This window comes from Halomarinibacterium sedimenti, assembly GCF_019312585.1.
GTDB classification, from domain to species: domain Bacteria; phylum Bacteroidota; class Bacteroidia; order Flavobacteriales; family Flavobacteriaceae; genus Halomarinibacterium; species Halomarinibacterium sedimenti.
In genome coordinates, this window is the sequence record NZ_JAHWDP010000001.1 from 922,742 (window position 1) to 980,412 (window position 57,671).

General features: G+C 36.6%; 48 protein-coding genes and 1 tRNA gene (2 of these 49 running past the window's edge). 25 read left to right on the forward strand and 24 right to left on the reverse strand.

Annotated elements, in window-relative coordinates:
• A protein-coding gene (locus KXJ69_RS04400) for an MATE family efflux transporter (RefSeq protein ID WP_219051670.1) crosses the window boundary here: on the reverse strand, positions 1-12 show its 5' end (the start). 1,329 nt of this gene lie to the left of the window's left edge; the window shows 12 of its 1,341 coding nt (coding positions 1-12); its start codon is at positions 10-12; the stop codon falls past the left edge of the window.
• A gap of 157 nt (positions 13-169) precedes the next feature.
• On the opposite strand from KXJ69_RS04400, the gene KXJ69_RS04405 reads away from it, so the two are divergent.
• Entirely contained in the window at positions 170-1,894 is a 1,725-nt protein-coding gene (locus KXJ69_RS04405; RefSeq protein ID WP_219051672.1) for a T9SS type B sorting domain-containing protein, read from the forward strand.
• Here KXJ69_RS04405 and KXJ69_RS04410 read toward each other — a convergent pair.
• Positions 1,866-2,396, reverse strand: a complete 531-nt coding sequence (locus tag KXJ69_RS04410; protein ID WP_219051811.1) for a GNAT family N-acetyltransferase — start codon at positions 2,394-2,396, stop codon at positions 1,866-1,868. The two genes, KXJ69_RS04405 and KXJ69_RS04410, sit on opposite strands and share 29 nt — an antisense overlap.
• A gap of 43 nt (positions 2,397-2,439) precedes the next feature.
• Here KXJ69_RS04410 and KXJ69_RS04415 point away from each other — a divergent pair, with 43 nt between their 5' ends.
• Together KXJ69_RS04415 and KXJ69_RS04420 are read left to right on the forward strand one after the other, a co-directional pair.
• Positions 2,440-3,234: a universal stress protein gene (locus KXJ69_RS04415; RefSeq protein ID WP_219051674.1), complete on the forward strand. Its 795-nt coding sequence runs from the start codon at positions 2,440-2,442 to the stop codon at positions 3,232-3,234.
• A 27-nt stretch (positions 3,235-3,261) separates the two neighbouring features.
• Positions 3,262-3,335: transfer RNA gene (locus tag KXJ69_RS04420), tRNA-Ala, on the forward strand.
• Between the two features lie 243 nt (positions 3,336-3,578).
• Here the strand turns inward: KXJ69_RS04420 and KXJ69_RS04425 are convergent.
• The 4 genes from KXJ69_RS04425 to KXJ69_RS04440 form a co-directional block, all read right to left on the reverse strand.
• Positions 3,579-6,302 carry a PD-(D/E)XK nuclease family protein gene (locus KXJ69_RS04425; RefSeq protein WP_219051676.1) on the reverse strand — a complete coding sequence of 908 codons (2,724 nt, stop codon included), beginning with the start codon at positions 6,300-6,302 and terminating at the stop codon, positions 3,579-3,581.
• A 64-nt stretch (positions 6,303-6,366) separates the two neighbouring features.
• The gene (locus KXJ69_RS04430) at positions 6,367-7,773 is read right to left on the reverse strand and encodes an OmpA family protein (RefSeq protein WP_219051678.1); all 1,407 of its coding nucleotides are present in this window, start codon (positions 7,771-7,773) and stop codon (positions 6,367-6,369) included.
• Between the two features lie 128 nt (positions 7,774-7,901).
• Positions 7,902-9,092 carry a glycine C-acetyltransferase gene (kbl, locus tag KXJ69_RS04435; RefSeq protein WP_219051680.1) on the reverse strand — a complete coding sequence of 397 codons (1,191 nt, stop codon included), beginning with the start codon at positions 9,090-9,092 and terminating at the stop codon, positions 7,902-7,904.
• Between the two features lie 26 nt (positions 9,093-9,118).
• On the reverse strand, positions 9,119-12,289 hold the full coding sequence (locus KXJ69_RS04440; RefSeq protein ID WP_219051682.1) for a UvrD-helicase domain-containing protein: 3,171 nt from the start codon (positions 12,287-12,289) through the stop codon (positions 9,119-9,121).
• A 104-nt stretch (positions 12,290-12,393) separates the two neighbouring features.
• Here KXJ69_RS04440 and KXJ69_RS04445 point away from each other — a divergent pair, with 104 nt between their 5' ends.
• A complete protein-coding gene (locus KXJ69_RS04445; protein ID WP_219051684.1) occupies positions 12,394-13,002 on the forward strand; it encodes a superoxide dismutase in 609 nt (202 codons plus the stop codon).
• Positions 13,003-13,455: 453 nt separating this feature from the next.
• Here KXJ69_RS04445 and KXJ69_RS04450 read toward each other — a convergent pair whose 3' ends face one another.
• Together KXJ69_RS04450 and KXJ69_RS04455 are read right to left on the reverse strand one after the other, a co-directional pair.
• Positions 13,456-15,354, reverse strand: a complete 1,899-nt coding sequence (locus KXJ69_RS04450) for an amidophosphoribosyltransferase (RefSeq protein ID WP_219051686.1) — start codon at positions 15,352-15,354, stop codon at positions 13,456-13,458.
• A gap of 54 nt (positions 15,355-15,408) precedes the next feature.
• Positions 15,409-16,332: a PfkB family carbohydrate kinase gene (locus KXJ69_RS04455; protein WP_219051688.1), complete on the reverse strand. Its 924-nt coding sequence runs from the start codon at positions 16,330-16,332 to the stop codon at positions 15,409-15,411.
• Positions 16,333-16,630: 298 nt separating this feature from the next.
• On the opposite strand from KXJ69_RS04455, the gene KXJ69_RS04460 reads away from it, so the two are divergent.
• A complete protein-coding gene (locus KXJ69_RS04460) occupies positions 16,631-17,221 on the forward strand; it encodes a hypothetical protein (RefSeq protein ID WP_219051690.1) in 591 nt (196 codons plus the stop codon).
• 3 nt (positions 17,222-17,224) lie between these two features.
• Here the strand turns inward: KXJ69_RS04460 and KXJ69_RS04465 are convergent, their stop codons facing one another.
• Positions 17,225-17,863: a ribonuclease H1 domain-containing protein gene (locus KXJ69_RS04465; RefSeq protein ID WP_219051692.1), complete on the reverse strand. Its 639-nt coding sequence runs from the start codon at positions 17,861-17,863 to the stop codon at positions 17,225-17,227.
• Positions 17,856-18,437, reverse strand: a complete 582-nt coding sequence (purN, locus tag KXJ69_RS04470) for a phosphoribosylglycinamide formyltransferase (RefSeq protein ID WP_219051812.1) — start codon at positions 18,435-18,437, stop codon at positions 17,856-17,858. Before purN ends, KXJ69_RS04465 begins: the two co-directional genes overlap by 8 nt.
• 261 nt (positions 18,438-18,698) lie before the next feature.
• Between purN and KXJ69_RS04475 the strand changes: the two genes are divergently transcribed.
• The 5 genes from KXJ69_RS04475 to pyk all read left to right on the forward strand — a co-directional run bounded on the left by KXJ69_RS04475 (position 18,699) and on the right by pyk (position 22,974).
• On the forward strand, positions 18,699-18,932 hold the full coding sequence (locus KXJ69_RS04475; protein ID WP_034259990.1) for an acyl carrier protein: 234 nt from the start codon (positions 18,699-18,701) through the stop codon (positions 18,930-18,932).
• Between the two features lie 10 nt (positions 18,933-18,942).
• On the forward strand, positions 18,943-20,196 hold the full coding sequence (fabF, locus tag KXJ69_RS04480; RefSeq protein WP_219051694.1) for a beta-ketoacyl-ACP synthase II: 1,254 nt from the start codon (positions 18,943-18,945) through the stop codon (positions 20,194-20,196).
• Positions 20,197-20,201: 5 nt separating this feature from the next.
• On the forward strand, positions 20,202-20,945 hold the full coding sequence (rnc, locus tag KXJ69_RS04485) for a ribonuclease III (protein WP_219051696.1): 744 nt from the start codon (positions 20,202-20,204) through the stop codon (positions 20,943-20,945).
• Positions 20,946-21,055: 110 nt separating this feature from the next.
• The gene (locus KXJ69_RS04490; protein WP_219051698.1) at positions 21,056-21,547 is read left to right on the forward strand and encodes an IPExxxVDY family protein; all 492 of its coding nucleotides are present in this window, start codon (positions 21,056-21,058) and stop codon (positions 21,545-21,547) included.
• Positions 21,547-22,974 carry a pyruvate kinase gene (gene pyk, locus KXJ69_RS04495; protein ID WP_219051700.1) on the forward strand — a complete coding sequence of 476 codons (1,428 nt, stop codon included), beginning with the start codon at positions 21,547-21,549 and terminating at the stop codon, positions 22,972-22,974. The genes KXJ69_RS04490 and pyk overlap by 1 nt, the downstream gene beginning before the upstream one ends.
• 30 nt (positions 22,975-23,004) lie before the next feature.
• Here pyk and KXJ69_RS04500 read toward each other — a convergent pair whose 3' ends face one another.
• Complete coding sequence (locus tag KXJ69_RS04500) at positions 23,005-23,802, reverse strand: SH3 domain-containing protein (RefSeq protein ID WP_219051702.1); 798 nt, start codon at positions 23,800-23,802, stop codon at positions 23,005-23,007.
• Between the two features lie 45 nt (positions 23,803-23,847).
• Positions 23,848-24,957 (reverse strand): DNA polymerase IV, encoded by a 1,110-nt coding sequence (dinB, locus tag KXJ69_RS04505; protein WP_219051704.1) that lies wholly within the window; start codon positions 24,955-24,957, stop codon positions 23,848-23,850.
• 36 nt (positions 24,958-24,993) lie between these two features.
• Between dinB and KXJ69_RS04510 the strand changes: the two genes are divergently transcribed.
• Positions 24,994-25,461, forward strand: a complete 468-nt coding sequence (locus KXJ69_RS04510; RefSeq protein WP_219051706.1) for a CYTH domain-containing protein — start codon at positions 24,994-24,996, stop codon at positions 25,459-25,461.
• A 1-nt stretch (position 25,462) separates the two neighbouring features.
• Positions 25,463-26,014, forward strand: a complete 552-nt coding sequence (locus KXJ69_RS04515) for a YciI family protein (RefSeq protein WP_373422833.1) — start codon at positions 25,463-25,465, stop codon at positions 26,012-26,014.
• Here the strand turns inward: KXJ69_RS04515 and KXJ69_RS04520 are convergent.
• The 6 genes from KXJ69_RS04520 to KXJ69_RS04545 all read right to left on the reverse strand — a co-directional run bounded on the left by KXJ69_RS04520 (position 26,006) and on the right by KXJ69_RS04545 (position 38,602).
• A complete protein-coding gene (locus KXJ69_RS04520; protein ID WP_219051708.1) occupies positions 26,006-26,722 on the reverse strand; it encodes a copper homeostasis protein CutC in 717 nt (238 codons plus the stop codon). The two genes, KXJ69_RS04515 and KXJ69_RS04520, sit on opposite strands and share 9 nt — an antisense overlap.
• Positions 26,719-29,016: a beta-N-acetylhexosaminidase gene (locus KXJ69_RS04525; RefSeq protein WP_219051710.1), complete on the reverse strand. Its 2,298-nt coding sequence runs from the start codon at positions 29,014-29,016 to the stop codon at positions 26,719-26,721. Before KXJ69_RS04525 ends, KXJ69_RS04520 begins: the two co-directional genes overlap by 4 nt.
• Positions 29,017-29,045: 29 nt before the next feature.
• A complete protein-coding gene (gene pbpC / locus KXJ69_RS04530) occupies positions 29,046-31,415 on the reverse strand; it encodes a penicillin-binding protein 1C (RefSeq protein ID WP_219051712.1) in 2,370 nt (789 codons plus the stop codon).
• 7 nt (positions 31,416-31,422) lie between these two features.
• The gene (locus tag KXJ69_RS04535; RefSeq protein WP_219051714.1) at positions 31,423-36,981 is read right to left on the reverse strand and encodes an alpha-2-macroglobulin family protein; all 5,559 of its coding nucleotides are present in this window, start codon (positions 36,979-36,981) and stop codon (positions 31,423-31,425) included.
• A gap of 242 nt (positions 36,982-37,223) precedes the next feature.
• Positions 37,224-37,526, reverse strand: a complete 303-nt coding sequence (locus KXJ69_RS04540; protein ID WP_219051716.1) for an antibiotic biosynthesis monooxygenase family protein — start codon at positions 37,524-37,526, stop codon at positions 37,224-37,226.
• On the reverse strand, positions 37,523-38,602 hold the full coding sequence (locus KXJ69_RS04545; RefSeq protein WP_219051718.1) for an isoaspartyl peptidase/L-asparaginase family protein: 1,080 nt from the start codon (positions 38,600-38,602) through the stop codon (positions 37,523-37,525). Before KXJ69_RS04545 ends, KXJ69_RS04540 begins: the two co-directional genes overlap by 4 nt.
• Positions 38,603-38,806: 204 nt before the next feature.
• On the opposite strand from KXJ69_RS04545, the gene KXJ69_RS04550 reads away from it, so the two are divergent.
• The 4 genes from KXJ69_RS04550 (at position 38,807) to KXJ69_RS04565 (ending at position 42,017) form a co-directional block, all read left to right on the forward strand.
• Positions 38,807-39,310, forward strand: a complete 504-nt coding sequence (locus KXJ69_RS04550) for a CAP domain-containing protein (RefSeq protein WP_219051720.1) — start codon at positions 38,807-38,809, stop codon at positions 39,308-39,310.
• Between the two features lie 69 nt (positions 39,311-39,379).
• On the forward strand, positions 39,380-39,916 hold the full coding sequence (locus KXJ69_RS04555) for a 3-hydroxyanthranilate 3,4-dioxygenase (protein WP_219051722.1): 537 nt from the start codon (positions 39,380-39,382) through the stop codon (positions 39,914-39,916).
• Between the two features lie 102 nt (positions 39,917-40,018).
• Positions 40,019-41,572: an L-piperidine-6-carboxylate dehydrogenase gene (amaB, locus tag KXJ69_RS04560; RefSeq protein ID WP_219051724.1), complete on the forward strand. Its 1,554-nt coding sequence runs from the start codon at positions 40,019-40,021 to the stop codon at positions 41,570-41,572.
• 79 nt (positions 41,573-41,651) lie between these two features.
• A complete protein-coding gene (locus KXJ69_RS04565) occupies positions 41,652-42,017 on the forward strand; it encodes a carboxypeptidase-like regulatory domain-containing protein (protein WP_219051726.1) in 366 nt (121 codons plus the stop codon).
• On the opposite strand, the gene KXJ69_RS04570 is transcribed toward KXJ69_RS04565, so the two are convergent.
• The 5 genes from KXJ69_RS04570 to KXJ69_RS04590 are packed head-to-tail and all read right to left on the reverse strand — an operon-like array spanning position 42,014 to position 46,932.
• Positions 42,014-42,739: a metallophosphoesterase family protein gene (locus KXJ69_RS04570; protein ID WP_219051728.1), complete on the reverse strand. Its 726-nt coding sequence runs from the start codon at positions 42,737-42,739 to the stop codon at positions 42,014-42,016. The two genes, KXJ69_RS04565 and KXJ69_RS04570, sit on opposite strands and share 4 nt — an antisense overlap.
• The gene (locus tag KXJ69_RS04575; RefSeq protein ID WP_219051730.1) at positions 42,736-43,839 is read right to left on the reverse strand and encodes a TFIIB-type zinc ribbon-containing protein; all 1,104 of its coding nucleotides are present in this window, start codon (positions 43,837-43,839) and stop codon (positions 42,736-42,738) included. The genes KXJ69_RS04570 and KXJ69_RS04575 overlap by 4 nt, the downstream gene beginning before the upstream one ends.
• A 23-nt stretch (positions 43,840-43,862) precedes the next feature.
• Positions 43,863-44,990 carry an SPFH domain-containing protein gene (locus KXJ69_RS04580; protein WP_219051732.1) on the reverse strand — a complete coding sequence of 376 codons (1,128 nt, stop codon included), beginning with the start codon at positions 44,988-44,990 and terminating at the stop codon, positions 43,863-43,865.
• A 56-nt stretch (positions 44,991-45,046) separates the two neighbouring features.
• A complete protein-coding gene (locus tag KXJ69_RS04585; protein ID WP_219051733.1) occupies positions 45,047-46,183 on the reverse strand; it encodes an ATP-binding protein in 1,137 nt (378 codons plus the stop codon).
• Positions 46,180-46,932, reverse strand: coding sequence for an SDR family NAD(P)-dependent oxidoreductase (locus KXJ69_RS04590; RefSeq protein WP_219051734.1), 753 nt, complete (start codon positions 46,930-46,932; stop codon positions 46,180-46,182). The genes KXJ69_RS04585 and KXJ69_RS04590 overlap by 4 nt, the downstream gene beginning before the upstream one ends.
• 135 nt (positions 46,933-47,067) lie before the next feature.
• Between KXJ69_RS04590 and KXJ69_RS04595 the strand changes: the two genes are divergently transcribed.
• Positions 47,068-47,850, forward strand: coding sequence for a DUF4382 domain-containing protein (locus tag KXJ69_RS04595; RefSeq protein ID WP_255571192.1), 783 nt, complete (start codon positions 47,068-47,070; stop codon positions 47,848-47,850).
• A gap of 41 nt (positions 47,851-47,891) precedes the next feature.
• Here KXJ69_RS04595 and KXJ69_RS04600 read toward each other — a convergent pair whose 3' ends face one another.
• On the reverse strand, positions 47,892-48,761 hold the full coding sequence (locus KXJ69_RS04600) for an aldo/keto reductase (protein WP_219051735.1): 870 nt from the start codon (positions 48,759-48,761) through the stop codon (positions 47,892-47,894).
• A 164-nt stretch (positions 48,762-48,925) separates the two neighbouring features.
• Between KXJ69_RS04600 and KXJ69_RS04605 the strand changes: the two genes are divergently transcribed.
• From KXJ69_RS04605 to KXJ69_RS04640, 8 genes are all read left to right on the forward strand, one after another.
• Positions 48,926-49,930 (forward strand): AAA family ATPase, encoded by a 1,005-nt coding sequence (locus tag KXJ69_RS04605; protein WP_219051737.1) that lies wholly within the window; start codon positions 48,926-48,928, stop codon positions 49,928-49,930.
• 63 nt (positions 49,931-49,993) lie between these two features.
• On the forward strand, positions 49,994-50,860 hold the full coding sequence (locus KXJ69_RS04610) for a DUF58 domain-containing protein (RefSeq protein ID WP_219051739.1): 867 nt from the start codon (positions 49,994-49,996) through the stop codon (positions 50,858-50,860).
• 6 nt (positions 50,861-50,866) lie between these two features.
• Entirely contained in the window at positions 50,867-52,519 is a 1,653-nt protein-coding gene (locus tag KXJ69_RS04615; RefSeq protein WP_219051741.1) for a DUF4381 domain-containing protein, read from the forward strand.
• Complete coding sequence (locus KXJ69_RS04620) at positions 52,519-53,523, forward strand: vWA domain-containing protein (RefSeq protein ID WP_219051743.1); 1,005 nt, start codon at positions 52,519-52,521, stop codon at positions 53,521-53,523. Before KXJ69_RS04615 ends, KXJ69_RS04620 begins: the two co-directional genes overlap by 1 nt.
• A gap of 3 nt (positions 53,524-53,526) precedes the next feature.
• Positions 53,527-54,564, forward strand: a complete 1,038-nt coding sequence (locus KXJ69_RS04625) for a VWA domain-containing protein (RefSeq protein ID WP_219051745.1) — start codon at positions 53,527-53,529, stop codon at positions 54,562-54,564.
• Entirely contained in the window at positions 54,551-55,402 is an 852-nt protein-coding gene (locus KXJ69_RS04630) for a tetratricopeptide repeat protein (protein ID WP_219051747.1), read from the forward strand. Before KXJ69_RS04625 ends, KXJ69_RS04630 begins: the two co-directional genes overlap by 14 nt.
• A complete protein-coding gene (locus tag KXJ69_RS04635; protein ID WP_308701027.1) occupies positions 55,402-57,174 on the forward strand; it encodes a BatD family protein in 1,773 nt (590 codons plus the stop codon). Before KXJ69_RS04630 ends, KXJ69_RS04635 begins: the two co-directional genes overlap by 1 nt.
• Positions 57,175-57,184: 10 nt before the next feature.
• On the forward strand, positions 57,185-57,671 hold the 5' portion of the coding sequence (locus KXJ69_RS04640; RefSeq protein WP_219051749.1) for a tetratricopeptide repeat protein. 263 nt of this gene lie beyond the right edge of the window; only the first 487 of its 750 coding nucleotides appear in the window; its start codon is at positions 57,185-57,187; its stop codon lies off the right edge, out of view.

Sequence of the window (57,671 nt, forward strand, 5' to 3'; positions counted from 1 at the left end):
TGAAAGTGACAAGAGACAAAATTACTAATTACGATTCAATAGAAGTTTGAAAAAGACATCGCAATTGAGACCGACTGTAAAAAAGCAGTATCTTTAATAGCTAATACGCTATGAAAATTAGAATAGAATAGATTCCATTCTTTCCGCTTTGTAATTTGTTATTTCAGAAATGATTAAAAAAGTCATTTACCTAATTTGTTTGCTTATTTCTCAAAATAATTGGGCACAAGACTGTCCTGAGCTAATTAATCCGTTACAGGGTGCTATCAATGTTCCTGTAGATACTAGTATTACATGGGAGGAAGTAACAGGAGTAACAGGGTATATTATTTCATTAGGAACAACTCCAGAGGGATCAGAGATTATAAATGAACAATTAGTAGGAAGTGATACAACTTTTTCACCACCCTTGGGTTTGCCAGAATCCACTACTATTTTCGTTACCATTACCCTTTTCTTTTTTGACCAAGACAACATCGTTTGTCCTAGTCAATCTTTTACAACGCAAAATGTAACTACGCTTCCAGGGTGTGCCATTTTACTAAATCCGGAAGATGGAAATATCAATGTAAATATAGGAACCAACTTAAGTTGGAGGTATGCTCCAAGAGCGTTAGGCTATCACCTCACTATTGGAACTTCGCCTGGAATTGGGGATATTTTAAATGACTTTGATGTTGGAAATGTACTTACTTACAATCCAGTGACTAATTTCCCACCCAGCACCATCATTTATGTACTTATAACACCCTATAATGAAAATGGTTTTTCATTGGATTGTCTAGAGGAAAGCTTTACAACGGGCTCTCTTGGTGAACCGCCAAGTTGCACACAACTTATAACTCCGGCAAACGGCGCTATAAATGTATCATTATCCCCATTTTTGGAATGGGAACCGATATCCAATGCCACTGGGTATAAAGTTTTTATTGGAAAAACACCCTTTATAAACGATATTTTGGATGGCGCAATTTTTACAACAACATCTACCTATGTGCTTAATTTTGAATCCAATAACACGTATTTTGTTAGAATTGTTCCTTTTAATGCTGCAGGAGAAGCCCAATCTTGTGGGCAAGAGTATTTTTCAACTATTTTAGGATGTGGGCCTTTTTATGATGCAGACACGGGGGAACTTACATCCTATTACCCCGAAAGTGATTTTCCAGATACCGTTGGAATATGCAATAATAGCTTACCAGCTAGAATAGAATCACCCGATAATGGTGACGGGTATCGATGGTATAAAATACTTGAGAATGGCTCTGAAGAGCTTATTTCTGAAGCCTCTTTTGTGGATATTTCAGAAGAAGGACTGTATCGATATGAAGTCTATAATCTCATCACCGAAGGCGAAGTAACCATAGAGTGTTCTTTTACCAAAGAATTTACAGTTGTTTTTTCTTCCTTGGCATCTATAGATGAAGTTTTTAAAGTACAAATTGGTCAATTATTCACGGTAACTTTGGATGTTTCTGGCTTGGGAGATTACGAGTACGCCGTGGATGATTCTGAATATTCCGACAATAATTTTTTCATCAATCTTTCCGAAGGGACTCATACACTAAAGGTAAGAGATAAAAATGGATGCGGTGAAGTAGCACAAACCATTGAGTTAAAATTTCCTCCTACAGGATTTCCGCCCTATTTTTCGCCCAATGGAGATGGTTATAATGATTATTGGCAGTATGTACCTCCTAAATCGAATGCACTTATCATTTCTGTGATTTCAATTTTTGACAGATACGGAAAGTTAGTCGCAAGGGTTGGTAGAACAAGCCAAGGTTGGGATGGACGCTTTAATAATGTTCCTTTACCAGCAGATGGCTATTGGTATAAAGCCACTACCCATGATAATAGAGTGGTTACGGGTTACTTTTCGTTGGTAAGGTAGAAACTAGAGGTAATTCGTAGCAATAAAAAGGAAATTCACTTTGTTTAGGAAAAAAAATTGTGCCAAGTTTGGTGTAACCTCTTGCTTCGTAAAATTTCTGATTGCGAATGTTTTTACTGAATGTATCTAATCGAATTGAGGGTGCTTTCTTTTCTTCTGCCTTCTTTTCGGCAAAATCCATGAGTTGTTTTGCAAATCCTTTATGCTGAAATTTTGGATGTATAGCCAATCGGTGGATATAAAAGTTAGTAGCATCGGGAGTAAGCCATTGTATAGAATCGTATTCTTCATCTTTAAAAGTAGAAATAGTGATACAGCCTACTAGGTCATTTTCAGAAACCAATACAAACAATTCATCTCTTTCTAAATCTTTTATAAAGGCGTCTTTGTTGGGATAGTGCTCATTCCATTGAAAAATGCCTTCAGCCATCATTTTTTTTGCACAAGCTCGTGTGAGTTCTAATAGTTGTGGAATTTCTTGCAATAAGGCTTTGCGTATCATAATAAAGATTAATTTTGCAAAAGAATTAAAGATACGGAAACTCATGAAAAATATATTGGTTCCAGTAGGTGCTACAGAAAGTGCCATTACCAATTTAAAATATGCCATTAACCTTGCTTCTTTAACTGGGGCAACAGTCTATCTCATTAATCTTTATAAAGAATTTTCCAAAGTTGGTAACCTCACAAAACTTAACGAAATTATTATAGAAGATAGTGAGGAACAGTTAGAACTAGTGTTAAAAGAGGTTAACACTAAAGGAGTTGACGTAATTTCTAAGTCGTTAAAGGGAGATCCTTTTGAAGGCATTCAGAGAATTTCAAATCAATTAAATATTGATTTAATTATCCTTTCCCCTCAAAGTGTGGATATAAACGATGAACTTTATTTGGGAAATATTACTGGCAAAATTGTAAAACAAACTAACATTCCAGTTTTGTTAATTCCAAGAGGATATATTTTTAGAAAGGCCGAAATTATTTTACTGGCTTTTAAAAATGGTCGCTTGGAGAATGAAGGCGTTTTAAGTCCTTTAACAAAGATTGCAAACCATTTTAGCGCAAAGATTAATTTATTGCATGTAATCACTCCAGATATGGCTCAGGAAGACCATACTATAGATCCGGCATTGTTAAAAATTAGTAATTCGTTAAAAACGACTGAGAATGCAACTATATTTCAAGGAATATTGGAACACTTCCAATCTAATCAGCCAGATATACTTTGTGTTTTTAGAAGGAAAAGAGGCTTTTTTGAAAAGCTTTGGGAGAAAAACACCATACTTAAAAAGGACTTCCATACCTCAAAACCTTTATTGGTTTTACAAGGGACAGATTAAATATTTTTAGTATTTTCGCCCTTCTTTGGGGATGTAGCTCAGTTGGCTAGAGCGCTTGACTGGCAGTCAAGAGGTCGTGGGTTCGAATCCCATCTTCTCCACTTAAAAAAATCCGTTTGTTTTCAAATGGATTTTTTATTTAGATAAACTAATTGAGGGTTTACAATTCTGAAAACCTCATAGTTCTTAAATAATTGTTTAGTTACGCGCGTTCAGAAATCATGGCTAATAAACCAATGACTAAGCAAGCAACAAAACTCCAAATGACTATTGCACCTACACCCATATAAATAAATTAAGTTATACAATGAACTAGATTACTAAGGTAGTAATTTTATACTATATTACTTTATTTCTTTCTCTATAAAGGGAATGGAAGGAGTTACAATTTCGAGTATTAATTTTTTAAGTTCTTCTTCAAAGGAATTCAAAATTTCTGAATTAATTTTTTCTTCTCCTTTTGAAGCTCTTGGAGCTTCTTTTTTTCGGAAACTTAAAAAACCAGAGTTAAAGTTTTTAAAGGAAATAACTCCAGCGACAACTTCTTTAAACGAAATATGCTTTTGATACAAATAGGCATAGGCTAAAACCTGAAAAGCTTTGCTATACTTATAATCTTGAGAGAGGTTTTCCCAATCTACTATATCCAATTCTTTTTGTTCAACTTTGCCTGTTTTATAATCGATAATTCGTAGTTGATTATTAAATAAATCAATTCGGTCTACATTTCCTTTTAAGTATACTGGGAAGTGTATTTCTGGAAAATGAAGTTCCGTTTTAAGTGTTTCCTCAAGCGCCAATATTTTAATGGTATTTCCATTTTTTAACGAATCAATATCAAGATTAATTAAGTTTTCTACATACCGCTTGGCAATTTCAAAAATGATAAGGTTTTTGCCTTTAGAAAAATCACCTTCCTTAAAATGCTTTTGAAACTGTTGATTGACTTCAGCAGGAACTCCTTTTAGGCATTTAGAAAGCTGCTCTTCTTTTAAAAAACTATTTATAAATGGAGCGTATAATTTTTCTAAAGCTTCGTGTACAATAGTCCCCAGTGTATTATACTCAATCGTTTCTTCAACAGCATCCGTTTCATTAACTCCAAGAATTCTTTCAAAATAAAAATCTATCGGATTTCTTACATAGGACATTAATGCCGAAGGTGAAAATCCTTTTTCGGCTATTATTCGAAGTTCATTAATTACCTCAGGAGTTTTTTCAATTTCTTTAAGTGATTTTTCATGTTTTGAAATGGGTGAGGTTTGAACATGATGTGTGATGCTTTTTTTAAGGTTGTAATCAATTTCCAATTGAAGTAAAAACCTGCTTTTTTCACCCGTTCTTAATCCTTTTGATTGGCTACTGTAAAGCAAGGTAGCTTGTTTTGCTCTAAATAATAGATGAAAAAAGTGATAGGCATAAACCGCATCTTTTTCGGGGTGTAAAGGCAATCCAAATTGGAGTTTTAGATCATAGGTTATAAATGAAGCGTTTGTTTTGCCAGAGGGAAGAACACCTTCATTTACCGATAGGAGAATCACATTTTCAAAGTCAATGACCCGTGTTTCAAGAATACCCATGATTTGTAATCCTTTTTCAGGATTTCCTTCAAAATCTATTGAGGCTTTAGTTACTAACTGGTTAAAAGCATTTTTTAAAGAGAGTGGTGTTGTAAGGTAGTCGAATTGTTTTGTTAGTAATGTTAAGCGTTCAAAGATTGCTTCAATTTTAGCAAGAATTGATTTTTCAATTAAAGTAAGACTAATTGAGGCATGTAGTTTTTTTATAAGGGACTGAAAATGCACTATAATTTCATTGATATTTTCGAAGTCACTTCTGAAAAGAAGCTCAATTACTTCTTTGTTTTGTAAACCTCCTATGTCAACTAATTTCTGATGAGAAATACTTGAAAGATTATTGGTTTTAATAAACTGTAAAATAGTTTCTGGAGAAACCATTAATTTCTTTACCCATGGATGTAATAATAGTTTTTCAATTTTTTTATAAAAAAAAGGTTCGGGGTTAAGAAAATTATCTAGGATATAATCAAAAAAATCAACTTCGGGAAGCCCTGTTATGCGTAATCCCATAGTTATATTGATACTTTCTACATTATTTGGAAGAGAATATAAAAGAGGTGTTAAAAGGGACTCGTCTGCCAATACAATAGCCGTTCTTTCCAACATTTCTAGGGTATATGTGGAAAGAAGTTGCCCCACATATTTTACTTGCCCCACGTCATTTTGAGCTTCAGTAATAGTAATTTCCTTGTTTATATTAGTACTATATATTACTGAAGGAGCATTGTTTTGATAATAATTCCATATGTTTTTATAATTCCTTAGAAAATAAGATGCTGCATGGTCTGCATCCTTTAATAAATGAGGATCCATATCCCAGAATACAGTAGTATTTCCAGTTTCTAAAAGCTCTTGTATGATGGATTGTTCCGCCGAGTTAAGGGCATTAAAACCTAGAAAGTAGTGATTCCGATTTCCATTTGAGACGATATAGTGCTCGATGTCTTCTGCCGCCTTTCTATACACCATTCCTTGATAGCCACTTTGTTCCTTAAGCAAATGGTCATTTAAATTTTCATAAAACAATTCAAGGGTTTCCCAAAAGGAAAGATATTTTTTTATGAAGGGTGTTTGGTCATTTTTTACACCCCATTTTTCTAATGTTTGAATACTTAACAAGTAATTGAAGAAATTGCTTTTTGGAACTAGGTAACGATCTATTTCATTAAAATCGTTTAAAACAGCTTGTCCCCAAGAAGTATATTCTTCAAAAGTGTCTTTTTCAGAAAATCCTTCTGTATTGAGATAAACCGAATAACTGGAAAACAAAAGGGTTAATGAATCTACAATGGCTATTCCTGAAATCTCTTCAATAAACTCTTCAATACTAATAATCTTAGGCGAAAAAAAAGGAGCACCAGATTCTTTTGCTAGAGTTCGTTTTAGAAATCCAACGGCTCTTTTACTAGGGAGAATAAAGACTGCTCGGGATAAGTTTTTATCCTGTATTTTAATTTGGGAAAGCACTTCTTCTATAAAAGTCTTCATACCCTAAAAATAAGAAACGCCTCCAATTTGGAGGCGTTTCAATATATATATTATTAAACTCTTTTTAGTTTTTCAAAGAGATTTCAACACGACGGTTTTGCTGTCTTCCAGCCTTTGTGTTGTTAGTAGCAATTGGTCTAGACTCACCGTATCCAATTGATGAAAGACGACTTCCGTCCATTCCAATGGTAGTAAGGTACTCTCTAACAGAAGCAGCTCTGTTATCAGAAAGAGTTTGATTGCTCTTATCTGAACCAACACTATCAGTATGTCCTTCAATTACGAAAGAAGTAGTTGGGTATTCTTTCATAATATCTACGATACTTTGAAGTACAGCATAAGACTCTTTTCGAATGGTAGATTTACCTGTATCGAATAAAATAGTCTTAGAATACTCATTTAATTGATTGATGATTTCGATAGTTACTTCTGGACAACCTCTGTTTGCAACAGTTCCAGGAACATCTGGACACTGATCATCTTTGTCAAGTACACCGTCACCGTCACGATCTTGGTAAGGACAACCGTTATTAGCTTTTGGACCAGCTTCGTTAGGACACTCATCTTCAGCATCAGTGATTCCATCACCATCAGCATCAGGACATCCATTCATAGAAGCTAAACCAGGAACAGTTGGACAAGCATCTTGTGGATCTGGAATACCATCACCATCAGTATCAGGACAACCGTTGAATTCAGCTAAACCAGGTACATCTGGACAAGCATCATTTCTGTCTTCGATTCCATCACCATCAGTGTCAGGACAACCATTGAATTCTGGTAATCCAGGAGTTTCTGGACACTCATCTTCGTTGTCATAGATTCCATCACCGTCAGTATCTTTTCCACCAAATTTGAAAGCAACACCTACAGAGTGCTGGAAGTGTTTTACTCCATACTCATCTTCGAAAGCGTGCTTATAAGTACTTTGGAAGTTAAGTGCTAAGCTTTCAGTTACCCAAAAACGAACACTTGCAAGTGCGTTTGCAGTACCAAAACCGATATCATCGATCCAAGTGTAACCCCCACCAACACCAATAGATGGATCAAACCAACCACCAGGACCGTTGATTAGGTCTCTAAGGCTGTATCTAATTTCACCATCAGCACCGTAATAGATTAAATCGTCTACTGGAACATCTCCAAACGTTTTAATTTTATTGATAGTTCCTACTGCACCAAATGTAAATCCATCACCAATATACCTAGCAACAGATACTTTCGAAGCTGAGGCCAAGATATTCCAATGGTCGTTTTGGTTAAAATATTCATCAAACAAACTGCCTTGACTTAGTTCACTTGTTGGGATACCGTGATAACCTCTACCATCGGCAGCTGGGCCAACAGGGTAAAAATCAACGGCGTTAACACCCACTTCTATAGCCCAAGGATTGTTTTGGTCTTGTGCATTTGCTACTCCTACTGTAAAAAGAAAAAGGGCAGCAGCTAAAATACTGTTAAGATGTTTCATATTCGATTGTTTAATTTTTTAAGTGTTAATAGAGCAAAAGTAAGTTGTTAAATTTTATTAACAAAAGCAAATCTATTAAAATTTTTACAAATAGCGTACTCTAAGCTTTTAAATAACGCTTTGAAACCCTAAATTTTTAATTTTTCCTTCACTTTTATGAATGAATTGACCGCTTTATCAAGTTGTTCTTTAGTATGAGCGGCCGAAAGTTGAACCCTAATTCGGGCTTTTCCTTTGGGAACTACAGGATAAAAGAACCCGATTACATAAATTCCTTCCTCCAAAAGCATGTTCGCCATGGTTTGCGAAAGCTTAGCATCGTACAGCATTACTGGTACGATAGCCGAATCCCCTTCAATAATATCAAACCCCGCATCTTTCATACCTTTTTTAAAATGGGCAGCATTTTCTGCAAGCTTATCTCTTAAAGAAGTATCGTTTTGAAGCATATCAAAAACTTTTATGGAAGCTCCTACGATAGCTGGTGCCAAAGAATTTGAAAACAAATAAGGTCGGGATCTTTGTCTTAGCATTTCAATTATTTCTTTTTTCCCCGTGGTATAACCTCCCATAGCACCTCCTAATGCTTTTCCTAAGGTTCCCGTAATGATATCAATTCTGCCCATAACACCCTTTTCTTCAAGTGTCCCACGTCCTGTATCACCAATAAATCCAGCAGCATGACACTCATCTATCATGACAAGGGCATCGTATTTATCGGCCAAATCACAAATTTTATCCAAAGGAGCCAAAAGGCCGTCCATTGAAAAAACCCCATCTGTGACAATAATTTTGAACCTTGCCCCATTTTCGTTGGCAGCGATAAGTTGCTTTTCCAAATCCTCAATATTACTGTTTTCATATCGATAGCGAGCTGCTTTACAGAGCCTAACCCCATCTATAATGGAAGCGTGATTTAAAGAGTCTGAAATAATAGCATCTTCTGGCCCTAATAAGGGTTCAAAAACCCCTCCATTGGCATCAAAAGCCGCGGCATATAGGATGGTATCTTCGGTTTGATAAAAGTCGGCAATTTTTTGCTCTAATTCTTTGTGAATATCTTGTGTTCCACAAATAAATCGTACAGATGACATCCCAAATCCGTGAGTGTCCATCGTATCTTTTGCCGCCTGAATAACTTCAGGATGGGAGGAAAGGCCTAAATAATTATTGGCACAAAAATTTATTACTTCTTCTCCTGTAGAAATTTTAATAACGGCACCTTGAGCAGAGGTAATTATTCGTTCTTTTTTAAAAAGCCCATTATCTCTAATGTCGTCAAGTTCTGCTTGTAAGTGTTCTTTTATTTTCCCGTACATTTTACTTTAAGTTTAAGGCTTCAAATTTAAATGTTATTTATCAAAATGTTTTCCTTTTCAATATAAACAATTAGTTTTTCTTTTATGGTAAATCCCATTTCCAAAAGAACATTTGCATACTCGTTAATTTGATTGGCATGGGATACATTTTGAACTCCTGTTTTGTAATCCAACAACGTTACCGAATTATTAGGATGAATATTGATGCGGTCTGGTCTTAACACTACAAAAGGAGAAATAATATCTCTTTCATTATAAATGGTGTCACCCTTTGAAAAAAGTGGATTTAGCTTAGGGTGTGTTACAATATTACGAAGCGTATTTTCTAAAAGTTGTATCTCGACTTCTTCATAATGGGGATGCTGTAATTCTTCTAAAACGAATGGTAAGTCTTCTTCCAAAAATATATTAGCCATAGCATCATGAATAACATTTCCAAAACGAATAGATTCTTGCACTTTTTTAACAAACAGGGAAGTTTCAATACTCGAAACTTTTAAAAGTTTTTCATACGGAAGTGAGACAAAATATGGAGTATCTTTAAAATTATTTTCAGTAATTTTTACCGAAGAAGGCCAAGTATGTTTTTGTCCAAACGAGTAAGCATCCACTTCGTTTTTCCAAAGCGATTCATTTTCAAGGAATAATTTTAAAAACTGATTGTATTTTTTTGGAGAATTTTGAACCGATTCGTTTTTAGCCAAAATATAAAGTTCCCTTTCCGCTCTTGTAAAGGCAACGTATAATAGATTGATATTATCGAGCTCCAATGTGTTTTTTCTAATTTGAGATAAATAAGCACCTATTTCTCCATAACTTTCGACCTCCTTACTAAAATTAATAAGCAAATCATCAAAACCATTTTCTTGCCAAGGATACCAGGCTTTAGGCTCTATTTCTCTATAAATATCAAGATCTGCAAATGGAAAAATAACGATGGGAAATTCTAATCCTTTGGATTTATGAATGGTCATTACTTGTATGGCATCTTCTTGCGTCGTGCCAATGGAAAGACTCACTTTATCTTTTTCTGTTTCCCAGTAAGATAGAAAGTCTTGTTTTCCAATTTGGGAGTTTTGCGAATATTGAAAAACCCAATCCATAAAATGAAGTACATAAGCATCTGTAACTTTATGAAGCTGTAAAGAATGAATAAGATATTCAAAACTTTCATAAAGACTTAAGGAAGCTAAATCTTTAAATTGAATTTTTAAGTAATGCTTTTGTAAAGTTTCTTCTAGTTTTGAAAGTGGAAACCCTATATGTTCTGAAAAAAAAGTGTGTTTTTCTATCTCAATCTTAAGGTAATGATACAAGAACTCTAAAATTTGAATTTTTAAAGAGTCTTGCTCCGGGAAGAGGGATAGTTGCAGTAAATTGACAAGTATTTTTACGGTTTCAGAATTTTGTAAAAGGAGCGTCTCCTCTGAAACTACATTGATACCATTTGCGACTAAAAACTCACTAACAGCAACACCTTCTTCTTTTTTTCGGGTTAAAATGCATATGTCTTTTTTTGGACAACCCCGAGACTCTAAATCTAAAACGGTTTCATATACTTTTTGCACATATGCTTCGTAAGCTTCTTCCTTAAGAGTTGGCTCCATAAAATTGATAGAAACAAAACCCTCACATTCGCTATTTGGAAGTTGTTTATTTCCATCTTCATATATTTTTTGATATGATTCATCCCCAAAAAAAGGAGCCATAAAACTGAAAAACCGATTATTAAAATCTATTATCTCTTTGCAACTCCTGTAATTTGTTTGAAGATTTCGTGTTTCTTTTTCAACAGAAGGAAAAGGATTTTCGTCAAGGCATAAATCTATAAATTGTTCAGGAAGTCCACCCCGCCAGCGATAAATAGATTGCTTTGCATCACCAACCAGAAGTAGACTTCCCGTGTTTTCTTCGGTGTAATTTTGGGATAAAGCATTATCAACTAACGGAATTAAATTTTGCCATTGTAACAGTGAGGTGTCTTGAAACTCATCAATAAAATAATGCCGATAACGCTCGCCAAGTCGCTCGTAAATATATGGTGCGGGTTCGTTTTTAATTTCGTTACTTATAATTCGGTTAAACTCACTAATGGGCAAAACATTTTCTTCTTCTTTTATAAGTTGAAGTTCTTGGTTTATTAAATTTACCGTTGCGAGGGGAACTAAGTTTTTCAGAATATTTTGAAAAAGAGAGGTACTAGCTAAGCACTTTTCTATTTTATGGAAACCAGCACTAATTCGAGGAGTAATGACGTCTATTTTTTCAGTAATAAGTGGATTTTCTTTTGTTTTGTAAAGAGGCTTTATTCCTAAATTATTTTGCCAAGTAAGACCAAAGTTTACACTAAAATTTCCTTCAGCAATTTTTATAAAAAAGTCATAAGAATGTCCACCAGAAAAATGAGAACGCTCCAAGCCATTTTGTTCAAAAATGGCAAGAATAGCTTGGGCTTCAGAAATTGCCTCAAACTCACTTTCATTAACCTTTCCATAAAGCCGCTTTTGTAATGTTTTAAAATCTGAAATTGTCTTTGTTTTCAGTTTATCGAGAAAGGGTAGGTCATTTTCTATTGTCAATAATTTTGCAGCCTTATTAAGGTCAATAGCAATATCCCAAGATTTATCCTCGTCTGTTTTTTGAAGTGCAAAATCTATAAGAAGCTTTGTAATTTCTTCATCTTGTCCTGCTTTTTCAATAAGTCTATCAATGGCTTTTAAAATTAGCTGTGGTGTTTCGAGGCTTACTTCAAAATTGGGAGGTAACTTTAAATCTCTGGTAAACGTACGTAACAATCGGAGGTTAAAATGATCTATTGTTTCAACACTAAAAAGGGAATAATGATTTAAAAGATGCTTCACTATCCTCTTTGAGCGAGTATTTATTTCTGTTGAAGACAAACCCGTTTCTTGTGCAATTACATTTAACATGCTTTCTGAAGTTAGAGGTGTTTCTTCTTGAGAAAAATGAATGAGTGTTGTAATTACTCTTTGCTTCATTTCGGCGACAGCCTTATTCGTAAAAGTAATTGCGAGCAGATGTTTGTAATAGTCTTTTTGTTGTGACGAAAGAATTTTAATTAAAAACGACTTTACTAAAACAAATGTTTTTCCGCTACCAGCAGAAGCATTGTAAACAACAAATGGGAAATGACTTTCCAATGAAACCAAAAGTTTTTGTAAAGTTAAAGATACCATTAAGAATATCTATAACGGCATAAAAAACTTATAATTTCTATAACACTAATTGCCACATATATTGCTTAAATTTGAAGTAATTAATAACTAAAAACAAAACAATCATGTCATTTACCTTACCTGATTTAAAATATGCTCACGATGCACTTGAGCCAAATATAGACGCAAGAACCATGGAAATTCACCATGGAAAACACCATGCAGGATACACAAATAATTTAAACGCTGCTATTGAAGGAACATCGATGGATGGAAAATCTATTGAAGAGATTTTAAAAAATCTCGATATGAATAATAAAGCCGTAAGAAATAATGGAGGAGGTTATTACAACCATAGTTTATTTTGGGAAGTGATGTCTCCTAACGGTGGTGGAAATCCATCTGGAGATTTAGCAAAAGGAATTAATGATTCTTTTGGGAGCTTTGATGCTTTTAAAGAGGCATTCTCCAATGCTGCAAAAACACAATTTGGTTCTGGATGGGCTTGGCTATGCGTTCATAAAGGAGGAAAGCTTGATGTATGTGGAACTCCAAATCAAGATAACCCATTAATGCCAGGTGTTGGTTGTGGCGGAATGCCAATTTTGGGAATTGATATCTGGGAACATGCCTATTACTTAAATTACCAAAACCGTAGACCCGATTACATTTCAGCATTTTTTAATGTCATTAATTGGGATGAAGTAGCAAAAAGATACGCTGCCAATAAATAAGAGTTAATCTGAATATAGTTTAAAAATGCCCCTTTACCATAAGGGGTATTTTTTTTGAATGATATTGAGGAAGTAACTACCTCCATATTGAACAAATAAAAAAAGGTAAACAAGCGTTTACCTTTTTTTGCCCCAAATCTACCATGAACTTAACCTACTTATGCTATGGTATAAAACAAATGTATATCAATATTTGAATGAAAAAAGCACTTTTAGACTAAAAGCTTTTTTTTTCGTTAAAAAGTATGTTTTTAGGAAGAATTTTACATTTAGTGGTAAAAAAATAAAAAAGGTAAACGAGAGTTTACCTTTTTTGCCCCAAATCTTACCATGAACTTAACCTACTTATGCTATGGTATGACGCAAATATATGTCAAAAAACCTACTTGAATACAGATTTTTCCTACTTTTAGATGAAGTGTTTTATAAATTCGATAAAGTGGTTGTTTAAGGCTAATATGCTCTTTCTGGGTTGCCTTCAAAGAAGTGAACAAAAGCTCTATTTACTACTTTTTTACCTCCATCTGTTGGGTAATCTCCTGTAAAATACCAATCTCCTAAATTTTTTGGACAAGCTTGATGTAAATCGTTCACTTTTTGGAAAATCACTTTCACTCTAGCATTTATACTTTTATCAGTAATAATTTCTGCAATTTTATCTGAAATTTCTTCGTCTGTAAAAGGAGCATAAAATTCTTTAACGTGATTGGTCACTTCTTCAGCATTACTCGACAATGTGACTTTACACTTTTTATAAATTTCCTCAACAAGCCCATCAGTGCCACGTTCTTTATGCAATGCTAAAGTGGCATTAAAAGCTACCAGATGCTCTAATCTAGCCATATCAATACCATAACAATCAGGATATCGAATTTGTGGCGCCGAGGAAACCACAATAATTTGTTTTGGATTTAAACGATCGAGCATTTTTAAAATACTTTTCTTAAGAGTAGTCCCTCGCACAATACTATCGTCAATCACAACAAGGTTGTCATTGGGCTTTACTACCCCGTACGTCACGTCATATACATGTGCTACTAAATCGTCCCGACTACTATCTTCAGTAATAAAGGTTCTTAGTTTAACATCTTTAATGGCTAGTTTCTCAGTTCTAATTTTATGCGCTTGTATCTGTTGAAGCCTTTCGGGAGTTAAAGAATCTTTTTCCTTTAAAATCGCCTCATTTTTTTGTTTATTCAATTCGTCTTGGGCCGCTTCAAGCATCCCATAAAAAGAGGTTTCGGCAGTATTAGGGATAAATGAAAACACTGTGTTTTCGGTATCGTAATTAATTTCTGAAAGAATTCTTGGCATTAATAAACGTCCCAATTCTTTCCGCTCCTGATAAATTTCGGCATCACTTCCTCGTGAAAAATAAATGCGCTCGAAAGAACAAGATTTTCTCTCAAGTGGTGTTTGAATTTCATCTACACTAAATCTACCATCTTTTTTAACAATCAGAGCATGACCTGGGTCTAATTCGTTTACCTCTTCAAATGGAACATTGAAAACCGTTTGAATAGCTGGTCTTTCTGAAGCTACCACAACCACTTCATCATCTTTGTAAAAATAGACAGGTCGTATTCCCGCAGGGTCTCTTAACACAAACGAATCTCCGTGACCCAAAAGGCCTGCCATGGCGTAGCCACCATCCCAGTTTTTAGCAGATTTCCTTAAAATTTTAGCAATGTTCAGATTTTCGGCAATGTATGGAGACGCCTCTCTTTTATTAAAGCCTTTAGACTTTGCTTTTTTGTATAATTTTCGAACGGCATCGTCCAGAAAATGACCAATTTTTTCCATCACTGTAACGGTATCGGCTTTTTCTTTAGGATGCATCCCAAGCTCAATAAGATTGCTAAAAAGCTCGGTGGTATTCGTCATATTAAAGTTTCCAGCGATAATTAAGTTACGGTGCATCCAGTTGTTTTGACGAAGAAATGGATGTACGGTTTCAATACTATTGCCTCCAAAAGTTCCATATCGAACATGTCCCAAATACAATTCGCCTAGATAAGGGATTCTTTTTTTCTGAAGGGGTATGTCTTCTTTTATTTCGGGATGATTTTTAAACTCAGTATTAATACGTTCGTTAATTTGAGCAAAAATATCTTGAATGGGTTGTGCGTCGTTAGAGCGAATTCTACTTATGTATCGATCGCCAGGATCCATATTCAATTTAATTCCTGCAAACCCAGCACCGTCCTGTCCTCGATTATGCTGTTTTTCCATCATGAGATACATTTTATTTACCCCATAAAAAGCGGTGCCATATTTTTCTTTGTAATACTCTAAAGGCTTTAGGAGCCTTACTAAGGCAATTCCACATTCGTGTTTTAATTCGTCGCTCATAGCTTCAGAAAAAGGTTTCAAATTAAAAACGCCCCGAAAAATCAGGGCGTAGTGTTACGTTATTGCTATATCGAATTGAGTTAAGCTTTTAAATTGATGAATGCGTTTGTTTAATTCTTCTGCTGAAAGATTAATAATCCTTTCTGCCCCAAATTTTTCTACACAAAACGATGCTAATGCCGATCCATAAATGATGGCATTTTTCATATTTTCAAAGGAATAATCTCCAGTACTTGCCAAATAACCTGCTAGTCCACCCGCAAAGGTGTCTCCAGCGCCCGTTGGATCAAAGACTGCTTTAAGTGGTAAAGCGGGAGCAAAAAATATTTCATCTTTGTTAAAAAGTAACGCACCATGTTCACCCTTTTTAATGACCACATATTTAGGTCCCATTTTCATAATTTTTTGGGCAGCTAATACTAACGAATATTCTTTAGTCATTTGCCTAGCCTCTTCATCATTTATGGTAATGACATTTACTTTTGAGATTACTTTCATTAAATCGTCCCAAGTATTATCCATCCAGAAGTTCATGGTGTCTAGCATAATCACTTTTGGAGCATTCATTTGTTCAATCACACTTAATTGAACTAAAGGATGCAAGTTCCCAAGCATGACCACTTCGGCATCTTTATACCTTGAGGGAACCACGGGTTTAAAATCGGCAAGAACATTTAATTCGGTTGCAAGAGTATCGCGAGAGTTCATATCGTTGCGATATTTTCCAGCCCAGAAAAACGTTTTCCCATCCTCAACAACTTCTAAAGCGGAAATATCTAACCCCTTATTTTTGAGCATACTTAAATATTCCTTTGGAAAATCTCCTCCCACAACAGATACAATGGCTCCGTCTATATTAAATTGAGATGCGGAAAGGCCAATATATGTGGCGGCACCTCCTAAGATTTTATCGGTTTTTCCAAAAGGAGTTTCAATGGCGTCAAAAGCTACAGTTCCAACAATAACAAGTTTGCTCATTTATAGGGTTTATTTGAAGGTGCAAATTTAGCTAAAATTATTGAGATTGTTTATCCGTTGGCCTTTCTAAATCTTATGGTTTTTTTCATCCTTTTTGAAGAAATTATTATAAATATTAGGTTAAAAAAACTCAAAAAAAATGACCCTTAGACGTTGAATTTAGTCTATTCATCTAAATTAATTAAAACCGTAGTTGCGATACGACTAGGTAAATTATTTTTACCAGCCCAATAAATTTTACCCTTTTCAACATTTTCCTTTTATGACTTAGGTTTTAATCCAAGAAATCTAAATAGTTATGAAAAATTTAATTTTTGCATTATCGATGCTGAATGTTGGGATAATTTGTTCACAAGTTGGTATTGGGACTTCAAACCCTTCTTCTCAATTAGAAATTAATAGTACGAATACTGGAATTCCTACCTTAGAATTAAATCCTCAAACAACACCATTGGGTTCAGCCACAGGACAACTCTCTGTTATTGGAGATGAACTCTTTATGTATGATGCCGCTAGGGGAAAGTGGTTAAGCCTTCAAGCGACCCCTTTACAGTGGAGTAAAAATGGAAATGCGGGAAATGAAACCCTTCGATTTGGGGGTGATACGAGATCCATAAACACGGGAGCCAGTATGCCTTTTGATGGTACCATTGTTTATGTAACTGCAAACGCAGAGGGAGGAAACGCAACAAAAGGATTCGAGATAAGAATTAAATCTGGAACCACCTTAAAAACAACAACATCATTTAACCTAGTTGGGAGCACATTTAAGAAAACAGATTACAATGTAAATTTTAGTGCTGGGGACTATATCAATGTGTTTGCAAATAATACTGGTGGCGATGTGTCGGAACCTGCGGTTATTGTTTGGGTAAAATGGCGAAAGTAATGGTTATTTTCTTCCAAAGTCTGCAGGAATTTCTCCCCATGCTTTGGTTTCCCATTTCACTATTTTTGTGGCGTAGGTATTGTTTTTGAGCCAAGTTTCGGCTCGAGAAATGAGTTCGAAAAGGGCTTTATTTTTAGCAGAAGGCTTCAGCTTTGTGTTGCACTTCTTCTTTTTTACCCAACCCATAGCGATGCGGGAATCGGTGTAAATAATTCTATCGCTATTCTTTTGTTTCAATAAAGCTAATCCGTGAACAATAGCAAGGAATTCACCAATATTATTGGTTCCCTGAGCAAAGGGACCTTGATGAAAAAGTTGTTTATGTGTTTGAGTATCTACGCCACGATACTCCATTTTCCCGGGATTTCCACTAGAGGCAGCATCTACAGAAATAGAATACAAATTGGGTTCTCCAATTTTTTTTAAGTCTTCTGCCGAAAGTGTTTTATCCTTTTTCCCTCCTTTTCCTTTATAGTCTGCGTATTCTTTATTGTATGCTTTTTTGGCTTCTGCAAAGGTTTCAAAAGACATATATTGAGCACCTTTTACTCCTTTTATTGAAAGCTGGCACTCTTTCCAACTCCCAAAGATTCCAGCGGGGTTACCATACCAAACCACATAAAACTTTTCTTTTTTAGCCATTTTTTGTTGAAGTTAATAGGTCTTCAATCACTTTTGGAAAATATGTATATTCCAATTTGTGCACTTTTTCTGCAACGGTCTCAGAAGTTTCATTTTCGGTTAGAGCTATGCTTTTCTGAAAAATAATAGCTCCTTCGTCATACTGTTCATTGACATAATGAATGGTGATTCCAGTTTCTTTTTCGGCATTTTCAACAACAGCCTCATGAACATAGCGGCCGTACATCCCTTTCCCTCCATATTTTGGCAGCAAAGCAGGGTGAATATTAATGACTTTGTTTGGAAACTCCTTTAGGATAATTTTTGGAAATTTCCATAAAAATCCAGCGAGCACAATAAGATCTGGTTTATCCTTTTTTAGGATTTGTAAGACGCCATGTTCAGCATTTAACTCTTCTTTAGTAAAGAATGAAGTCTGTGTTTTAAGGGCTTTGGCGCGCTCTAGTACTTTGGCATTCTTATTGTTACTGAGCACACGAACAACTTTGGCAATTTTGCTACGTTGAAAGTGTTCAATAATAGTTTGGGTGTTGGTACCACTGCCCGAAGCAAAGATTATAATGCGCCTCTCCATAAAAATTCCAAAGTTTTCACCGAAGTAATTAAAAAATAATAACAAAAGTAAGGCAATAGGGTTTACTTCGCTCAAAAATGTTTAAATTGGTTTTATCTTTTCACACAAATAATTTTATTTGAAAAATAGAATACACAATAAAATTAAAGTAACTTTATAAAAGTTTTAAAAGAAGAATCTCACATTTTATGTACAAAATGGTGTTTTAAATTAAAATATTTTATTTTTGCCACTTGTAATTAAATCTAAAAATTAAGAATTATGTCAGACATTGCATCAAGAGTAAAAGCGATTATCGTAGACAAATTAGGTGTTGACGAAAACGAAGTTGTAAACGAAGCTAGCTTCACAAACGACTTAGGAGCCGATTCATTGGATACGGTAGAGCTTATTATGGAATTTGAAAAGGAATTCGATATTCAAATTCCAGACGATCAAGCTGAAAACATTGCGACCGTTGGTCAAGCAATTTCCTATATAGAAGAAGCAAAATAATCTCTTCCATATGGAACTTAAGCGAGTTGTTGTAACGGGTCTTGGCGCTCTTACCCCTATTGGAAATAACATTCAAGAATACTGGAATGGTCTAAAAAGCGGGAAAAGCGGCTGTGCTCCTATTACATATTTTGATACTGAAAAGTTCAAAACAAAATTCGCTTGTGAAGTTAAGAATTATGATCCTTTAAATCATTTTGACAGGAAAGAATCCCGAAAACTAGACCGATTTGCTCAATATGCCTTAGTTTCTTCAGATGAAGCTATTGTGGACGCAGGAATTGACTTAGAAAAAGTAGATAAGTTTCGTGTTGGAGTAATTTGGGGAGCTGGTATAGGAGGATTAGAAACCTTTCAAGATGAAGTAATAAATTTTGCAGAAGGGGATGGAACACCACGTTTCAACCCCTTCTTTATTCCTAAAATGATTGCAGATATTGCTCCTGGTAATATCTCAATTAAGCATGGCTTTATGGGACCTAATTATACTACGGTTTCTGCCTGTGCTTCTTCTGCAAATGCCATGATAGATGCTTTAAACTATATACGTTTAGGGCATTGCGATATCATTGTTACTGGAGGAAGTGAAGCAGCTGTGACCAAAGCTGGTATGGGAGGCTTCAATGCTATGCATGCACTTTCTACTAGAAATGAAAGTCCAGAAACAGCCTCTCGTCCTTTTGATGCTACCAGAGACGGTTTCGTATTAGGGGAGGGTGCTGGAGCACTTATTTTAGAGGAATATGAGCATGCCAAGAAACGAGGTGCAAAAATTTATGCTGAAGTTGTGGGTGGTGGAATGTCAAGTGATGCCTATCATATGACAGCACCTCATCCAGATGGTATTGGTGTTGAAAGAGTGATGCTAAACTGTCTAAAGGATGCAGGAATGAGTCCAGAAGAGGTGGATACTATAAATACTCATGGCACTTCTACTCCGTTGGGAGATGTAGCAGAATTAAAGGCAATTACAAATGTATTTGGCGAACATGCTTCCAAAATAAATATCAATTCTACAAAATCAATGACTGGGCATCTTTTAGGTGCTGCTGGAGCTATTGAGGCAATTGCATCTATTTTGGCTATGGAACATAGTTTAGTTCCTCCTACAATTAATCATACAACTGTGGATGAAGAAATAGATTCATCCCTCAATCTCACTCTCAATAAAGCACAAGAACGCAAAATTAATGTGGCCATGAGCAATACCTTTGGTTTTGGTGGTCACAATGCATGTGTTCTCTTCAAGAGAATAGATAATTAAGTTTTATGGCTTCTTTAAAGAATATATTTTCCTCTCGTTCTTCAACGGATGGAGAATTTTATATTACCATAAAAAAAATTATTGGGTTTAAACCTCAAGATATTTCCATTTACCAAGAAGCATTTACCCACCGCTCCATGAATTCTACAAAGAATGATGGAAAACCTGAAAATTATGAACGTTTGGAATTTTTAGGAGATGCCATGTTAGGTTCCGTAATTGCAGCCCACCTTTTTAAAAAAGTTCCTAACGGAAACGAAGGGTATTTAACCAAAATGCGCTCCAAAGTGGTAAGTAGAGAACATTTAAATGAACTTGGGCGTGATTTAAAGCTTATAGACTTAGTGAAGACTTCGGTATCTATGCAACATTTTGGAGAGAACATTCACGGGAATGTTTTTGAAGCACTTGTTGGTGCTATTTACTTAGATAAAGGCTTCAAATATGTTGAAAAATTTATTCAAAGAAGGGTAATTAAACCTTATGTTGACATAGAAAAGTTAGAAGGTAAGGTCATTAGCTATAAAAGCCTTTTTATTGAATGGTGTCAAAAAAACAAGAAGAGTTTTAAGTTTAATGTTTACGAGGATACGGGTAATGATCCTTTAAAACATTTTGCAGTAAAGCTACAGCTAGAACAAGATACCGTGGCAAAAGCAAGAGGCACTTCAAAGAAAAAAGCCGAAGAACGCGCAGCCAAAAGAGCTTTTTATAAGCTTCAAAAGCAAATGCAACTTCAATCCGAATAAGGATTAAAATTTTCCTTATCCCCAACGTTTTCGGTTATATTTCCTTTAATTTTTGGTTAAGGATTGTTAGTTGAACAAAACTATTCCTATTTTTATTCAAAATTAGATGTATGACCCATTACAAATTGCATCTAGACGATGACGGCGAAGAGGACTTTATCCTTGTTGCAATACACTGCAGTGAAGAAGCGTATAAAATGGCGTTTATGATTAATAAACACCTATCTATGCGACTTCAACGAAAGAAAAATGACATAGAACTTATACTTGATGAAGTGGTCTCTACATTTTCTCTTTTTGAATATGAAAGTGAACAACAGTACACAAAATTTTATTTAGTAGAAAATAAGTGTAAATTAACTTTTGAAAAAATTCACACAGTAGGAAGTTTATTTGAAGATGAAAATTCTGAAAAAATGAAGATAAGCCACTTACTTCCTGAATTTAAAAAAGTTGATTTCTTTTTAAAAATAGAATCGGATATTGAGAAGTTTCCCCTTCGGAAAACCCTTGCTCAATTAAATGAAATAAATGAAGTGATTTCAGCATATGTTGTTGAAAATCAAAATATAAAATCTCATAATAATTTAATATTTAACTAATGCCAACTCAAAAGAAGACGAAAATAGTAGCAACCCTTGGGCCTGCTACAAATGATAAAAAGACATTAAAAGCTATGATTGAAGCAGGTGCAAATGTCTTTAGAATCAATTTTTCTCATGCCGATTATAACGATGTAAAAAAGCGAATAAAAATGATTCGTGAGTTGGGAGAAGAGCTAGGTATTAGTACCGCAATTTTAGCCGATTTACAAGGGCCTAAACTTCGCGTGGGATTGATGAAAGAAGAAGTTGTCGTTAATCCTGGTGATCAAATAGAATTTTGTACTGGGGAAGAGTTTGAAGGCACCAAAAAGAAGGTGTATATGAACTACGATAGCTTTCCTGCCGATGTAAAAGCCGGAGAGCGCATTCTTTTGGATGATGGTAAACTTATTTTTGAAGTTTTAAAGACAAATGGGAAAGATAGTGTTACTTCCAAAGTAATTCAAGGCGGTCCATTACGTTCTAAAAAGGGAGTCAATCTACCTAATACAAAAATTTCGTTACCAGCATTAACAGCGAAAGATAAAGAGGATGCCATTTTTGCCATTTCCCAAGATGTTGATTGGTTTGCGCTTTCTTTTGTGAGACACGCTGAAGACTTAAAAGAATTACAGGCTTTAATTGAAGCACATAGCGAACATAAAATTCCTATTATAGCCAAAATTGAAAAACCTGAAGCCGTTGAAAATATAGATAAAATCATTCCGTATTGTGATGGATTAATGGTAGCGCGTGGTGATCTGGGAGTAGAAGTTCCAGCGGCAGACGTGCCTTTAATTCAGAAGCATTTGGTATTAACAGCAAAACGAGCTAGAATACCTGTTATTATTGCGACACAAATGATGGAAACCATGATTACGTCCCTCACCCCCACTCGAGCGGAAGTAAATGACGTTGCCAATAGTGTCATGGATGGTGCCGATGCAGTCATGCTTTCTGGGGAGACGTCGGTTGGAAAATATCCAGTTGAAGTAATTCAGAAAATGGCAGAGATTTGTAGAACGGTTGAAAATTCTGAATTAATTACGGTACCTCAAACACCTCCACATGTTAGGACCAATAGATACATCACAAAATCGGTTTGTTATCATGCGGCTAAAATGGCGGGTGAAATTCAAGCGAAAGCCATTTGTACACTCACAAATAGTGGGTATACCGCATTTCAAATTTCTGCTTGGCGCCCCAATGCACATATTTTAGTGTTTACCTCAAACCAACGTATTCTTTCTCGCTTGAATTTATTATGGGGGGTAAAAGCGTTTTATTATGATAAGTATGTAAGTACCGATGAAACGGTAGATGATGTTAATAGAATTGCCTTTGAAAAAGGCTTTGTTGAAAAGGGCGATTACCTTATTAACCTTGCGGCTATGCCAATTGTAGATAAAGGAATGGTGAATACCTTAAGGGTTTCACAAGCATAAAAAAAGGCGAGCTTTGCTCGCCTTTTTTTATTATTTTACTTCTTCTGTTCGTGTTATTTTCATCACATCCCCTTCCTTTTCAATAGTGACTTTACTATTAAATTTTTGTGAGGAATACACATATTCAATTTTTTGAAGCTCGTTGTCTTTTCTAGAAATTTCCAACTGACTTATCCAAATCCCTTTTTTGGGTTTTCCGTCAAAAATAATTTCAGCATCCTTGCCTTTTGGGTTCGGAAATGCAAACTCACTTGGAAAATCGAATAAACGCTGTGCGGTTCCAAAAGCCTCATGCCAAGGTGTGTTAGGAAGGATTAACGTTTCCTTATTAATGGGCTTGCTTGGGGTGCCTTCGACTGTTTCAGTAAATGTTACTTCTGGAAACTGCTTTTGAAGCTCACTAGCATATCCTTTTGCGGTGATATCTCTTTCTGGCGGAAAATATTTTGAAAGATATCCATTAAAGGCAAACCCTTTTTTATGATTGAATTCCACTTCGTCCATAGCGCCTTTAATTCCACAGACATTCATCGTGGCTTTTCCTTCTTCCGAAAGAATTTTCACTTTGGTTCCGTAAGGCATTTTGGCCAATTTTTCACTCTGTAAATTGTTGTATTCTCGTAAACTTAATCCGCTGGGAGCGGTTACATAGCGATACTGCGATTCAGTGTTCACGTTGTTTGAAGTAGCAAGGGCAAGGTCTTCAGAAGCTGTATTGTTTAAATCTTCTGTTTCTGTATTTGAAGAAATACGTTCGGTGTTTTCTTTGCAAGAAAAGGTGGTGGCTGTAACTATAACAGTGGCAATCATTAAAACTACTTTTTTCATAATGGTAAAATTTAAATGTTAATAAAAGTAGTTTTACATCACAGGCTAAAAATCGAGTTTAAGTTGTACGTCTATGCTTTGTTCGGGTGGAGGATTTGCCTCCTTTTTTTTTGCCTCGTTATTGAGGTTTGACATGCTAATTCCCAACAAGCGTACCGAATCTTTCATCTTTTCTTGAAATAACAAATCTTTAACATTCTCAAGGATAAGGTCTTTGCTCGAAATATAAAGGGGTAACGTTTTACTTCTTGTTTGTAACGTAAAATCGCTATACTTAATTTTAAGGGTGATGGTTTTTCCAGCAACCTTGCTTTTTTGAAGTCGGCGTGCTACTTCGGTTGCAATATTTTCTAATTTTTCGAGCATAAATACTTCCGAAGAAATATTTTCATTAAACGTTCTTTCTGCCGCCAGAGATTTACGAGTGTGTTCTGGTTTTACTTTACTATGCTGAATCCCACGTACGATATTGTAATAATAGGCGCCACTTTTGCCAAAATGCTCTTCTAGATATTCGAAGGATTTTTCTTTTAAATCCTTTCCCGTAAAAATACCATGGCGATACATGCGTTCTTTCATCACCTTACCCACACCATAAAACTTCTTAATATCTAGGGTCTCTAAAAATGAAATGACTTCTTCTGGCGGAACCGTTTTTTGTCCGTTGGGTTTATTAATATCACTGGCCACTTTCGCCACAAATTTGTTAATAGAAATCCCTGCCGAAGCATTTAACCCAGTTTTCTCCTTGATTTTTTGCCGAATTTCTTTAGCAATTAAGGTGGCGCTAGGGTTTCCTTTTTTGTTTTCAGTAACATCGAGATAGGCCTCGTCAAGGGAAAGGGGTTCTACCAAATCGGTGAATTCAAAAAAGATTTTGCGGATCATTTTCGAAATTTCAGCATAACGCTCAAAACGGGGACGCACAAATATTAACTCGTCGCAAAGTTTTCTCGCTAAAACACCACTCATAGCACTTCGAACTCCAAATTTTCTAGCCTCATAACTCGCAGCACTCACCACCCCTCTTTTGGAACTCCCTCCCACAGCAATGGGCTTACCCATCAAATCGGGGTTGTCCAACTGTTCCACAGACGCATAGAAGGCGTCCATATCTACATGGATTATCTTTCGGATGGGAATGGGAGTTTCCATGAAGTAAATTTAATACCTTTAAAGCTTTGATACGCTATGATTGAAATAGAACGTAAATTTTTGGTTACATCGGATGCTTTTAAAAAAGAAGCCACTTCAAAAACGTTCATCATTCAGGGGTTTTTAAATACACACCCAGAAAGGACCGTACGGGTTAGAGCTGTAGGTAAGAAAGGCATTTTAACTGTTAAGGGGAAATCTTCAGAGGATGGGACCACTCGTTTTGAATGGGAAACTGAAATTCCTTTGGAAGAAGCAAAAAAATTACTTCAATTGTGTGAAAAAGGAATTATTGAAAAATATAGGCATGAAGTTTCTTTTGCTAAAAATCTCTTTGAAATAGATGAATTTCTAGGAGATAATGCAGGACTCGTCCTAGCTGAAATTGAATTAAATGAAGTGAATCAAACCTTTAAAAAACCCAGCTGGCTTGGAGAGGAAGTCACTGGAGATATAAAATATTATAACTCACAAATAAGTAAAAACCCTTTTAAAAATTGGTAAAATGAAATCTTATAAAAATGTTTCCCCCTTTGAAGGGGGATTGAGGGGGATGTTTCTCCTAATAGTATTAATCTCTGGAATATTTTCAGGTTGTAAAAACGAGAACGCTACAATGAATGAAACGAATTCTTGGGTAGAAGATAGTTCACAAGTTGAAACTAAAGAATCTGTGGCCGATTTAAAGAAAAAACTGGTGAGTAATGGTTTTCAAATCTTTGATTATGTAGATGAAAAAACGGGAGACACTATATTAATGCAAGAATACTTTATTGCTTTTTTAAAGAGAGGCAATAATCGTTCTCAATCCGAGGAAGAGACAGATAGCCTCCAAAAATTACACTTAGCCCATTTGGGAAAAATGTATGAATTAGGCTATGCCGATATTTCTGGTCCTATTGGGGATGATGGAGACATTCGTGGGATTACCATTTATAATGTGCCAACCTTACAAATGGCAGATAGTTTGGCCAATATGGATCCTATGGTAAAAGCAGGAAGATTAGAAATTGAAATTCACCCGTGGTGGGCGGCAAAGGGCTTTCCGCTACGCTAATTTTTTAAGAATTTCCCGAATTTTTTCTTCGGAAGAATAGGTGATTACCCCTTCGTCGAGGGCGCTTTGCATAGCCACTTTTGGAGCGTTTATTAGTGTTTGAACTTTTTCAGAAGCCGAACAATGCACACTTATAAAACCTGCCTTTTTAAATGCCCCAACATTTTCTGAATGGATTCCACCTCCAGGCATTATTTCAATAGATTCTGAAAGTGCTTTCAATTCCTTTAATAGTGTTAATCCCTCAAAAGCATTAGGTTGTTGCCCTGAAGTTAAAATCCGTTTTACACCAAGTTGTTGTAATTCTTGAAGTGATTTTTTGGGATTATGACACCAATCGAAAGCACGATGAAAGGTTACATCTAATCCTTCAGAGGCTAGTAATAATTGTTGTGTCGTTTCCACATCAATCTCATTTTCTAGAGTCAAAGCACCAGTTACGATGCCAGCAACCCCCATTTTTTTGCATTGCTGAATATCCTTTAGCATAACGTCAACTTCACTTTCAGTATAGGTAAAATTTCCACTTCGCGGGCGGATTAATACATGGACGGGGATAGTCAAACTAGAAAGCACTTTTTCAATCAAACCAAACGATGGGGTGACTCCTCCCAAGGAAAGTTCGGTACATAATTCAATGCGATGCGCACCCACTTTTTGGGCTGCCATCGCACTTTCAAAACTATTGGCACAGATTTCTAAAATCATTCTACAATTATTTCATCAATAAAGGTCCACGCTTCGTTTCCAGCACCTTGCTGACCTTGAGGAATGGTTCCGTAGTTTGGAACACGTATTATTATCTTATAGGCTTCGTTCAGCTGAAATTTTGAAAGATCAAAAGAAAGGATAGCAGTCGTTTTTTCAGTATTAGAAGAAACGGAAACGGTTTCAGATTTCATCTCACCTCCTTTAGATATAATTTGAATAGTGGCAACATTGGGTGCGTGAATCCACTGCCCTGGCGCGTGATAAAATCGGGTGGAAACTTTTGAAATCTCCATGGGCTGAAACAAGTTTATGGTTACCTCCAAGTCATCCCCCCAAAAGCCCAACCATTCACTATCCCCATAACGAGCGTTGCTTCCCATCCGTCCATTAATAAGCGCTTCTTTCCCGCCGCTATTGTATTTAGGGTGTGGTTCTTTATTTAGGGTAATGCTCCCGTTGATGGCTTTATGATATATAATGGAATCTTGTAAAGTCTTTCCTAAAGGATTTCCATTTTGGGAAACATAGGATTTGATGAAGGAATTTTCAGCAATTAGAATAGGACCTTCGTATTTCTTTTCCTTAGTATCATTCAAAGAATAAAAAATATCCTTCCCATGTGTTGGAGTACTTAATTCATAATAAACCTTACCGTTTTCTTTGAAAATCTTGCTTTTCAGTTGGTACAAATGATTGGCAAAGTTCACTCCCATGACGTCCAATCGTTCCATAAAAGATTCTACGCATGATACAAATTGGGGGTAGTCCTTTTCAAAATTTTGGGATGGACCCTTCCAATCTACTTCGCTCAATGCTAAAATTCGGGGGAAGATCATATATTCAATGTGCTCAGGGGTTTTCATATATTCTGTCCACACATTGCCTTGAGCTCCTAAAATATATTTTGCTTCATTTTCTGAAAGCTCCTCTGGAATTGGGTTAAGAGTATATACCTTTTCTAAAGGAACAAAACCTCCAATAGCCAAAGGTTCGTCGTCATTTTCACTCTGATAGTAATCGAAATAGCAATGAGATCCTGGCGTCATAATGACATTATGATGCTGCTTGGCCGCAGCAATGCCACCTTCGGTGCCACGCCAGGACATAACCGTAGCATTGGGCGCCAATCCGCCCTCCAAAATCTCATCCCATCCAATAATTTTTTTGCCCTTACTATTTAGAAATTTTTCGATGCGAGTGATAAAATAACTCTGTAATTCGTGCTCGTCTTTAAGCCCTTCTTTTTTGATCAACGCTTGGCAATGTTTGCAATTTTCCCAATGAGCATTGGGGGCTTCGTCCCCTCCAATATGGATATATTCTCCTGGAAAAAGCGCCACAACTTCGGTTAATACATCTTGCAAAAAGGTGAAAGTTTCTTCTTTGGGACAGTAAATATCTTCAAAGACTCCCCATTTAGTAGCAACAGGAATTTTTTCTCCGGTACAACCCAATTCGGGATAGGCACTAATGGCAGCTTGTGCGTGACCCGGCATTTCAATTTCGGGGATGATGGTGACATTCAATTTTTGTGCATAAGCGATAATTTCTTTAATGTCTTCTTGGGTATAAAATCCCCCGTAGCGCTGTCCGTCGAATTGTTGTGGTGTGTCATTGTAATGACCAATTAAGGTTTCGTTTCGATAAGCAGCATGAGTAGTAAGTTTGGGATATTTTTTTATTTCAATACGCCATCCTTGGTCTTCGGTTAAGTGCCAATGGAAGTAATTCATTTTCAACATGGAGAGGTACGAAATGTACTTTTTTACAAACTCCTTATCAAAAAAATGCCGTGCAACATCTAGATGCATTCCGCGATAGGAGAATTTCGGGGAGTCATTAATTTCCACTAATGGAAGTGATGCTGAAGGTTTTGGAAACGAGTTCAATCTTTCTAGGGAAGGGGGCAATAATTGTCTGAGGGTTTGCATCGCGTAAAATGCTCCAGAGGCATCTTTGGCAGTGATGTTAATTTTTTCTTCAGATATGGAAAGCGCATAGCCCTCTTTAGGTAAAAGGGAATCTTTTGCAACAACAAAGGTGGCTTGGTCTTTCGTCGTTTTCTTTAAACCGAAACCACTATTTTTTAAATATTCTGAAATAAATTGAGAAGCTATTTCAAATTCGTCTTCAGCATAATAAGTCGTTTCACTATTAAGCGTAAAACTTCCTTTATATACAGTAATTTCTTGTGGTTTTGGAATAATCGCAAGTTCGTTTTCAATAATTTCTTTTTCCTTTTCAGCACAAGAAATCAACAGTAAAAAACCTAAAAAAAAGAGGTGTTTCATTTAAACAGATTTGAAACTAAAATACACAATTAAAGTGAAGCCAATGTAATGGAGATGGGTTGCTTAATTTCATTACCCTCTTCATCCACAGCCGTAAGCATATAATTTCCGGGTTTTGGTTTTAGCGCCAATTCATGAAAGGTATGGGTAGTTCCAATAAACTGCTCATCTAAATACCAATACACGGTACTATCTGGTATACGATGGGCAAGGGTAAAAACTACCTCGTTTATCGTTTCATCAAAATTTTTAGGAAGTACAATGGCTTCGTTTCTTTTTGGGAAAATGAATTCAATTTTTTGCTCTCCTTCCTGTAAACAATTCCACTGAAACGGTGGAGGGGTTTTATACTCGGGGTGTTTTGGGGCATAATAATATTCCATAACAGGCGGGAGTGTAAACCAATTTTTTTGTTTCATTTCTGAAAGGGCATAACAGGAAGAATTCACTTGAAAATTTTCTGATGCATCCACAAAAACTTGTTTGTGATAATGACAAGCAGTTGTTTTTATTCCATCTTTTGGAATCCATTCCTTCTTTTTTGCATCACAATAGACACTTGCCAAGTGACCACTCTGCGGACAGATTTCAACTTCTACCAAATCGTCGTAAGGAGTTTTAAACCAATTACTATTGGGCAATACATTCAAAACATCAAAAAGCACAGGAGCGGCAGCCTGCACACCTGTTAAGCCCGGCCTTCCTTCTCCATCGGCATTACCCACCCAAACGCCAATGGCATACTTTGGAGTGACCCCCACGGCCCAAGCATCTTTAAATCCAAAGCTCGTTCCTGTTTTCCATGCTATGGGTTGTGAATCGTTAAAAAAGCTCCAATTTTCCTCGCCCTGTGGACGGTTCACTTCCTGCATGGCTTCAAAAGTTTTGTAGATACTTCCGGCGTTAAAAACTGGCGGATTGAAAACTATTTCCCCAAAATTTAATTCTTTGTCTTTTATGAATTTCGGATTTTGAAACTCCGCTTTTCGATATTCGCTGGAAGATTCATTAAAGAAATTTAAAGTGGAAGCCATGCCTGCATAGGCGTTGGTTATTTCCCACAAAGAACTTTCGGCACCTCCCAAAATAAGACTTAGGCCATAATGATTTGCTGGCTTATTAATACTAGAAAAATGTAATTTGTTCAGTCTTTTGTAAAAGCGATCGAGGCCATATTCTCGAAGTAAACGAACCGCAGGGACATTTAAAGAACGGGACAAAGCAACACTGGCGGGAACCGCACCGTAAAATTGATTATCAAAATTTTCCGGACTATAGCCGTTTATGACGGTTGGAATATCGGCAACGATCATGTCGGGTAAAAGTTCTCCAGAATCCAAAGCAGAAGCATATAAGAATGGTTTTAAAATACTTCCCGTACTTCGCGGTTTGGTAATTACATCCACAAAGGGATCATTTTCTGAATTGCTGGGAGCATTACCCACATACGCCAAAACCTCCTTGGTATTGACATCTAAGACAAGTACCGCCAAGTTGTTGATTTCGTTTTGCTGAAGTATGTAATGATGTTCCTTTACTAACTGATTTACTTTTTTCTGAAGCGTAACGTCTAAAGTTGAAATGATTCGTTTACCTTCATGTTCCGAACGGATTTTTTCGGTAAAGTGGGGAGCTATTTCGGGCAATGGGTATGGCTTGCTAGGTAAGGGTTCTTCTATTGCTAACTCATAGGTAGTTTCATCAATTACCTCGTTTTCAAACAATTTTAGTAATAAACGATCTCTTTTATTTTTGAAAATTGCTTCGTTTTTCCCTGGAAAAATCAATGAGGGGGCGTTGGGTAAAACTGCCAATGCTGCTGACTGTCCCCAACTCAATTGGTGCGACGGAATGCCGAAATAACGCCAAGACGCTGTTTCTAAGCCCACCACATTTCCACCAAAAGGGGCATAGGAGGCATAATAATTCAGAATTTCATTTTTAGAAAATCCAGCCTCTAGTCGGGTAGCCATAAAAACTTCTATCAACTTTTCTCCATAACTTCTTTTCTTATTCTTGCGGGCTAAACGGATGACCTGCTGCGTAATCGTACTACCTCCTCGACGTCCTTCTTCGGTAAGATTTTGCCATAAAGCTTTTCCCATAGAAATTGGATTAAAGCCTGGATGTGTATAGAAATATTCATCTTCAAAATGAAGAATACATTGTTCAAATCGGTTGGGAATGGAATCCATTTTAGGAAATCGCCATTGTCCATCATTGGCTATTCTAGCTCCTATCATCACCCCTTCTTTACTTTCCACAACCGTTGCAGTGGGGTCTTTGAACAAGGGCTTCGGAAGACAAAAAAGCCAAACAACAAAAGTCACAAACACAAAACTTAATTTAAACTTGTGTTTGCGCGCTTTTTGAAGAAAGGCTCTCTTGTTAATTTTCATATTTAAATTATTGTTCTACTGTAATCCATTGCCCTTTATTACGAGCATAGTAATTATTATCGTACATGGCTTCGGTTTGGGCTCCTGGTAAATAATAAGTGCCTAAATAAGAAGCATTTAATTTCACTGTAAACGTTTTGGATTTTTTCGCTCCCAAATCGAAATAGAAATTCACTCGGTCATCTCGAATGTCTTTATAGCGAGCATCGCCAGAGGCACCTCCACCTAATTCGGTAAAACTGGTGTTTACAATTTCCCAACCACTTGGGAAGATTTGCGAAAGTGCAACATTCCCTACATTGTCATTTGAGGTATTCATCACGGTAACTTTTGCCGTAATTTCTGTCCCTTGCTTTAAGGTAGAAATGTCTAGCGTTTTACCTTCATCGTCCACGAACTGCGTTTTTAAGTTTAGATTTCTTTGCTCGGTGAGTTCTTCACCTAAGGGAAGTTTTCCTTGTTGCGACAAGGTTACATATACGACGTTTCCTTTTTTATTGGAAACCGTCACCGTATTAGCACCCATATTGAAACTCAGTGCTCTACTTGCTAAAGCTCTGTCTGATGTAACCGTTGTTGTTTTTCCTTTATTGGTAAAAGTGAGTTCGATTCCTTTTCCTCCATTTTTCTGAACCATTTTTCCCATCGCCATTAAGGCATAGGCAGTTTCTTGTGTACTATACCAACGTTGCGACGATAATTCTTTGGCTACAGAAATTGCCATATCTCTTTGTTTTGCATCTCCTAAAAGCACTAAGGTTTCTAACGCCATTGCTTTATTCCGGAAAGGACTTCCGTAGGTATAATAGTCATAGTTTTGAGCAACAAAATTGATGTTGGCCCTTTTTGCAATTTCTTCCGCTGCATTTTTCTTTCCAGCTAAGGCATAGGCTCCTGCCAATCGCCATTTGGCATCGTTGCTTAAATTCTTCGATTCTTTTAAGCGATTCATCGCCGCTAATTCAGGGTGTCCTGCTAGTGCCAAAGTGTACAATCGATAGGCTTGTACCAAACTACTGTTGTAGCGAGAATCATTATTTTGCCATTGTCTTGCTGTATTTTTTTGAAAGCGCAACCAATTGTCCATAAAGGTTAGTGGCAAAGCATATCCTTTTTGTTTGGCTTCAATCATAAAATGCCCTGCATAATTGGTTCCCCAATCGTCTGCTTCCCGTTCCCCTGGCCAATAACTCAATCCACCATTAGCCGTTTGGAAATTCCCTAAACGGATAATAGCCGCCTTAATATTTTTCTGAATTTCATTCTTTCTATCAAAAGTAATATCGAAAATATCGTCTAAGAACAACTGTGGAAAAGCGCCCGAAGTTGTTTGCTCAATACAGCCGTGGGGATATTGAATAAGGTATTCCAATCGGCGATTAAAATCCATTGGGGGTAAGGTCGAAAATTCCAATGTGGCTCCGTTTGTGCCAGCAACCCCAAAAGTTTGAAAGTTGATGGTTTCTGAAGCATTTTCAGACAAGGTATAAAGCGTAGTTTTTTGTGAAATAGGGTTCGGATTTTTCACATCAATTTCCACTTTATAACTTGCTTTTTCTCCATTTCCTGAAGCCAATACTTCAATGGTTTGAAACGTATCGGCAGGTAAGACTTCAAATTCAAAATTCACAATATGTTCTCCCGGTTCAGAAAAAGAAATGGTTTTTGAAATGCCATTCACAGGCTTTAAAGCATCTCCTGTTTTTACGGTAATGGTAGCTGATTTCACTTTCTTTTCCATCGCAAAAACGGTGACAGGCAGGGTTACTTTTTCTCCAGGGGACAGTTTTCTAGGGAGGGAGGCAAGGACCATTAAGGGCTTCCGAACAGGTGTTGCTTTATCGGTTTTTCCGTAGGCATTTTTGGTTTTATCTCCAGCCACAACCATGGTTCTCACAGATCCTACGTAATTAGGCATTCTTAAAGTGTGACTTGCTTGTTGTCCTGCTTTTAATTCGAAAGGACCTATATAACTTACAACCGGTTTAAAACGATCTGCTTTTCTGTTTTTGGCGCCTGCGGCTTCGTCGCCCCCACCAATAGCGAAGATATTTTCTACACTACCAGAATACGCACCAATGACATCATCAAAAACATCGAAGGTTTTTACCCCTAGCGCTTCACGAGAATAAAAGGCTTCGTGAATTTCGGGCGTTTTAAAACGAGTTAAATCCAACAATCCTTCATCTACCACCGCAATGGTATAGGTCATCGGTTTTTTATTTTCTTCTGAAACTTTAATCGTGTAGGATTCTTCAGGTTTTAAGACTTCTGGCATATCCAATTTGGGTTTCAGAATAGTGGAAGGATCTTCCACCAATATTGGAACTACGCCATACAATCTAATAGGTAAATCGTTTTTGGTTTGTTCATGGGGCTGTAGCAGGGAAATGTTTACATACACATTGGGCGCCATTTCTTTGGTTAGCGGAATATTCACCGTGGTTTCCCCTTTTTTAGTTACAACCCATTGTGTGGAAAGGACTTCGGTGCCATTTTCAATACTTACCAAGGCACGCCCTTCACTTCCTGAAGGAAAGGTAATTTGAGCTTTTTCATTTACTTGATACTTTTCTTTATCGGCCGAAAAAAGGAGCATTTTCGCACTTTCGGAATCATTATCCACGGGACGTTTCCACCAGTTTCTATAGAAATAGGTAATTCTACCTGTGGCATGTCCTGAAGCTTTATCCATGACTCGAATGAGGTATCTGCCCCCTTCCTCTTCAGGAATGTTTACGGTGAATTGATTTTTACCATTTGCCTTGGTTTTCACGGTGAATTGTTTTATTGGACGATGTACCACAGCGTTTTCATATTGAGAAAGATTGTCATACCCACGATTCCACCACCAACGCCATTCAATTTTGAAAATTTTTACTTCCAATTCTCTATTTCCCGATGCTTTTCCTTGGGCATCAACCGTGGCGACATCAAACACGGTGTTTTCATCGGTAAAATAAGAGCCGTAGCGATGTGCTTCAGGCGACTTTAATCCCACAAAATGTGAGTAGGGAGCTACATTTTTTGAAAATACATCGATGGAAAAATCACCGCCGCCTTCAAATACCTTGGTTAAAAAAGTAGCTTGAAGCATTCCAGGAGCTTTTCCGTTGATGTCTAAATTTGAATTGAATTTTATAGTCCCTTCTTGAGAGAGCGTATTGTTTAAAACAGGAAGCTCAATTTCGTCAAACGAACGAATGGGGTCATTAAATTGGTAGTTTGAAAAATCTTTAAATGCGGTGCTTGTGCTTCGCAAGGTGGCAGCCATTTTAATTTTTAGATTTCGAGCAGGTGCTCCGTGAAGCCAAAGGGCTGTTGCAGTTCCTTCCACAGCTTTGCTAGCATCCAACACCTCTTCCTTAAAATCTAATTTAATTTTTAATCGGTTGGGCTTAATGGTAGCCACTTTTAGGGACTTTGAAAACTTCGCACCTCCTACAGAGATGGTAGCATTCCAATTTCCTGTGGGGGCAGTTGTTTGGGTTGCAATGGGGAAATAGTAAAATCCCTTGACACCTTCATTTAAAACAGTTCGCTGGACTAATTTCCCTCGAGCATCTGTAACATCAAGTTTTACGGGATGGTTCTTGGGTAGGGGATTGGTATTATCGTTTAACACAAAGGAAAGATGGATGCTGTCGCCAGGACGATGTACTCCTCTTTCGGTGTACATAAATCCTTTTAATCCTTTTTGAAGTTTTTTTCCAGAAACATCAAAATTACTAAGTGATAATGCGTTACCATCGTTTAGCTTTGCATAAGCAAAATGATTTCCTTTTTGAGCCACCGCAAAAGCAATGGTTTTTTCTGAATCGAAAAGGGTGAGCCCATCCCCACCAGTGGTTGCGGTTCCTATTAATTGTTGCTGAAATGAGTACAAATTAATTTTTACCCCGCTTTCAGGTTGGGTGGTGAGTAGGTTGGTCACTGCAAAATGATAGGATTTGTTATTCCCTTTTTTTACAATAAGACCTAAGTTGCTACCTAATACATTGGTGGTTTCAATTCGGTCTTCATTATAATAGGCATCATGACAAGGGTTGTCACGCTCTCGCCAATTGTAAGAATAACGGCGATACCTATACACTTCATTATCCCAATATTGCTCTTCAAGTTCATCATCATCACTATCATTCTCATTGAATTCTTCTTCGTAATAATCGTCGTAATATTCTTCCTCATCATCAATATTTTCGTTTGAAGTAAGAACAGAGCAATCATAAACAGCATACTCTTTTTTGAAGCTCAATTCTACACGATAGATAGCTCCGGGATCTGCATTGAAATATTCTGCTAGGTTAATTCCGTAGGATTTCCAAATTCCATTTTCCCCAAGCTCAACATCCTTTAACGAAATAGTTTTTTTAGCAATACGCCTTCCCACTCGTTTAATGTCGTAGGCATCGCGGTCGTTGAGGTTAGAGGTTTGCAGATATTGAAGGACATTACTTTCAAAAATTTTAATAATCCGAACATCAATTGCCGAAAGATTCACAGCTTCAAAATATAATGGAGTAGAGGAGGCATTAGGCAAAATGGCTCCTTGTGAAAGAAGTTTTACCGAAGGCTTCAGCTGTTCGAAAGAGATAAGTTCTGAAAACTCCTTTTTAAGTCCGAAACCACTTGTGTTTTTTATTCCGTTAAAAACAGTTACTCGAACATTGCCAATAATACGGGTTGAAGGGTACACGTGCAATACATTTCCTTCTACTTCAAAGCGTAAGTTATCTGCATTTTCAATGGTGACTAGTCCAGCAAAATTCTGATTTTCCTGAAGGGGGTCCGAAAAATTTAAAGTAAATGAGGCGTTAGGAGCAACAGAGGCTTTGGCATTTACAATGGTGAAATTGTTTTGGCCTGGAATTGTAAACTCGGTTGTTCCTTTGAAATCGGATCCAATAGGTTTTCCATCCCAAGAAATATCGATTTTTGAATCGTTAATATCCCGTTGAATGCTGTCAATAGTAAAGTTAAAGTATTTTGCCAACCCTTCTTCGGCAGGCCACTTTAGTTTAAGTTTCTTGCCTTTTTGAACTACGGAAATAAGTTCTTTTGCTTTTTCCGAAGTGATGACATCGGCACTTTGAACGGTTCCTGTAATATATTGCCATTCCTTGCTGTAGGATTGAAGGTTTCCTAAATCAATTTTAAAATTGGGGGTAATGGTTTTAAAGCTGAAGGTGTATTCTTTAAACTCTTTTTCAATATTTGGGTAAAGTTTGTTAAGTTTTAGTGTTACAGTGTATTCAGTGTCAGGTTTAAGTAATTCGTTGGGCTGAAAAATAAGGGTGCGACTATTTTCTACCATCAATTTCCCTTCAGTTTTAGGAGAAATTTTCAGAAAATCTTCATCAATTTCCTGAGTCATTTCAAATTGTTCCAAAGGTTTTGCAAGGATAATTTCTATGGGGTCTGCAATACTTTTATTGCCATAAGTATTGTAACTTATATACTCTTTAAATTTAAAAAGATTGTCGGTTTCGGAGGTGTCTGTTTTTTTAAAACATGAAACAAAAAAGACTAGGATGGCAAGGCAGAAGAGACGTGTTAGCTGTGTCATAACTGATGGTTTTGTGTTACTCGCAAAGTGTAAGTGAAACACGCTGCGATGGATTACTAAATTACTATAAAAGGATGGTTGTGCCGAAAGGTTCGGAACGAAAATTTTAAACAATTTGTATGCACAAACTGCTGAAAATGAATTAAAAAAAATAAATCTTGGAGGGAAGTTATGTTGCTAACGGTAGCATTTGAATCTTTCGTATATGTAATTTTAACATTTGGGAGATTTTTAACAGAAGACTATTTTTCAAAACTGTATTCCTTCTCCACCTTACAAATGCGAACGGTATAGCTTTTATACCATTGCTCTTTTCCTAAGCGTTGCGCTTCTTGATGGTCTAGGATGGCTTTCCAGTTGGTAATCGCCTCCAACGACTCCCAATAGCTAATAGTGATGCCTATTTCGTTTCTGGCATGTTCCATACCCAAATAGCCGGGCTGTTGTTTTGCTAAGGCTTCCATGGCATCTGCCATTTGGCCATAGCCTTCAAGGTTTTCGGTTTGGGTATTCGTAAAGATAACTGCGTAGTAGGGTAGTTTCATTCTTCTTTATATATTCCAATAAACAATTCTCCTTCTGTATTAATATACGCTCGGTACATTCCTGCGGTATTAAATTCCATAGCAATGTTTCCGTCTTTATCCAGTGCTACAATTCCTCCGTCGCCACCTAATGCAGGAATTTTTTTATGAATGACTTCTTGAGTAGCTTCCTGCAAAGAAACCCCTTTGTATTCCATCATTGCCGAAATATCGTGTGCTACCATGGCTCTAATAAAATATTCACCCCAACCCGTGGAAGATACGCCGCAAGTGGCATTGTTTGCATAGGTCCCAGCACCTATTATGGGCGCATCCCCAATTCGGTTCCAACGTTTATTGGTCATTCCTCCAGTAGAAGTACCCGCGGCGATGCTTCCGTTTTTGTCTAATGCCACGCAGCCTACGGTTCCAAACTTCGAATCTTTAATAAATGGGTCGGCGAAGGCAGTTTTTCCATTGTGGTCAAGCTCAGTTTTTTCTTTTTGTTTAATTCGTTGTAAGGACTGAAATCTATTTTCAGTATAAAAGTAGTAAGGGTCAACTAGCTCAAAACCCCGAAGTTTTGCAAATTCTTCTGCGCCATTTCCTGCTAACATGACATGTTCACTATTTACCATTACTTCGTAAGCAAGATTAATGGGGTTTTTAATGTGTGTAACCCCTGCCACCGCACCAGCATTTAAAGTATTGCCATCCATAATGGAAGCATCGAGTTCATTCGTTTCTTCATGGGTAAAAACAGCCCCCTTCCCTGCATTAAAAAGGGGAGAGTCTTCCATAACATTAATAGCATTGGTGACCGCTTCAAGTGCAGTTCCTCCATTTTTTAAAATTTCATGCCCTACTTTAATCGCTTCCTCAAGTTTATTCCTGTAAGCAGTTTCAAGAGAATCACTCATATTTTCTTTTAAAATAGTTCCAGCGCCTCCGTGTATAACAATCGCAAATTTTAAAGAATTGTCGGTTTTTTTTGAATTGGATAATTGTATTTCATCGATGTTTTTGTGCTTATTATCGTTATTATTGCATCCAATCGTCAAAAAAAGTAAGAAAAAAAATGTTAAAATTTTATACATGCAGAATTTTTTTATTTGAAAACTAAATATACCATAAAATGCGGTATTTATAAGGCTTCCTTTAAAATTTATATGTAGAAAATTCATACACAAATTGTTAAAAACATCGATGAAATATACTATAAAATCGATAAAGTGTTGCATGATATGTTTTTTTTTCTATCTTTGGACTACATCAAGCCCCAAATTTGATGCCCCCGAATTATGAAACTATTAACTACCTGCTTATTGGCTATGGTATTTTTTACTACCATATCCTGTTCAAAAGAAGAAGTTGTTGATACTTTAGAGGAATCCAACTTCACCATTGATCTAAACCTTGCCAACGAAACTGATTGGCAAATGGCTAATGAAATTTTACAACGTGTAAATGCGTATCGAGCATCATTAGGTCTTCCAGAAATAATTAAAGACCAGCAATATGCCTCTGCTTATGCAGTTGACCATACCCAATACATGATTGAGCAAAATAGGATTAGTCATGATAATTTCGGAATTCGTTCCACAGGGTTAAGAAATAGAGGCGCAAGTTCTGTTTCTGAAAATGTTGGCTTTGGATATACTGATGCAGAATCCCTTGTTAATGCTTGGATAAATAGCACTACACACCGAAGCGTTCTTGAAGGAAACTATACCCATTCTGGATTTGGTGTGATTCAGAATAACTCAGGAAAATATTTTTTCACCCAGCTTTTTTATAGAAAGTAAATTATTACTTCATATTTTTAGATTTAGCGCTTTTGCCGTACTTTTATACAAACTCATAAAAGTACGGCAATGGCTATTTCAAAACCCTTCAATTTAAATAAATGGATAGAGGATAATAGGGATTTATTAAAACCCCCTGTTGGAAATAAAAACCTCTATGTCGATGCCGAAGATTATATCGTGATGATTGTTGCGGGACCCAATGCGCGAAAGGACTATCATTATAACGAAACGGAAGAATTATTTTATCAATTAGAAGGGAATATCAATGTAATTATTCAGGAAGACGGTCAACGGAAAGAAATGCCTTTAGGCCCAGGAGACATGTACTTACACCCTGCAAAAGTGCCACATTCACCTAGCAGAGGGAAAGATTCAATTGGGTTGGTAATCGAACGCAAAAGAGCTGGAATGGGCTACACAGATGGTTTACTTTGGTTTTGCGACAACTGTAATACAAAACTTCACGACGTTTATTTTGAATTACACAATATAGAGAAAGATTTTCTTCCCCATTTTAAAGAATTCTACAATTCGGAAGCATTGCGAACCTGTAAAAATTGCGGAACGGTAATGCCTACAGACCCTAGATTTAAAGGAGAATAAATTTCAGAATCATAGACTAATTTCAAAGTCTTACATCTTTCATTTTCTCTTTGAGAATGACTACCTTTGCGTTTTATTTATAACGACAAAACACACGAAAATATGAACACTGTTGCAACCTCCTTTGGAATTGGAGAAGCCCTTCAAAAATTAGGAATTCAGGATATAAATTATGGTACTTCTACTGGAAACACTTGGTTGCCAGGTGGTGAAATGATTAGCTCCTTCTCTCCTGTAGATGGAAGTTTAATTGGTAAAGTAACCACAACCTCACAAGAAGATTATGAAAAGGTAATGCAATCGGCTACCAAAGCTTTTAAAGCTTGGCGGGTAATGCCAGCGCCTCAGCGAGGTGAGATTGTGCGTCAATTTGGGGAGGCTTTACGTGAGCTTAAGGCTCCCTTAGGAAAACTCGTTTCTTACGAGATGGGGAAAAGCTACCAAGAAGGATTAGGTGAAGTACAAGAAATGATAGATATCTGTGATTTTGCCGTAGGACTTTCGCGTCAACTACACGGATTTACCATGCATAGCGAACGCCCAGGGCATCGTATGTATGAACAATATCATCCGCTAGGTGTCGTGGGAATTATTTCGGCATTTAACTTCCCAGTAGCTGTTTGGGCTTGGAATACAGCATTGGCTTGGATTTGTGGTGATGTTTGCGTTTGGAAGCCTTCTGAAAAAGCTCCATTATGCGGAATTGCTTGTCAGAAAATAGCGGCTAAAGTTTTTGAAGACAACAATTTGCCTGAAGGTATTTCTTGTTTAATAAATGGGGATTATCGCGTCGGTGAAATGATGACCACAGATAAACGAGTTCCCTTAATATCTGCCACTGGATCTACCCGCATGGGAAAAATTGTTGCTAAAACTGTAGGAGAACGCTTAGGAAAAAGCTTGTTAGAATTGGGCGGAAATAATGCTATTATTGTCACTCCAGATGCCGATATTAAAATGACGGTCATTGGAGCAGTATTTGGTGCTGTTGGTACCGCTGGACAGCGATGTACTTCAACAAGGCGATTGATTATTCACGAAAGTATGTATGATAAGGTAAAAGATGCCTTAGTTGCTGCCTATGGTCAATTACGTATTGGAAATCCATTAGATGAGAAGAACCACGTTGGACCACTTATCGATAAAGATGCTGTTGCTATGTATAACAAAGCGTTAGAAAGAGTGGTATCCGAAGGTGGAAATCTATTAGTTGAAGGTGGTGTTTTGGAAGGTGAAGGCTATGAAAGTGGATGCTATGTAAAACCAGCTATCGCTGAAGCGAAAAATTCTTTTGAAATTGTACAGCACGAAACCTTCGCTCCTGTTTTATACTTATTAAAATATAGTGGCGATGTTGAAAATGCTATCGACATTCAAAATGGTGTGGCGCAAGGACTTTCTTCAGCCATTATGACCAACAATCTTAGAGAAGCTGAGCGTTTCCTAAGTCACGCAGGGAGTGATTGTGGGATTGCCAATGTTAATATTGGAACGTCTGGAGCCGAAATTGGAGGTGCTTTTGGAGGTGAAAAAGAAACAGGTGGCGGACGTGAGTCTGGAAGTGACGCTTGGAAAGTATATATGCGTAGACAAACAAATACTATTAATTATACTACCGAATTGCCTTTAGCACAAGGAATTAAATTCGATTTGTAATATTATTATAAAGTGAAAAACCGCCTTTTCTGGGGCGGTTTTTTTATACTAAAAACTAAAGGGAATCGTTTTTAACCTCATGATAAAACAAATTGTATTATTCAGTTTTTGTTTTCTGCTCCTTTCCTGCTCTCAAAAGAATGATGAAGTTTTTTGCACAGAAGAATTTGTCTATGGTCTTTCAATCACTATAACTGATGCAAATTCGGGTGAGGTAATAACTATGGATATCACTGTTACTGCCGAGGATGGAAATTATACAGAAGAATTAATGGCATTTTTCGATTTCACCAATTTTGTTGGCGCTGGAGAACGCCCTGGCACGTACACCATCCATATTTCTGCAGAAGGGTATGAAGAAATTGTTTCCCAACCTATAGAAGTAGGGGCTAATGAATGTCATGTAATTCCTGAAGTAAGAAGTTTTCAACTTCAACCTCTTTAATTCCTTCCTTTTTCTGAAGGATATAATTTGTAAACAGGATCACTTTGCCACACTTCTTTGGTGTCGACATCAATAACTGAGAGAGGCCCTTTAAAAGCAGCACCGGTATCAATATTCCAAACATTTGCACATTGAAGAGGCACCGTTTCACCCAATCGAGTTACGGGAGTATGACCAATATATATCTCTGAAAATAATTTGAGTCTGGCTGGATATAGAGAATTGTCTATAGAAAGACTTTGGTCTAAAGAACAAGCCACTTCCCACAGCGTCCGATCCCAGTACACCAAATTGGGATAATATTCATTTTGAGGGCCGTGCAAATTGGTAAACCCAGCGTGAACAAATAACCTGTTTTTAGAGTCCATATGATAGTTTACTAGGTTGTGAAAAAATTGAAGATGCTCTTCTATTGCTGAAGAAGAAAAAGCCTCATAACTTTTTCGAGTTTCTCTTCCCCCATGATTGAGCCATAGTGGGTTATCGTCACCATGCTTCAAATATTTGTAAGTCAATTCATCATGATTTCCTCGGAGGAAAATACAATCAAACTTTTTCGAAAAATCAATTAAAAATGCGATGGTTTCGGCACTTTCACTCCATCCATCCACATAATCTCCCAAGAAAATATACCGATCGGTATATTTTGATTCAATTTTGAACAAAACCTGCTTCAGTGCCTTTAACCCTCCATGAATATCGCCTACAACTAGTGTTCTCATTGGTTGGTAATAAAAATGATTACCCCTATAATCGTTAGAATAAATAATACGAAGAAGAAAATCTTCCAAAAAGAATAGGGTCGTTGCCCTGATATGGCTCCAGTTTGCCCATTGACAAAGAAATTGTAACGCTTATTTTTGTATCTGTAGGCACTAATATAAACAGGCAAAAGAATATGTTTAAAAGTTTCGTCAGTTAATTTCATGTTTAAAGAAGAAATGCGCTGTGTATCTCCACCAATGTCTCTACATGCCCAACGCTCTGCAATTTTTCGAGCTTCTTTATTAGATTCTATATGTCCTTCTTGCAATGGAATGGTGTATTTTTCGGTGACAAAACCAGCCAAATAACTACTATCAAAAGGCTTTAATTCTTTTAAATTCCATCGGGCAACCATTTGAGGAATGGCTCCAGATTTTTGCTTTGAAGCTTTTATGAGGGTGTCATCCACAAATCCTGAAATATTTCCACTTACTGGAGTCCAACGTGTGCGACGCTCTTGTCGCATTCGAGTTACCGTTTTTCCATTTACAGTAGTGGTATACGGAACACTTACATAATAATAATCTCCGCGTTGACCAGTATAATTAGCATAAAGTTGTGCGTCGAACGTCCAATAAGGCGCGTACAATCCTTTCGTGTTTTGTGGATCTAAGCTCGCTTTTTTTAACTTGTTAGGCGCCCACCATAATCCCGAAACCCATTTTTGAAAAACTTGGTGCGCTTTGTCTTGAGTCATTTGAAAAGGCAATACGGCGCCTGGTAAAATCCACTCTTCTTTAGTAGCATCTTCAATAACCAATGGAGAACTGCAATACACACAATGCAATGATTTGTAGTTTTCCTCAATATGCTGGGTTGCACCACAGTTTTTACATTGCAACATAGTAATGGCTTCACTATGGGATTGAGACCCCACAGAATCTAAATAAGCCTTAAGTTCTAGTTCTTCAAAACTACTTTCTGTAAGAGGAATTTCCTGAGTATAATTACAATACTCACATTGAAGTTCGGTAGTGCCTGGAGCATATAACAATTCTGCCCCGCAGTTAACACAGGATTTTTTTAATTCGGCTTTTTGCTGAGGTTCTGTTTGCATATTTTATAACCCAAAAGGTTAAATTATGCCCCAGGTAATGGAGGAGGTGTACTTCCGCCTAAAAATGCTTTTAACTCTTCTACATCTTTTAAGGCTGTCCAATTTGCCATTCCTTGTTTCCAAACTAAGGTGTCTTTATTTACTGTTCTATTGGCAAATAATGCACTTAGTTGCTCCATTGTTACTGGGCCTGCTTGTTGCCCGTTTGCAGCATAAAAATACTGAACCGCAACGGGCATGGGGGGTGGTACAGAAGCTTGTTGTTGCATAGGTGCCTGCTGAGTGCCTCCGGTCATCATGCCACCCATTTGTTGGGCCATCACAAAACCCATTCCCATTCCCATTCCAGCACCCGCCGTTCCACCTTCTTGGTTGGCTGCTGCTTCAATAGCCTTAGCCGTTTTAAATTTGGTAAGTTTATCTAAATCTAGTTTGTCAATACGGCTATACTCGAAGATTTCTTTTTTAAGATCTTCTGGCATGGAGACGTTTTCAATAAAGAATTTTTCAAGAGAAATACCTACACTATCGAACTCTGGTTGCATGACTTCTTTGCAGGTTTCGCTTAGTTCGGTGGTATTGGCAGCGTATAATTCAATAGGTAAATTGGCTTCGCCTACGGTATCTGTAAACCGAGTGGCAATAAGACTTTTTAAGTGTTCGTTGATTTCAAAATTGGTAAAATTATTATCGGTGCCTACGATATCTTTTACAAATTTACCTGCATCACTTATTTTAAAAGCATAGGTTCCAAAGGCTCTAATTTCAACGAGTCCGAAACGCTCATCATTTAATGTAATAGGGTTTTTAGTACCCCATTTTTCATCTGTAAACAAATGCGTGTTTACAAAATAGACTTCGGCTTTAAAAGGGCTGTTAAACCCGTATTTCCAACCTTTTAATGTGGCAAGAATAGGTAGGTTTTGGGTATTTAAAGTATAGGTTCCCGCGGTAAAAACATCGGCTAGTTGTCCTTCGTTAATAAATACGGCGGTTTGCCCTTCACGAACAATGAGTTTTGCCCCGTTTTTTATTTCGTTTTGGTAGCGCTCAAAACGATGGCAAATGGTATCATCGGTATAGTCAAGCCATTCGATGATGTCGATAAATTCGTTACTTAGTTTTTCTTTGATTTTGTCGAAAATGCCCATGGTTTAGGTATTAATTATTAATGTTTTAAAGATAAAAAATAATGAGCAAAGCACTATTAATTATACTTTACTTTTCTAAGGATGCGTGTAGCGTCTTTAAACGATTGGTATACATCTCCGTTAATTTGTTTCAAAAAATCTTTCGATTCTAGTAATTTTTCAATGGCGTCTTCAAAATTATTGAGATAACATATAAGATAGGTTGCGGGTAATTTTTCAAGATCACGTTCTTCCCTTTCAGACAAAGGAATGTTTTTTTTCATTTTATCTAATAGGGCATTATTGGCATTATATATATGATATAAATTGCGTTTATTAAATTGAGGGGGTTCGAAAATAAGGGTAGCATCCATTTGGTACGAACCATTTTCCTTAAATGAAATAGTCACTTCTTCAAGCGGATAGTATTTGTAATTTTCGTTTAATCCAAGGTGGACATACTCTATAATTTTGAAGGAATCCTCATTATATTCGATACTTATCTCATCTAAAGCCGAATAAAAAAGTCGCACTTGTTCGTTAATAAGCTCAATATCTACTCTAGAATAGTAATTAAGTCCTTTCACGTGTTTAACATTTCCTGCCCAACAAACTACAAATTGCTCTTTAAAAACTTTGTAATATGAGGGTAAATCACTGTGACGATGATTAATAAAATCAATCACGCCATCCAGTGTGTATTCTATGTTATTTTTAGACTGATTTTCAATGGATTTTACAATTTCAGAATTTACATCCTTAATTTCAATATCGAAATCCTTGGGCATCGAGATACTTCCATCGCGAAGGAATATAGAGCCTCCCCAATACTTCCAAATGTTTTTTCGAAGTGATGTAATTTCACCCGTGGGGCGAATAGAAACTAATCCCACTACTTTGTCAGCCGGAAGATGAGGAAACATAACATTTTCGTAGGCAATTAAAGGTGGGTTGGTAAGATAGGCGTTTACCAGATTCTGAATTTTACTATCGTCAAAAAAATCGACACCTGTAATTTCATTCGATTCGTCTTCCACACCAATAACAATATAGCTGTTATTTTTTGGGTTGCTATTACTTAAAGCGCAAATATGTTTTAAGAACTTTGCTTTTCCTTCTTTAGAACCTAAATCAATCTTCCTTTTTTTATCATAAAAGGAACTCTCATCGTTGTGAGCCAATAGGTTTTTTATAAGAAGACGCTTGTTAATCATTGCTTGTTGACAATGGTTGATGAGGCTTGATCAAGACACATAACGGTTAAGTCGGCTATATTAACATGGGGAGGACGAGTGACTGTGAACCAAATAATTTCTGCAATATCTTCGGGTTGTAAAGGAGTGAAACCTTGATATACTTTGGAAGCTCGCTTGGTATCGCCTTTAAAACGCACTTCGCTAAATTCGGTTTCAACCATACCTGGATTAATAGCGGCTACTTTTATGCCTTTTCCGTTGAGGTCAATACGCATTCCTTGGTTAAGCGCATCCACGGCATGTTTGCTAGCACAATAGACATTTCCGTTGGGATATACTTCTTTTCCTGCAGTAGATCCAATATTGATAATATGGCCTGAACCTCTTTTGAGCATCCCTGGTAAAATAGCTTTGGTGACATATAATAAGCCTTTAACATTGATATCTAACATGGCATCCCAATCTTCAATAGAACCATCTTGAATGGGGTCTAAGCCGTGAGCATTTCCAGCATTATTCACTAAAATATCAATTTCTGAAAAAGCTTCGGAAAGATTATTTATGCTTTCGAATACTTGAATTTTATTTCGAACATCAAAATTAAGTATGTAAACTTCGGTATGTTTTTGCAACTCAACTGCAAGATTATCCAGCCTTTCTTGTCTTCGTCCACATAAAATGAGTCGTATTCCTTTTTCAGCAAAAATCTGGGCAGTTGCTTTTCCAATGCCAGAGGTGGCTCCTGTTATTAAAGCGGTTTTTTTCATCCCTTAAAAGTAAAACTTCTTTAACTTTTTTTAAAGATAAAAGTTGGTTAAAGTTATTGTTAAGGGGTGTTAAAAGTGTTTTAATCTAGAATTCCCATAATTATGTTTGTCCCACAAACCTAAAATAATAAGAATATGAAAAATGTATTGAAATTCAGTTTAATGATTATGTTGTTTGCTGCTTTTGTTTCTTGTAAAGATGACGATGACTCTAATATCCAAGGAAACGCAACTATGTCTGTAAAATTGGTTGATGCTCCAGGCGATTATGATGCTGTTTATGTAGATGTCCAAGATGTTGTGATAAAGTATAACGGTAACAATGATGAAGTTTCAATTGGCGAAATAAATGCGGGAGTTTACAATTTGTTGGAACTCACCGGGGGTGTTTCTGTTTTATTAGTAAATGATGAAATCCCAGCAGGAAGTATTAGTCAAATACGATTAGTATTGGGTACTGAAAACAGTATTGTGGTAGATGGGGAATCGTATCCTTTAGATACTCCAAGCTCACAACAATCCGGTTTAAAAGTCCAGGTAAATGAAACGTTAGAGGATGGAGGCCATTACGATGTAATTCTCGATTTTAACGTTGAAGAATCTATTGTTGCACAAGGGAATGGAGGCTATTCTCTACATCCTGTTATAAGGGCAAGTTTAGCTGTAGACTCAGGAAGTATTACAGGTCTTGTGTTACCTCTTGGAGTACAAACACTAGTTACAGCCTCCAGTGGGAATTCTATAATTTCTACCTATACAAATGCTCAAGGAAACTATGTGTTACAAGGAGTTCCTGAAGGTACTTACACATTAACGTTGGAAGCAGATGCGAATCTTGGATTACCTCCAATTACAATACCAGATGTTGAGGTTATTGCAGGAGTAGCTACTGAATTAGAAGTGGTAACTTTTCAATAGAATGAAAAGTTTATGAAAAGGGCGCACAAGCGCCCTTTTTTTTATGGGACTTTATGACCTTGGCTAGCTACTAATAGTTGAAACCAATCCACATCTGTTAATTCAATCTTAGTTGCTTCAGCAGCATTTTTAATTCGTTCTTTATTAGTGGTGCCAATTACGGGATGAATTCCTGAAGGGTGTTTCATAATCCAAGCCAATACAAGCTGGTCTTTTGTTGCGCTATATTTTTCAGAAAGCGCATCTAAAACACTATGAATTCTATAGGTTTGATCATTTCGTTCCTTAAAAGCACTCCCTAACGGACTCCAACACATAGGTGTTATTTTATGCTGAATTAGATAGTCCAATGTGCCATCAAACATGGCATGATGTGTTGTTAATGAAAATTCAATTTGGTTAAATTCAATTCTGTTTTTAGAACCAACTAATTCCATTTGTGAAGGGGTAAAGTTGGAAATTCCAAAATTTTTAATTTTGCCTTCAGAAGTTAGTTTTTCAATCGCTTTAGCAATTTCATCAGGATGCATTAATGGACTGGGCCTATGTAAAAGAAGCAAGTCTAAATAGTCACATTGTAAATCTTTTATTGATTTTTCTGCACTCCAAATAATGTATTCTGCGTCATATTGATAGTGTTTAATGGCATTATTTCTCGTTTTTCCTACATACTGAATCCCACATTTCGAAATAATTTCAATGCTTTCACGGTTAATTTTACTTTCTGCAAGGGCATTTCCAAAGGCAATCTCCGTGGTATAATCACCGTAAATATCGGCATGATCAAAAGAAGTAATACCGCATTCAATATCGTGATGCATGAGGTTAACCATCTCACTTTTAGAAAGTTGCTTTCCCCAAGCACCCCATGTCATGCATCCTTGTATTACTTTTGAAAATTGTGTTTTCATCTGTTGTATTTCTATTTTTTAAAATTAAGGATTTGAATTTATTTTAATCTTTGTTAGCCCCTTTATTTATAAGAATTTTTAACCAATTGTTAACAGCAATTTTCATTAGAAATAATCAATTTGCGGGTGATTTAAAACCAATGCCATTCTGAAAAAAGAAAACCATGGAAGAAACAACTACGACTCTGGATATAGGAGCCTTAAATGAGAAAATTGAAAAGGAAAGTGCTTTTGTAGACATTCTTTCTTTAGAAATGAATAAAGTAATCATTGGCCAAAAACATATGGTGGAGCGATTACTTATTGGATTACTAGGACAAGGTCACATTTTATTAGAAGGGGTGCCTGGTCTTGCAAAAACGCTAGCGATTAACACCTTAGCCAAGGCGGTTCACGGAAGTTTTAGCCGTGTTCAGTTCACACCCGATTTACTTCCTGCAGATGTTGTGGGAACTTTGATTTATAATATGAAATCTAATGATTTCAGTATTAAAAAAGGGCCCATTTTCGCCAATTTCGTACTCGCAGATGAGATTAACCGAGCCCCTGCCAAAGTACAATCTGCATTACTTGAAGCGATGCAGGAAAAACAAGTAACCATTGGTGATGAAACTTTTGTTTTGGAAAGACCGTTTTTGGTAATGGCAACCCAAAACCCGATAGAGCAAGAGGGAACGTACCCATTGCCAGAAGCACAGGTGGATCGATTTATGTTGAAAACAGTAATTAAGTATCCAAAGCTAGATGAGGAACAATTAATTATTCGTCAAAACCTAAAAGAAGGGTACGAAAAAATAAACCCTGTGGTAACTCTCGACCAAATTAAAAGAGCACAAGCCGCAGTTCGCGATGTGTATATGGATGAGAAGATTGAAAAATATATTTTGGATATCATTTTTGCCACTAGGAATCCTGAAAAATACAATTTATCAAGTATTAAACCTCTTATTAGCTTTGGAGCTTCACCCCGAGGTAGTATAAACCTAGCTATGGCTGCCAAGTGTTATGCCTTTATTAAGAGAAGAGGTTATGTAATTCCAGAAGATGTTCGCGCCATTGTTCATGACGTGCTTCGTCATCGTATAGGGATTACTTATGAAGCCGAAGCGGAGAATGTAACTTCAGAAGACTTAATCAACCAAATTGTAAATGTAATTGAAGTTCCCTAGCAGATTAAAGACCAAGTGTTAAGTTAACTTACCAAAAAGCTGAAACCTTTAGCCTGAAAAAAAGTGGATACAAAAGAACTACTTAAAAAAGTACGAAAGATTGAAATTAAGACACGTCGCCTAAGTGACCATGTCTTTGGTGGGGAGTACCACAGTACTTTTAAGGGACGCGGGATGACTTTTAGCGAAGTTCGTCAATACCAGTTTGGTGATGATGTTCGAAGTATCGATTGGAATGTCACAGCACGCTATAATGAACCTTATGTAAAGGTGTTTGAAGAAGAACGAGAACTCACCATGATGCTTATGGCAGATATTAGTGGGTCTGAATTCTTCGGAACAAAAAACCAATTTAAAAATGAAATTGTCACCGAAATTGCTGCAACCCTGGCTTTTTCGGCAATGCAGAATAACGACAAAATTGGTCTAATCCTTTTTAGTGACCAAATAGAATTATTCATTCCGCCTAAAAAAGGAAAATCGCACGTACTGCGTATCATTCGTGAGTTATTGGAATTTCAGCCTAAAAGCAATAAAACAGATTTGGCTCAGGCTTTAAAATATTTAACAAACGTGATGAAAAAGAAAGCGATAGTTTTTGTGCTTTCCGATTTTATTACCGATGGTTATGCCGATACATTGAAAATTGTTTCGGGGAAACATGATGTTACGGGAATTAGAGTGTATGATGAAAAAGAGGAGCAAATTCCAAATTTAGGGATGGTGCAAATGCTAGATGAAGAAACAGGGGAATCCTTACTAGTCAATACAGCCTCAAAAGGGGTGAGAATAAAATATCATGCGTACTATCGAGAACGAGTAGATGCTTATGTAGATGCTTTCAGGAAAAGTGGTGCTGGTATAATTGATTGTCGTGTAGATGAAAGTTATGTAAAAAAACTGTTGGGATATTTTAAAAGGAGAGGATAAATGAAAATGAAACATTTTATAAATGAGATTTTGTCATTCCGAGCGATAACGCGGAATCTCTTCTTTATAGTTCCTTTTGTTTCTGTATTTTCTCAGGTCACTTCTAAGGTTGATACTACTTTAATTCGAATAGGTGAAGAAATAAAATACACCATACAAGTGGAAGCAGATTCCACAGATTTGGTGCTTTTCCCAGAAGGGCAAAGTTTTAGTCCGCTTGAAATGATAGAATCCTATAAAGTGGACACCAGTTTTGCCGACGCAAAATTTCGTCTAATAAAAAGGTACGGCTTAACCCAATTCGATTCTGGCTCTTACACTATTCCTGTGCAACGGGTAATGATTAATGATCGAAAATTCGATACCGATTCGGTAAGAGTGGAGGTTAGGGATGTCTCTGTAGATACAACCAAACAGAAAATGTTTGATATAAAACCGGCGATTGATGTAAATACTTCAGATTTCGACTGGTTAAAACTATTGTATTGGTTGCTGCCGTTTTTGTTTATAGCAGGTTTGATTTATTATTTCTTCCGAAGAAAAAAATTAAAAGAAGAACGAGAGAAGCAGCTTCCGCCCTATGAAGAAGCCATGGTAGCACTTCAAAAATTGGACGCTACAGAATATTTAAAAGAAAATAAAGGCAAGGCTTATTATTCCTCTTTAACCGAAATTGTAAAAAGATACATCGACCGAGAAGTAGATGACAAAGCACTGGAAAGTACCAGTGATGAATTAATAGAACGATTATTACTTCATAAAGATTCTGGCCATTTTGATTTTGACCAGGAAATGATTCGGAAACTGGATGCAATTCTAAAGCGCGCAGATTTGGTAAAATTTGCGAAGTTTCAGCAGGAACTTTCACAAGCAACGTCCGATAGAAAAACAATTGAGGAAATTATTAACGAAACCCATGAGGCTATTCCCGAACCTACCGAGGAGGAAATGGCAGAGAACGAAGCCTATTTGGAATTACTCGCAAAACGGAAGAAAAGAAAGCAGTGGGTGTATGGAATTTCCTTTGTTATTTCCGCTATAGTTGCTGGATTGGTTGCTTACGGAAGCATTACAGGATTCGATAATTTGAAAGATAAAATCTTCGGAAATGAATTGCGAGAAATGGCAGAAGCAAGATGGTATCGAAGTGAGTATGGAAATCCTGCTGTCATTATAGAAACCCCAGAAGTTTTAAAACGCATTAGTGATAGTGTAGCGCCACAACTTCAGCAGGTCGTTAAGCAAATGTCTGTTTTTTCTGCTGGAGACTTAAGAGAGGCCTTTTTTATGACAGTTTCTACCATGCAATTAAACCCTACCAATGAAGAAATAGATTTAAATGCTGCCTTGGACGGTACCTTAATGGAACTAGATAATAGAGGCGCAAAAAATATGATTATGAAGCGCGAAGATTTTGAAACGGAAAAGGGAATTAAAGGATTAAAAGCCCACGGCGACTTTAATGTACAGGTTTCAGAATCTCGAATGTTGAAAGAAAAAAGTTCTTATGAGTTACTCATTTTTGCACAACAAGGAGGCATACAAACGGTATTGTTGGTATATCAAGATGATGGCACCTATGCCGAGCAAATAAAGAATCGAATTATCGATTCCGTAGAACTAGAAATTACTAACGAAGGCGAAAAACAAGAAAAATAATGTTTACCAATTTTGAATTTGTCAATCCGCAATTTTTCTGGCTGTTTTTACTACTGCCTCTGCTCGTTATTTGGCATATTTTAAAACGAAATAAGCAAACGGCATCGTTAAAAATTTCGAGTATTGAAGGCTTCAAAACGTCAAAAAATTGGTTGGCTAAACTACGTCCGTTGTTGTTTGTTCTTCGTTTGTTAGCGTTAAGCGCCCTAATTATTGCAATGGCACGACCCAGAAATGTGGACGAAAGCACTAAAATTAAAACCACAAGTGGGATTGATATTGTAATAGCGATAGATGTTTCGGCAAGTATGTTGGCTCGCGATTTAAAACCAAATAGACTTGAAGCATTAAAAGAAGTAGCGGCTCGCTTTATTAATGAACGCCCTAACGATAGAATTGGACTCGTTGAATACGCTGGTGAAAGCTATACAAAAACGCCATTAACTAGCGATAAAAGCATTGTTTTGTCCTCTCTTAAAAGCATATCGTATAACACTATTATTGAAGGAGGAACTGCTATTGGGATGGGATTAGCGACTTCGGTAAATAGATTAAAGGACAGTCGAGCAAAAAGTAAAGTGATTATTTTATTGACAGACGGGGTTAACAATACAGGATTTATTGACCCAAGAACAGCGAGTGAATTGGCTGTTGAATTTGGTATAAAAACGTATACCATAGGATTAGGAACCAATGGGATGGCAGTATCGCCCATTGGAATTTTACCTAATGGGCAATTTCAATACGGAAATGTACAAGTAGAAATTGATGAAGACTTACTGAAAGAAATTGCACGAACCACAGGCGGAAAATACTTTAGAGCGACTAGCAACACGAAATTAGAGGAAATTTACGATGAAATCAACAAACTAGAAAAAACTGAAATAGAAGAATTTAAATATAAAAATTACGACGAAAAATTTCGCCCATTAACGCTATTGGCTTTAGGGTTCTTGGGATTAGAATTATTGCTTCGTTACACCCTTTTTAGAAGTTTTGTATAACATATGTATCAATTAGAACAACCTATATTTTTTTATGTGCTTTTGGCCATTCCTGTTTTGGTGGTACTCTTTTTATGGGTGTTGGTTTGGCGCAAGCAAACACAACGAAAATTTGCTGATAGTAATTTATTAAAAAAATTAAGTCCTAATCGGTCTGTATTTAAAGGCATTTTAAAAGTTTTAGTACTTTCATTAGCACTGGCTTGTTTAAGTTTTGCACTAGTCAACCCAAAAATTGGAACTAAAATTGAAACAGTAAAACGAGAAGGAGTGGATGTAGTATTTGCCTTGGATGTTTCAAAAAGTATGTTGGCAGAAGATATTGCACCCAGCCGTTTAGAAAAATCGAAACAACTTATTACCCAAATAATTAATAGCTTGGCAGGCGATCGAATAGGTATTATTGGATATGCAGGGAGTGCTTTTCCGCAGGTGCCAATTACTACCGATTTCTCTTCGGCTAAACTATTTTTAAGCAGCATGGATACCGATATGGTTTCTTCGCAAGGAACAGCTATAACCGAAGCGATTTCAATGGCTAAAACCTATTATAATGATGAAGAGCAAACCAATCGTGTTTTATTTATTATAAGCGATGGTGAAGACCACGAGGGAAATGTTTCAGAAATTGTAGACGAAGCTTCAAAATTGGGAATAAAAATTTATACCATAGGAGTTGGAACGCTACAGGGTGCACCTATTCCAATAAAACGAAACGGAGTACTTCAGTTTTATAAAAGAGACGAAAATAATGAACAGGTAATTACGAGACTTAATGAAGAAACACTTAAAGAAATCGCTTCAAATGCAGATGGGGAGTACATTAACGGTAGCAATACCAAAGAAGTAGTGGAAACCGTAACCGCTATTTTAAATGGAATGGATAAAAAGGAATTTGAAAGCAAGCAATTTACAGATTTTAAAGACCAGTTTCAATGGTTTTTAGGCGGGGCATTATTTTTGCTGATGTTGGATGTGTTATTTTTAGAAAGGAAAACCAGTTGGTTACAGAAGTTGAACTTATTTAATGAAGGAGATTAAGATGAAAAGTATTGTTTTTAAAATAGTTGGGTTGATTCTTTTTTGCTTGGGAAGCCTTTCGGCTCAAGAAAAAAGTAAAGAGCAGATTAAAATTGAAAAAGAAACTCTTAATTATTTAGCTGAAGGCAGCGAAGAACTTTCCAAAGGAGACTTCCCAGATGCCGAAGTAAATTATAGGAAGGCGATTGCAATAAATCCTTCCGAAGAAATAGGGAAATACAATCTTGGAAACGCATACTATAATAAGGCCAAGAACGATGAAGCTATGATGCGTTTTAAGCAAGCGGCTTCTATCGCTACCACAAAACCAGAAAAACACAAAGCATTCCACAATTTGGGGAATACCTTTATGAATGCTAAAGATTATCAAAATGCGGTGGAGGCATACAAAAATGCGCTACGGAATAACCCAACCGATGATGAAACGCGTTACAATTTAGCTTTGGCAAAAGAAATGTTGGAGAAAAATCCGCCAAAAGGGGGGGATGGGGAAGATGACAATAAGGATAAAAAGGAAAACGAAGACCAAAAAGAGGATCAAGAAAATAAAGACGGAGATAACGAAGAAAAAGAAGATAATAAAGATAAAGGAGACCAAAAAGACGATAAAAAAGAGGGTGACGAAGAAGGAGAAAATGAAAAGCCTCAAGAGCCCAAAAAGGAAAATGAAGGAGATCAACCCAAAGATCAAAAACAGCAACCAACGCCAGGACAAATGTCTCCTCAGCAAATAAAAAACCTTTTAGATGCTATGAATAATGAAGAGAAAAAGGTTCAGGATAAAATTAATGTTCAAAAACAAAAAGGTGCAAAAGTAAAATCGACTAAAGATTGGTAATGATGAGAGTAAAAAATAGTTTGTACCTACTTTTATTTCTGCTTTTAGGAAGCTTCGCACATTCGCAAGTTCAGTTTGAAGCTAAATTAAGCAAGAAAAAGTTAGGAGTAAATGAACGACTACGTGTTGATTTTGAAATGAATCAAGATGGTGATAACTTCACAGCACCTAGCTTTGAAGGATTTCGCGTGGTTGGAGGTCCTAACCAAGCCATAAGTAATTCTTGGATTAACGGAAAGCGAAGCTATTCAAAAACCTATTCTTTTTTCCTAGCACCGCAACGTCAGGGAAATTTTACCATTGGGCAAGCTAGCATTGAAATTGATGGTGAAATTTATAAATCACCTCCTGTTTCGGTACAGGTTACTGCCGCAGTAGATATTCCTAAAGACGGCAATAATGCCGATTACCTCGCAAGTGAGAATGTGCATTTGGTCGCTGAGGTTTCTAATGCCAATCCTTATTTAAATGAAGCGATTACGGTGGTGTATAAGCTATACGTTTCTAACGAGGTAAGTATTACGAGTAATTGGAGAGAAATCGATACACCAAAATATGCCGATTTCTGGAGTCAGAATATCGATAATCAGGGTAATTTCAAAATCTATGAAGGAAAGTACAACGGAGAAGATTATCGTTATGTAATTCTTCGTACAACGGTGCTATACCCTCAAAAAACAGGCGAATTAAATATAGAGCCACTTACTTTGGACGTTCCTATTGATGTACGTTCAAACAAAAGAGATCTTTTTGGGCGGTTTTTAATGACTAGAGTGAATAAAACCATTTCGGCAGGAAACAGAACCATAACGGTAAAGCCGCTTCCGCAGCAAGGAAAACCAGACAATTTTTCTGGTGCTGTTGGAAATTTTAGTTTTAAAGTAACTACCAATAAAACCAAATTAGATGCAAACGAGTCTTTAGAATTAAATGTGACTGTAGGAGGAAATGGAAATTTAAAATTATTCGATTTACCTTCGGTAACTTTCCCAAATTCGTTGGAGGTATATGAGCCTACTCGCAATGATAATATTAAAACCCAAACCAGTGGGATGACTGGTACTGTTTCAGAAAATTATACTGTTGTACCTCAGTTTAAAGGAAATTATCCGTTACGCCCAATTACCTTTTCTTACTTTGACCCTAAAACAGAAACCTATAAAACACTTTCCTCTCAAGAAATTGTTATTGAAGTTGAAAATGGTCCCGTAACAGCCGTAAAGGAACCAACTACATCTAATAGTAAGCAACCAGTTGCGTTGGAGTCTGATCAATTTAAATACATAAAATTAGATGCCAATCTAGAGCCCATTAAAAAAGTGAATTTTTTTAAATCGAAGCTGTTTTGGGGAATTATGGCAGCTCCTTTTATTGTAATTCCTTTATTTATTTTAATTGGGAGAAGAAGAAGAGCACGATTGAATGATGTAGAAGGCAATAAGTTAAGACATGCCAATCTTTTGGCTAAAAAATATTTAGGTGAAGCCAAGAAAAATTTAAATAATAAGGACACCTTTTACGAATCGTTAGAGCGAGCGCTGCATAACTATTTAAAAGCAAAATTGAATATTGAAACTAGCGAAATGTCTAAAGAGCATATTTCAAAGTTATTAGGGGAAAGAAATGTGAATACAGAAGTGGTGTCCCAATTTATTGGGCTTTTAAAAAGTTGTGAATTTGCTAGGTATGCAGGAGTATCACAAGGATCTATCCAGAAGGACTATGATACGGCGGTGCAGACCCTTTCAAGTATTGATAAACAATTTAACTAATTTTTGAGTGATGAAAAAGATGATTTTTATAGTAGTTTTCTTCATTTCTCTTACTGGGAATACTCAAAATAATGCCCTTTTTGAGCAGGGAAAAGAGCAATATAGAGCCGAAAAATACCAGGAAGCCATTAATAATTGGATGAAGATCATTGCCAATGGAGAGCATTCTTCAGCATTGTATTTTAACGTTGCCAATGCGTATTATAAGCTTAATCAAGTTGGACCGAGTATTTATTATTATGAAAAGGCTCTTCAACTTTCACCCAATGATTCAGAAATAAAAAACAACTTAGTTTTTGCACAGAATGCTACAGTAGATGCTATTGAGCCGTTACCTCAAACGTTGTTTGCAAAATGGGATGCAAAGCTATCTAAACTTTTAACTTTTAATGGGTGGGCTTGGACCAGTGTTTTCGCGGTAATTTTATTTATGCTGTTGTTTTTGGGGTATTACTTTTCGTACCAATCACAGAAAAAAAGGATGTTTTTTCTAGGGT

Bases quoted from the DNA above. Each gene is read 5' to 3' on its own strand.
- KXJ69_RS04430 (WP_219051678.1), bottom strand. From the start codon at position 7,773: ATGAAACATCTTAACAGTATTTTAGCTGCTGCCCTTTTTCTTTTTACA.
- KXJ69_RS04445 (WP_219051684.1), top strand. From the start codon at position 12,394: ATGTCATTTACCTTACCTGATTTAAAATATGCTCACGATGCACTTGAG.
- KXJ69_RS04410 (WP_219051811.1), bottom strand. From the start codon at position 2,396: ATGATACGCAAAGCCTTATTGCAAGAAATTCCACAACTATTAGAACTC.
- KXJ69_RS04525 (WP_219051710.1), bottom strand. From the start codon at position 29,016: ATGAAACACCTCTTTTTTTTAGGTTTTTTACTGTTGATTTCTTGTGCT.
- KXJ69_RS04465 (WP_219051692.1), bottom strand. From the start codon at position 17,863: ATGGCTAAAAAAGAAAAGTTTTATGTGGTTTGGTATGGTAACCCCGCT.
- KXJ69_RS04615 (WP_219051741.1), top strand. From the start codon at position 50,867: ATGAAACATTTTATAAATGAGATTTTGTCATTCCGAGCGATAACGCGG.
- KXJ69_RS04425 (WP_219051676.1), bottom strand. From the start codon at position 6,302: ATGAAGACTTTTATAGAAGAAGTGCTTTCCCAAATTAAAATACAGGAT.
- pbpC (WP_219051712.1), bottom strand. From the start codon at position 31,415: ATGAAAATTAACAAGAGAGCCTTTCTTCAAAAAGCGCGCAAACACAAG.
- KXJ69_RS04585 (WP_219051733.1), bottom strand. From the start codon at position 46,183: ATGATTAACAAGCGTCTTCTTATAAAAAACCTATTGGCTCACAACGAT.
- KXJ69_RS04600 (WP_219051735.1), bottom strand. From the start codon at position 48,761: ATGAAAACACAATTTTCAAAAGTAATACAAGGATGCATGACATGGGGT.
- KXJ69_RS04450 (WP_219051686.1), bottom strand. From the start codon at position 15,354: ATGAGCGACGAATTAAAACACGAATGTGGAATTGCCTTAGTAAGGCTC.
- KXJ69_RS04500 (WP_219051702.1), bottom strand. From the start codon at position 23,802: ATGAAAAAAGTAGTTTTAATGATTGCCACTGTTATAGTTACAGCCACC.
- KXJ69_RS04510 (WP_219051706.1), top strand. From the start codon at position 24,994: ATGATTGAAATAGAACGTAAATTTTTGGTTACATCGGATGCTTTTAAA.
- KXJ69_RS04545 (WP_219051718.1), bottom strand. From the start codon at position 38,602: ATGTATAAAATTTTAACATTTTTTTTCTTACTTTTTTTGACGATTGGA.
- pyk (WP_219051700.1), top strand. From the start codon at position 21,547: ATGCCAACTCAAAAGAAGACGAAAATAGTAGCAACCCTTGGGCCTGCT.
- KXJ69_RS04415 (WP_219051674.1), top strand. From the start codon at position 2,440: ATGAAAAATATATTGGTTCCAGTAGGTGCTACAGAAAGTGCCATTACC.
- KXJ69_RS04565 (WP_219051726.1), top strand. From the start codon at position 41,652: ATGATAAAACAAATTGTATTATTCAGTTTTTGTTTTCTGCTCCTTTCC.
- KXJ69_RS04570 (WP_219051728.1), bottom strand. From the start codon at position 42,739: ATGAGAACACTAGTTGTAGGCGATATTCATGGAGGGTTAAAGGCACTG.
- KXJ69_RS04475 (WP_034259990.1), top strand. From the start codon at position 18,699: ATGTCAGACATTGCATCAAGAGTAAAAGCGATTATCGTAGACAAATTA.
- KXJ69_RS04540 (WP_219051716.1), bottom strand. From the start codon at position 37,526: ATGAAACTACCCTACTACGCAGTTATCTTTACGAATACCCAAACCGAA.
- KXJ69_RS04455 (WP_219051688.1), bottom strand. From the start codon at position 16,332: ATGAGCAAACTTGTTATTGTTGGAACTGTAGCTTTTGACGCCATTGAA.
- KXJ69_RS04605 (WP_219051737.1), top strand. From the start codon at position 48,926: ATGGAAGAAACAACTACGACTCTGGATATAGGAGCCTTAAATGAGAAA.
- KXJ69_RS04625 (WP_219051745.1), top strand. From the start codon at position 53,527: ATGTATCAATTAGAACAACCTATATTTTTTTATGTGCTTTTGGCCATT.
- KXJ69_RS04595 (WP_255571192.1), top strand. From the start codon at position 47,068: ATGAAAAATGTATTGAAATTCAGTTTAATGATTATGTTGTTTGCTGCT.
- KXJ69_RS04620 (WP_219051743.1), top strand. From the start codon at position 52,519: ATGTTTACCAATTTTGAATTTGTCAATCCGCAATTTTTCTGGCTGTTT.
- amaB (WP_219051724.1), top strand. From the start codon at position 40,019: ATGAACACTGTTGCAACCTCCTTTGGAATTGGAGAAGCCCTTCAAAAA.
- fabF (WP_219051694.1), top strand. From the start codon at position 18,943: ATGGAACTTAAGCGAGTTGTTGTAACGGGTCTTGGCGCTCTTACCCCT.
- kbl (WP_219051680.1), bottom strand. From the start codon at position 9,092: ATGTACGGGAAAATAAAAGAACACTTACAAGCAGAACTTGACGACATT.
- KXJ69_RS04515 (WP_373422833.1), top strand. From the start codon at position 25,463: ATGAAATCTTATAAAAATGTTTCCCCCTTTGAAGGGGGATTGAGGGGG.
- KXJ69_RS04490 (WP_219051698.1), top strand. From the start codon at position 21,056: ATGACCCATTACAAATTGCATCTAGACGATGACGGCGAAGAGGACTTT.
- KXJ69_RS04635 (WP_308701027.1), top strand. From the start codon at position 55,402: ATGATGAGAGTAAAAAATAGTTTGTACCTACTTTTATTTCTGCTTTTA.
- dinB (WP_219051704.1), bottom strand. From the start codon at position 24,957: ATGGAAACTCCCATTCCCATCCGAAAGATAATCCATGTAGATATGGAC.
- purN (WP_219051812.1), bottom strand. From the start codon at position 18,437: ATGGAGAGGCGCATTATAATCTTTGCTTCGGGCAGTGGTACCAACACC.
- KXJ69_RS04535 (WP_219051714.1), bottom strand. From the start codon at position 36,981: ATGACACAGCTAACACGTCTCTTCTGCCTTGCCATCCTAGTCTTTTTT.
- KXJ69_RS04630 (WP_219051747.1), top strand. From the start codon at position 54,551: ATGAAGGAGATTAAGATGAAAAGTATTGTTTTTAAAATAGTTGGGTTG.
- KXJ69_RS04590 (WP_219051734.1), bottom strand. From the start codon at position 46,932: ATGAAAAAAACCGCTTTAATAACAGGAGCCACCTCTGGCATTGGAAAA.
- KXJ69_RS04460 (WP_219051690.1), top strand. From the start codon at position 16,631: ATGAAAAATTTAATTTTTGCATTATCGATGCTGAATGTTGGGATAATT.
- KXJ69_RS04555 (WP_219051722.1), top strand. From the start codon at position 39,380: ATGGCTATTTCAAAACCCTTCAATTTAAATAAATGGATAGAGGATAAT.
- KXJ69_RS04520 (WP_219051708.1), bottom strand. From the start codon at position 26,722: ATGATTTTAGAAATCTGTGCCAATAGTTTTGAAAGTGCGATGGCAGCC.
- rnc (WP_219051696.1), top strand. From the start codon at position 20,202: ATGGCTTCTTTAAAGAATATATTTTCCTCTCGTTCTTCAACGGATGGA.
- KXJ69_RS04405 (WP_219051672.1), top strand. From the start codon at position 170: ATGATTAAAAAAGTCATTTACCTAATTTGTTTGCTTATTTCTCAAAAT.
- KXJ69_RS04580 (WP_219051732.1), bottom strand. From the start codon at position 44,990: ATGGGCATTTTCGACAAAATCAAAGAAAAACTAAGTAACGAATTTATC.
- KXJ69_RS04575 (WP_219051730.1), bottom strand. From the start codon at position 43,839: ATGCAAACAGAACCTCAGCAAAAAGCCGAATTAAAAAAATCCTGTGTT.
- KXJ69_RS04550 (WP_219051720.1), top strand. From the start codon at position 38,807: ATGAAACTATTAACTACCTGCTTATTGGCTATGGTATTTTTTACTACC.
- KXJ69_RS04440 (WP_219051682.1), bottom strand. From the start codon at position 12,289: ATGGTATCTTTAACTTTACAAAAACTTTTGGTTTCATTGGAAAGTCAT.